This window comes from Marinomonas sp. ATLA20 (assembly GCF_057180105.1).
Genome location: NZ_JBXUKU010000009.1, coordinates 1 through 57,671 on the forward strand (window position 1 = coordinate 1; position 57,671 = coordinate 57,671).

The following is a 57,671-nucleotide window of genomic DNA, read 5'->3' on the forward strand; positions in this document are numbered from 1 at the left end:
TCAGAACTGGCGCCAAGCGATGAGTCGATTTATTATTGAGTTCGAGGAACGTCTCGAAAAGCACCTTAACTAAATGGCAGTTACACGGAATTTGTTACAGGGTCTCCAATGAGCTTGAGGTGATATTAATAATAGGTTTATCGTGAGCTCCTTTGTCTTCAAACCTGACTTACTGCGGTGTCACAAAGCCATCAATAGCTTTGCTTAGTTCTATGATGTCTTTGGCTTTTGTGAGCTGAGAGTTTGGGGTCAGATGAAAAATAGCGCCTAACCTTCATCTACTCCAAACAGCTCAACGGGCAAAAACAACCACAGACAACTTAGCGCTAGCGGAAAAAGACAGCTATTCCCTCCAAGGAAGGCAACTGCTCAACAACATCGTCAAATCCATGCAGATACAAAGCGACCCCGTCGTCGTTCCATCAAAAGAACTCATCGACCTAATCCAAGCCGTCCGCACTTTCCTAACAAAAAAAGCAACAGCAAATAGCACGACTAGCTTTTTAATTCAGGCAAGCAGACTGGGTAAACGACAACATCACCCGCGTCAAAGACTACGCCCAACGCAACTTTGTAGACTTTAGTTGTTTTTATTGAGGAAAAGGGATAGGTTCTTTATCCGAATGGTTGGAGTTAAAGTGTTTTTATCATAAAAAGGGAAAGTTAATGAAATTAAATACATTAATAATTAGCTCAATATTTTTAGTAATAGTTTCGGTTTTATTAAATTATTTACATCTTTCTGAAAACTCGCAGTTTTGGTTTCAAAGGTCAGGCTCATTGTTAGTAATTCTGGGAGCAATTTTTGAAGGAAAATATATATTACGAAGTCTTGAAGAAGGAAAAAATGTATTTAATGGTTCTATAACCATAGATAGCAAGAAAAAAGTGGATGATAGTGTAAACATACCTTTTTATAAAAAATCATTTAATTTTAAAACACATGCTGGTTTTTACATATTAATAGTTGGAACAGTTGTGTGGGGTTATGGTGACCTCCCAGAAAAACTAATCGCTTTTAATTAATCTTAATTATAGATTCATTTATTATTACTAATAGATGCTATTTTAAATTCTTTTCACCCCCAAACACCCCCAAGCCCATCCCCGATGGGCTTTTTCGTTTCTGTCCTTCCATTTTTATCTAAGGAGTAATCATGCGTCAGATGATGTCGCTCGGTGGTTTTGTGTTTTCGCTAAGCGAAGGCACGCCATACGAGGGTTTGCAGCGCACTAGCGACGGCGGTTGGGTCGCGGTGGCGCGATACGGTCAAAAGCCCATGAGCCAAAACACCGGCCAACAGTTGGAAAACATCACCGTCACAGGCACGTGGTTTCAAGGCGATGGCATGGCGAATCTCAACGCCTTACGCGCCTTACAAAACCAGCGAGCGCCCTTGGTGCTGGCCGATGGCTACGGCAACAATTTAGGCCAATGGACCATCAAACGCTTGCAAGAGAAGCAAGACAAGATCATCGACGACGGCACGGCCTTTGTCCTTGGTTTTACAATCGAATTAGAGGAATACGCCAATGACGACCCTTCGTAGCCGCGACGGCGACACCATTTCCAACATTCTGTGGATCGCCCTAAAGCGCAACGACGACCAAGCGGAAGAAGCCTTGTTTGAACTCAACCCCGGCTTAGAAGCCTACGGGCCAGTGCTTCCCGCTGGCGTTGTTATTGAAATCCCCACCTTGCCAAACAAAGCAGCCGAGACGGTAACCAACCTATGGGACTAGACAATCCATCCAACTATTTGCTAAGAGTGCGCGTGAGCGGAGCAGGCGAGGGCATCATCAATAATCGCCTGACCTCGTGGGAGCGCATCGACGCCGCAGGCACCCAAAGCGACCAACTCACCTTGCACATCGACACCACAGGGCAAACAGGCTTGCCGAAAGAGGGCGCGGTGCTCACGTGGCTAGAAGGCTACGGCGACAACCTCATCGACAAAGGCCAGTTCAAAATCACCCGCATCGTGCCGAAACTGTTTCCGCCCAGCGTCACCATCGTCGCCACCGCCGCGCCGTTTCAGGTAGAAGACAAGACCGGCTTTAAAGAACGCCGCACACGCACCTTCGAAAACGTCAGCCTTGCCGACCTTTTCCGCCAAGTCGTCACGCCCCACGGATTCAGCCCACGGGTGGCCAAAGAATTTGAAAGCGTCGTCCTTGAGCACATGGACCAAACCGACGAAACCGACAGCGCCTTTTTAACCCGCATCGCACGGGAACGGGACGCCATCGCCAAACCCGTCAACGACCTGTACGTCCTCGCCAAACGGGGCCAAGTGAAAACCATCACAGGGCAAGCCATCCCCCCCGTCGTCGTCGGCGTACCGAACCAGAACAAACCGAGCGAAGGCCAATTCATCAACTGCCAACTCGACCGACCCAGCCGAAGCGCCATCACCGGCGTCAAAGCCAACTGGACAAACAACAACACAGGGGAAGAACACACCGTACACGTCGGCACCGCACCGTACAAAAAACTACGCCAAAGCTACGACAACCCAACCACCGCCCAACAAGCCTGCCAAGACGACCTCATCAAAAGCCAACGCCAAGGCACCAGCGTCACCCTCGACTTACCAGGCAACCCCAAACTCGTCGCAGAAGGCATCCTCACCCTAAACGACACCTTCCCACCCGAAATGAAAGGCAACTGGTCCATCGACAAAGTCACCGCAAGAGGCGACAGCAAAGCAGGGTATCGGTGTTCGGTTGTTGCAAGTGAAGTGGTTTGAGTTTAATTGAACTTTGACTCTAATTATTTATTTGTAAGGTTTTTCTAGTGTTGGAGGAGTAAGGCGACTAATGTAAATACAAGGTTATTTTTTCGTATAAATCATATTGAAATTTGTGGACTCAAAAAGGGACTTACATGAAACTAGAAAAATTAATAATTGAAAATTTTCGAGCTTATCAAGGGAAAGTAGAAATCGATTTTGGTGATATGACTGCAATGATCGGAAAAAATGATGTTGGAAAAACAACAATATTAGATGCTTTAGGGGTCTTTTTTGGTCATAAACTATGCAAGTATGATTATAGTGATAAATGTGTTTATGTTGGTGAAAATGCAGATGTTAAAATAGGATGTGTTTTCTCAAGTATACCAGATAATCTAATTATCGATTCCAATTCAAGAACTAGCCTAAGCGATGAATATCTTTTAAATAGCGATGGTTTATTAGAGCTACATAAAGTATTCAAGAAAGGTAAAGGAGCTGGTGCAATGTATGTTTCCTGCATTCATCCTTCAGTTAGAGACGCTAAAGGTATCCTTTTAAAGACAAATGATGAGTTAAAAGCAATTGCTGAGCGTTTGCTGATAGGAGTTGCAGATAAAAGATCTAATGTTGTTTTACGACAAGCCATATATCATTCAAAAAAAGATCTAAAGTTAACTGAACAGTTGGTTTCGTTATCAAAAGAAGATGGCAAAACTATTTTGGAGAGAATTCAAGATTACCTTCCTCATTTTGCTCTTTTTAGAGCTGATAGGCCAAGTACTGATGAAGAGTCTGAAGTCCAAGATCCAATGAAAGCGGCAATAGTTAATGCCTTAAATGAATTAGAGGATGACTTAAATTCAATCAAAGAGCGAGTTAAAGAAAAAGCCCTTAATGTTGCTGTTAATACTATAAGTCACTTACATGATATAGATCCGCTTTTAGCCAATCAGTTAGTGCCTGAATTTAAGGCAGAGCCCAAGTGGGACGGTATTTTCAAGCTCTCTTTGGTTGGTGATGATGGTATCCATATTAATAAACGAGGAAGTGGTGTTAGACGGCTTGTTCTTATCAGTTTTTTTAAGGCAGAAGCCGAACGAATAAAAAATGAAAATTCTGATCGTGGTGTCATCTATGCAATCGAAGAGCCTGAAACCTCTCAGCATCCAAATAATCAAAGGCTACTTTTAGAAGCATTTAGTGAGCTTTCTAATGTAGAGCTCTGCCAAGTAGTTCTTACTACTCATGTACCTGCACTAGCTGGTCAGCTGCCATTGGATAGTATAAGACATATTTTTAGAGGGGAAGATGGATCACTCGTTGTCAGCAAGAGTGTAGATAGTATGTATGAGATAATTGCAAAGGATCTTGGTGTTTTGCCAGATAGTAGAGCCCAAGTTTTTCTATGCCTTGAAGGTCCAAATGATGTGAGCTTTTTTAAAGGTATGTCTTCAGTACTAATTAGAGACGGAGTTGATGTTCCAGATCTAAATAATGACCCTAGAGTGGTAATACTACCACTTGGGGGTTCTACTCTGAAAGATTGGGTTAACTCTCATTACTTAAGAAATCTAGGTAAGCCTGAAATACATATATATGATCGAGATACATTTCAGCCACCAACTTATCAAAAAGCACACGATAGGGTAAATGCTAGAGGAGACGGATCAATTGCATTTCTTACAGGTAAGCGTGAGTGTGAAAATTATCTTCATAAGGATGCAATAAAATTAGCCTTTAATATTGATGAAGAAATAAACTTTGATGATCAGACAGATATACCAACTTTTTTGGTAGGTTGCACCCCATATAACGAAAGAAATGTGAAGAAAAAATTGAATACTAGAGCTGTTTCTAATATGACTCATCAATATCTAAAAGAAGTTGATACTGAAGGTGAGGTGGTTAAGTGGTTTGATGCAATAAAGTCTAGAATTAATTGATTTAAATTCTAATAAAAATTTTTATGAAATAATTATTAATGGGGTGCGTACCTTAAGAAATCAGTATTTTCAAGGTTCTCAATAACTTGTCTTGATAAAAACTTTAAGAGGTTTGGGGAAAAGTTAAAAATAGATTAATTTTTTCATCTGACCTCAGTAATTTTTTTGAAATTTTCTAAACGCGCATGCGCACTATTAAAATATTAAGCTGTTAAATGTGTAGGAGTTTTTATGCGTCATATTCTGAAAGAAACTATCGACTATTCAACTGATAAAGCAGTGTTATTTCAATTTGAATCTAGAAGCAAGCTCGCAGCTTATAGCATGGGGATTTACTGTACATTAATTGAATTGTCAGAATCTTTTTATACATTGATTGAAACACAGAATTATACAGGCTCTCTTTCGATATACCGTTCATTTATTGAGAATTTCGTTGATTTGAAAAACCTAAAATTAAATGAATTTTATGTTAATCAACTAGATTTCGGTAGCTACGAGCAAGAAAAACGGATGTTTAAGTCTGCCAAAGAAGGTAACGCTTATTTAGCTTCTATTGCTAAATGCGCAGATAATAAAGCGCCTGAAGTGGAAAAAGAAATTAAGCTGTTAAAAGAAAGTAACGACTTTAAATTGTGCACAAATATTTATGAAAAATTTTTCTTAGCTGGAATGGAAGAAGAATATCGAGGGTTATACCCAACATTAAGTGCAGAATCACATTGTAGTTTAGAGGCAATATTTTCAAGGCACTTTGAGCATGACAATGTGGACAATAAAGTTAATTTGGTTATTCATAGCAAAGATAACGCTACCGATTACGAATTTTACATTGCCAATCTAGCTAATTATCTAATTACAGCAGGAATACTGGTTGCCAACATCCTAGAAGGTCAACAACTAAGAGAGTTCGAACTGAAAAAAGAAGAAATCATTTCAGCGTTGACTTAAACATTTAAAGAATTTGGGGTCAGATGAAAAATAGATTGTTTTTTCATCTGACCCCAATTGTCGCACACGTTAGCATCGAAACGGCATACCAGGTTCTACGAAGATTTATATTTAAAGGCAGGCATTGAAGTCTTCTATGGAATCTGTCAAGTTGGTACGATAAGTCTTAAAGCCTTGGCTTGATTTAATAGGGTGAATCTGTGAGCTAGTTAAGTATGCATAGTATGGAACCGTTACCGTATCTAAAAGAGATAAAACTTAAAAAAAATCTGATTGAATCATTCGATCACTATCCTTTTTCAATAGCTGCTATTAAAGGGCTCCGTAGTATTGAATTTGGTAAAGATGTAACCATTTTCGTTGGTGAAAATGGTAGTGGTAAATCTACTCTTCTTGAAGCGATAGCTGTCGGCTTAGGGTTCAATGCTGAAGGTGGCTCCAAAAACTTTAGTTTTGGTACTAGGAAAACACATTCAGAATTACATAGTTATCTACAATTTTCAAGATCATTTAAGCGATACAATGATGGCTTTTTCCTGCGGGCAGAGAGTTTTTACAACGTAGCAACGCATATGGATGAACTTGATGAAGAAGTATATGATTTTGGGTACTTGCCACCGCCTCCCGAGATTAAAAACCGCTATGGTGGAAATTCTTTGCATAACCAGTCTCATGGGGAATCGTTTATTTCGTTATTATTTGAACGTTTTAGTGGGAATGGGCTATATCTACTCGACGAACCTGAGTCAGCGCTTTCTCCTGCAAAACAATTAAGTGTATTGAGTCGAATGCGTCAGTTGGTTAATAACCAATCTCAATTTATTATGGCTACCCATTCCCCGATTCTCATGGCATATCCTGATGCTAAAATTTACCAAATAGATCAGTCAGGTATATATCCAATTCAATTTGAGGATACCGATCATTACCAAATTACGAAGGCATTTCTGAACAATCCTGAGCCTATGTTAAAAGAGCTATTTTTTAATGAATAGATTCACTGCTACTCCATAGATCGAAAGTTGAAAGGGTCGATAAATCGAATAGTTGGTAAAATTCAATCACGATAAAAGAGTCTTTAATCAGAAAAAATCCTGTAATTAATTCTGTGTAACTGAAAGGGTTTACAAAAAGAATTTGGGGTCAGATGAAAATTAGCAATGTATCATCTGACCCTCATGCTTAATGTTTTTATGAGCACTTATTTGCCCATATCACATCCACAAACTCAGGATGATCGATAAAGGGGTTTCGATTGCCCTGTATTTCCTGCACTCGGTCGTTACGGCGTTTTTCAAAGTCAGTAACGGTAAACTCTTCATTCCATTTCACCAGTGTACATAGATCGCCTATGGTCGGTTCTTTGCTTTGTTTGCTGTTGCCTTTCACGATGTGCAGGTCAGGCATGTTTTCTGGTGAGGCGTTGTCGCCTGTTTCGTAGCGGGTGGCCATGTAGAAGATCATACGGGCGATTTGGCCTTTAGCGCGGTCAGTTGGTTCAAACGATTCATTGGCTTTGTCTACATAGGTGCCACTGAATACTTTGCTGCCATCGCCTAAGGTATCGTAAAAAGGGTCTCCGCCCATGTCGTAACCATAGTTGCTGTGCGCGCCGTTTATATTGCGATCGGCAGGGCGTAGGTGGTGCAAGTCGGTGTACCCATCTTGGCTTTGTTTTTTGAATCCTCGCGACTTTGGCCAAACGTGTTCTCGGTCCCAAGAATCGTTATTGGATTTACCACGGTTTGCCTGGTTAATGTGTCTGGCTTCATCTAGGTACAGCAGTTGTACTAGACCGCATTTGGGCGCGTCATCTGGACAGGCTGAATCTGTGTAAACCAAGGCTTCCCATACATCTATCTTCTTGCCATCGTACCAATCAGTGTTTCCACTTTGCGTATACTTAAGCGGCGTCTGACCATCTATGATGGAGTGCAGCTTCGCTTTCAACGCGTCACCGGTTAACCCTTCCGTACCATCGTAGTAACCCGCTGACACAACTCCCGACACAACCGCCGAGAAAAACATAAGCAACGCAATAAGGTAGCGGCGCATGGCACATTTCCTGAGGAATAAGATAGGCAGGATTGTAGGGCCGTTTGCTGTCAGTAATGCGTTTGGATTTGCAGTGTTTTGTGAGTAAGTGTATGGGTTGTATGAGGTTTGTGTGACAGCTTTGTGGTGTTATCTGAATGGCATTTTCGAGTTTGTAGTTATGAGGTTAATTTAGGTGTGATCTACTTTTTTAAGCATGATTCTCTAATATCCAGTAAATATGCAAGCTTGTCGTTTGGGGTTTTATCTTGGCCTCATGTCCTTATAGTAATAGGTAAGATTTTAAAAGGCGGTGGCGTTTTAATATTCGCGTCTCGTTCCTTGAAACGTAAAAGGAGGCAGGTTATGAGTAAAACTCTCGTTATAGGTGCAAGTGGTCAAATTGGTCAGTTGATAACGAAGACACTTGTTGAGTCAAAAGAAGATGCCCGTGCTCTGGTGCGAGATAAAAGTAAGCTGGATGATTTTAAAGACAGTGAGCTGGAGATAGTCGAGGCTGATCTTGAAGAAGATTTTAGTCATGCATTTGATTGTATTGATAATGTGATTTTTGTGGCTGGTTCTGGTGGTTCAACAGGTGCGGATAAAACCTTGCTGATTGATTTGTGGGCTGCTAAAAAAGCCGTCGACTACGCACAAAAAACCAATATTAAACAGTTTATTATGTTGAGCAGTATTGGTGCTGACGATCCAGATGCTATGGAGTCTGACATTAAACCGTATTTAGTGGCTAAGCACATGGCGGATCAATATCTGATGGCATCTGGTGTGCCATACACCATTGTTCGTCCTGGTCCCTTAACGAATGATGCAGGTGAAGGGAAGATTACTACTCGACGACCAACCACCATAAAAGAAATGAAGATTCCACGAGCCGATGTTGCTAAATCAATTTTATATATTCTGAGTAGAGAAGATTTAAACGGTAAAATATTTGAGCTGTTTAATGGGTCATATGACATAGACACCATATTGTCTATAGAGTTTGATCTTAGTTGATATGTCTCGTCCTAAAATACGTTAACAGCCCAATGCTCTATTTAGAGTATTGGGCTTTTTTATTAGCCGCTGTTGTTCGAGTGATTTTAGGCCTAAATTCAGATAATAAGTGATACAGCACTAAGCTGGTTCAGTTTCACTGAGCTGCTCGCTTTTCGATTGCTGTAATTTTTCGGCTTGAATGCGTTTGTATATTTCTTCCCTGTGAACGCTTACTTTCTGCGGCGCTTTGATGCCAATGCGCACCTGCGTGCCTTGTATTCCTAATACCGTGACTTCCATATCATCACCGATATTAATCGTTTCACCTGGGTGTCGAGTTATGACTAGCATGATTCCTATCCTTTGGTTGTTGTCGACTATTATAAATTACAGTTTTTGTTGTCTGTCAGTCAACAGCCTAAGTTGTTTTTATTGTAAAGATAAACCTCTACGTTAATATGAAGAGGGTGGTTTGTACATAGTTTAGAACATTATTCGGGCTTGGGTCACAACCCCTACGACCTCTAAATCATTAGCCACTTCAATGGGTCTGTAGTTTGAATTGAGTGGTGTTAGGTAAGTGCGACCTGCGTCTACAACAAATTTTTTAAAGGTTACGTCTTTGCTGTCTGCTAATTTCGCAACGATCAAATCACCACTATTTGCCGTTAAGGCAGGTTCAACAAGAATAAAATACCCTTCTGGGACACTAATGCCAGACGATGACATCATGTTATCGCCAATCACTTTTAGCCAAAATGCCGTTGCAGATACCGTATCTGGTACTTCTAGCTGTTTTAGTTCTAAAGATTCTAACTCGCCTATGTTTGGCCATTGTGCAGCTTGTTGGGCTGTGATGATGGGTCTTAGGTTATTTTTAAAGGGCTGTGAGGCTTGATCATCATTGATGTAGTGAGAGATGTTTTCTCTTACTTCATTTGTTGTGCCCAGTAACAGCCACTCTGCGTCGCAATCAAGCGCTTTGGCTAAATTGAGTAGCTTTCGCGGGTTTTGTGTTCTGCCATCTTCGATTTTTTGCAAAGACTGCTGTGAAATGCCAACGCACTTGGCTAGCTCTGATTGAGTTAGTCTAAGGTCGGTTCGTTTTTGTTTAACGCGTTCTGAGATGCTCATAAGGTGAATAATTACAACTTTATCTGTATTTGACAAACAATAAAAGCTGTTATCAAATACAGTAAAGGTTGTTAAGGAGGTTATATGTCAGCCATTGCAAAAGCAGTCGAAATTGTAGGAAGCCAAACTGCACTCGCGCACATCTTAGGAGTTAAGCAAGCTCACGTTTGGAACTGGTTACACATTCATAAACGTTCGCCAGCAAAATACATACGGCGAATTTCTTTGGCGACAAATGGACAAGTTAGTGAAAGTGATTTGCTTAAGGACCATGAACCTGACGTTTGTCGTGGTAGTTAATTTCCCATCTTTACAAAAATAGGCTAGTTTATTCGCATGCTTTAAAACATACTGTACGAATATACAGTTTGGATGTTTGTTTATGCGCGTTTCTTATCTTGGTACCTCCGAGTCTGCTGCTTTCATTGCGGCGAATAGTGTTCGAATTCCCCTTTATTCTGAATCTATGGCAATTTCTGATCTTAATGGACAGTCAGAAGAGAAGCCTGTGGATTTAAATACCTTGTGTATTCCTAACCCAGGGGCGACTTTTTTTGTGCGTGCTCAAGGTGAGTCTATGGTCAAGGAAGGCATTCATGCCGGTGATGTGCTGGTGGTGAACCGATCCTTGGCTGCGCGACATGGTGATATTGTGATTGCGTTTGAGCGTGGGAAAATGGCCGTAATGACGTTGCAATTGAAGCCCGATGTCTTGCTTCGCCCTAAGAATAAAGCGTATGCGGCGACCGTCACGCCCGTTGTAGAAAGTGAAGCGCCAAGCTTGGAAGTGTTTGGTGTTGTCACCAGTGTTGTGCGTCAACTAGAGCGCGGTTGATTTTTAATTTAATAAAAATACGCCTTTCATTATTTGATAATGAAAGGCGTGTTTGGCCATCCGGCCTAGTGGTTTACCGTCACCTCAGAGCCCTCTGAGGTGACAATCTGGTCACCCGTCACTCGGTTGTTCTCCCGGTGGTATTTGGGCTTTCTCGTTGCTTTGACTTTCTAGGTCTTGCTTGCCAGCCAAAGGGCGGATTTGTCCGTTGTCGCGGTAGAAACCAATGTCTTTTAAGTAATGGTCATCAAGCTGACGAAACAGCTGATTGGTGCGACGAGCTTCGAAGTATTCTTTAGCGGCGTTGAATAGGGCGATGATACTCATAAGTTTTCTCCAAAATATACATTTAATAGTGTGTTTTGGCGGAACTTACGGGGTGATTTCTTACAGAGGTGACCGCGTAAATTCCGCGGTCAATGGTGTATTACACAGGCATTGAACGCGTGGACAAAGTTTTAATTACTCGATTATTACAGCGAGTAGCCATGGAAGAAGTAGAATGATTTAGCGTGAATGTTGTCATTTTGCTTCTCCTTAACTTTGGGTTTTATTGATTGCGTAATGCATTGTGTAAAAATTGCTCGTTTGAGCTTCTTTATTGAGCCTTTTTTCGTGACTTATGTCAATTACTTATATTGAAATAACGGTTCTTTTTTTAAAAACTATAAATACACTCTTGAATGCAAAAAAACAGTTTGTTTATGTCGGTATTGTGGGTGTGTTTTGCTGTACAATCCTTCGCGATTTTCCTGTGCTCTTTTTATAGTTAACAAATGTAGTAAGTGACCTCATGGCGACGAAAGCAACAATTTACAAAGCATCGGTTCAAGTGTCCGATATGGATCGAAACCATTACCAAAGTTATGAATTGACCTTGGCATTACATCCTTCAGAAACCGAAGAGCGCATGATGGTGCGTTTGGCGGCGTTTGCCTTGTTGGCTGATGAGAAAGAAGGCGGAGAGCAATTGAGTTTCAGTAAAGGTATTAGTACTGAAGACGAGCCAGATCTTTGGCAGAAAAATTACTCAGACGAAATTTTGCTTTGGGTCGAGTTAGGTCAGCCAGACGAGAAGCGTTTGCGCAAAGCCTGTGGTCGCGCTCAAAATGTCGTTGTAGTGAATTACAACGATAAATCCGATATTTGGTGGGAACAAAACAAAGGCAAGAACAGCCGTTTTGATAACATGCGAGTATTGCGTTTCCCTGAGGCTCAAGTTGAAGCGTTAGCGAAGATCTGTACTCGTTCTATGCAATTGAATGTAACCATTCAAGACAGCGAAATGTGGATCTCTGGTGAGCTAGGCGAATGCCAGATGACACCTATGTGGCGAGGCGAGCAATAAGCTCACCTTCCACCACGATGTGCAGTTTACAGTGTTAAGCCTTGTGCAAAGTACGTTGGAACAGCGCAACGGCTTTGTTGTAACACTCTAAGGCTAGGGCCGGATCGTAACGATCGCCTTCGTCGCGCATGAAAGCATGCTGGCCGTTGAATTCATGCCAAGTGAATAAGCGGTCAGTATCGATCAATTGCTGGTAAATCTTCTGGCGTCCTTCCGTAGAAACATGCGGGTCTTGTTTTCCCCACACCATAGTGATTTCGCCTTGGATTTCTTTTGTGCGAGTGAAAGAGTCATTGCCTTCATCGCAAGGAATGGTATTCGAATGAATGTCTGTTGCGTACAAGCAAAAAGCCGCTTGGATGCGAGGGTTTAATGACGCACGATACGCCAAATGCCCACCCAAACAAACGCCCATGGTGCCAAATTGCCCCGTGCAATAATCTTGCTGTTCGAAATATTCCAGCATAGCTACTGTGTCACTGTCATGTGCTTCTAGGGGTTTGGTGAATTTGTCTGCGTTGCCTTTGTCCTTGCCTTCATCGTCATAGCCCAAGACTGTGCCGATTGGGTTAAGCTCATGAAACACTTCTGGCACAATGACCACAAAACCATGGCCAGCCATGATTGCAGCGGAGCGGGCAATGGGTGCGGTTTGTTGGAAAATCTCAGAGTAGAAAAAGATACAAGGAAAGCGACCTTCTGCTTGAGGGCGATAAACCGTGCAGCGCATGGTGCCGGTTGGCGTGTTAATATCTTGATCGTGACGTTGAATGATCATGGTAATCCTTAAAGCGATTTGTCATTTTCCTACATGATATTCGACCCAACTGGGATGAGCCAGCCGCAAAGCTTTCAAATAGACATAAAAGCTCTTAAATAGATAAAAAACCAAATTTAACCAACGAGTAGAAAGAAATCGTGCGAATTTTATTGATCAGTGCTTACGAAGCTAGCAGCCATAAAGCCTGGGCAAATACCTTGATGAATGGTTTAGATCAGCATGAATGGAGTTACTTGTCTCTGCCTGCTCGACATTTTGCGTGGCGGATTCGCGGTAACGCCATGAGTTTTGCGTTTGATCCGCAATTTAAACCTCAGATAGAGCAAGAGTACGATTTGGTCATTGCGACGTCGATGACAGACTGTGTCGGTTTAAAAGCCTTTTGCCCAAACTTACAGAACATTCCTTGGCTGCTGTATTTTCATGAAAATCAATTTGCCTATCCTGCCAGCGACAAACAGCAAGGCTTGGTGGAAATGCAGATGGTCACCTTGTACAGTGCCTTGGCCGCGGATCTGTGCGTGTTTAATAGCGCATTCAATAAAAATTCTTTCTTTGGTGGGGCGCGGGCTTTGTTAAAGAAACTGCCTGATTACGTCTCGCATGATTGGTTAAATGATATAGAAGCCAAAGCTCAAGTGCTTGCAGTGCCTTTGGATATGCCTACTTCTAAAGATGAGTTAGCAAAAAATGCTTTAATGGCAGAAGAGCTGGGCGTGAATAGCAAAGCATCAGAGCGAATTAAATTGGTTTGGTCGGCGCGTTGGGAATTTGACAAAGGGCCTGATCGATTGCTGGCTATTTTAGAAGAGCTAGAGCGTCGCAAGTTAGACTATGAAATTGCCATTCTTGGCGAACAGTTTCGTTCTACTCCAAAAGAATTTGATCAGATTCAAGCCAGTTTTTCACATCGAATCACACAGTTTGGCTTTGCGCCAAGTCGGGCGGATTATCTCGCTTTCCTTGCTTCGTCAGACATAGTTCTGTCGACGGCGTTACATGAATTCCAAGGTCTTGCTGTGTTGGAAGCGGTCGCGTTGGGTTGTGTGCCAGTGCTGCCAGACCGACAGGTTTATCCAGAGCTGTTTGGCAATCACCTGAACGAAAAGCTGTATCTTTATCAAAGCGATTTGAAGGATATTCAGAGCGAAGCCGAGCGAGCAGTGGACTTGATTCTGCGTGTTGTTAGGGATGATGTGAAAGCGCCAGATGTTAGCCATTACCAAGCCGAAAACTTACTAAAAAAATATGATGAGCTTATTGATCAGCACGGATGTCAAAATGATTATGTATAGACAACTTGGCTAATCTGTATTTTATCAAGCACTTATCGTTTCTGTTTTTCTCTACATTATTTATGAATCAAAATGGCGCGTAATGCTTTATATTGCGCCTATTTTGTGCGATATTCCTATGGTTGATGCCTTAAAAATAAAAACAAATTCACTTTAATCGTAAGAAAGAAGAGCAAATTCACGTCATTTTAATATGTATATACATGTTGGTATGTATGTTGCTTTTTAGCTTATGATTAATAACCTTCTCATAGGAAGTCTTCATATGAATGCTACAGATCCAAAGTCAGGAGCGGTGTCTCCACTGTCTCTTCTTAAACTCATTGCCTATAGCTGCATTGGCCTTTTTGTCTTTTTCATTCCGATCAATATCGGTGGGAAAGAAACCATCCCGCTTGATCATATTGTGTCTTGGCTCCGTAATGATTACGGTCAAATGGCTGAGGTTTACGCTATTTTAGTGGTGTTGGCTGGTGGTGCTTATCCTTTTATCTCGGGTAACTGGCGTGCCAGTAAAACTCAAACTGTCTTGTCTATTTTCAAAGTCTTGGGCGTAGTGACGGCTGTAATGGCGTTTTTCTCCGTTGGACCTGCCTTCTTGTTCGAAAAAGACATGTTGCCGTTCTTATTTAGCAAGTTGGTCGTGCCGGTTGGTTTGATCGTACCTATCGGTGCAGTATTTCTAGCCTTTCTGATTGGTTACGGTTTGCTTGAATTTGCCGGTGTGCTTTTACAGCCGATTATGAAGCCTCTGTTTAAGACGCCAGGTAAGTCAGCGATTGATGCGGTTGCGTCCTTTGTTGGTAGTTATTCTATTGGTCTGTTGATTACCAACCGCGTTTATAAATCTGGTCAATATTCCGCGAAAGAAGCAGCAATTATTGCCACTGGTTTCTCTACCGTCTCGGCTACTTTTATGGTGATTGTGGCGAAAACATTGGGGTTGATGGATGTTTGGAATGTCTTTTTCTGGGCCACTTTGTTGATCACTTTTGTAGTGACAGCCATTACAGTACGCATTTTTCCGCTTAGCAAAATGGACGACACGGCAGAAAGTCGTGAAGTCGAAAAGTTCGAACATTCGCGCTTCAAACAAGCTGCATTGGAAGGGTTGGATGTGGCGAAAAACGCCGCGCCTATCGGTCGTAATATCCTACAAAACATCAAAGAAGGCATGTTAATGGCAATGAGCATTTTGCCTTCTATTATGTCGGTTGGTTTGTGTGGCTTGTTATTGGCGAAGTACACGCCAGTATTTGAATGGATTGGTTACCTGTTTTACCCATTCGCATGGATCGCCCAGTTGCCAGATCCAATGATGGTGGCGACAGCGTCTGCAACGGGCTTGGCTGAAATGTTCTTACCAGCACTAATCGCAGCGAAAAGCGTATTCGTCGTGAAGTTCGTGGTTGGTGTGGTGTCTATTTCATCGATACTTTTCTTCTCTGCGTCGATTCCATGTATCTTGTCCACCGAGATTCCACTGAGCATTAAACAAATGCTGATCGTTTGGTATCAGCGTGTGGCTTTAACGATTCTCATCGCTTCACCTGTGGCGTTTTGGGCCGAGCAATTTGTTCAGTAATCAATAAATAGTCGCTTCACTGCTATTCAACTATGAGCAATAGATAGCGATAGAAAAATACACTAAAACACACCTAATTGGCGCTTCTACATCAATTTGGTGTGTTTTATCTTTCCTTTCAAAATGTCGAATTTCTTCAATTAATGCTGATCAGCTATCGCTAGGATTGGGCTTCAAATTTATTCTTTGGAGATCTCAATATGTTAAAACGTATCAACTATTATGCTGCTGCTCCACAAGTGTTCGAGTTGTTGTTCAAGCAAGAAGAAATTTTAAGCAAACAATTTGCGGATATACCAAGCTTAGGTAAAACTATTTTGGAGTTAGTGAAGCTTCGTGTCTCACAAATAAACCAATGTGCTTTTTGTTTGGATATGCATAGCACGCAAGCATTTGAAATGGGTGAGACGTACGAGAGAATGATAGCTTTGAATGCGTGGCAAGATTCACTGCTATTTTCTGAGCAAGAACGTCAGGCTTTGGCTTGGGTGGAGCATCTTATCGCAGGTCATTCTGTTGAGGACGATCATTATGAAGAAATGCTGGAAAATTTTGGTGAATCTGGATTAACTCATTTAACCCTTGCAATAAACGCTATTTCTAGTTGGAACAGAATGGTAAAAGTATTTAAACCTGAAGTAGGTAGCTTTCGCTGAACAAGCGGTTTGCGTACACCAGTAAATGAGAGGACTAACATGTTGTCGCCCTTGTTGTTTGATATTCACTTTCCCCAAGGGCGACTTTCTTTGTGGTTGCAGGCTATTTGGTCGGCACAGGTCGGGATAGATCAACAAGGCGTTACGCGTCGCTTGGTTGCTGATGCTGGTAGTGGAATATTGTTCAACCTTGGGGAGCCGATATTGGTTGATCAAGAGGCTTGGGATGAGCCAGTGATATTTCAATCAACCAATCGGCAGGCGCATATGATTCATTTACCTGCTGGTTCAAATTTAGTCGGTGTACGTTTTCAGCCCGGAATGGGGGGCTTGTTACAGACGGAGTTGGCGGCGCTTGAAGGCAATACTGGCGCATGGGAATCGTCTGAATTTATCCAATGTTTATTGGTTCAGTTAAGCGATGATTTGAGTAGCCAGCAGCGTGTTGGCTTACTAGATCGCGCGTTCGATCATCTAGTTTCTCACATGACTCCTAGTCATGATTCCGTTGTGAAGGCCATAGAATTGCTTCAACAATCTTCCCGAGTTGATTTGTTAGATAGCCTTCCGCTTAGTCAGCGTCAAATAGAACGTCAGTTTCAAGATCGTTTAAGTATGTCTCCAAAATACTTCCAACGCTTGAGAAGAGTTAGAGCGGTTTTGTTGGCTTTAAAAATGGAAGAAAATCATGTCAAACTGGCTGAACTCGCTGTTGAATACGGTTTTTCTGATCAAGCCCACATGACACGTGAATGTCAGTTAATCGCAGGTATTACGCCAAAACGTTTTATGAAAAGCAGGTTATTACGCTAACGGGTTTATTTTTGATGGTGCCTATAGTCAAGTTTGCTATGATTCCAGCATGAAATCAAAACTGCAATTTACCGCTATTTATCTGCCTGTTTTCCTTGTGTTATGGCTGGGGCTTTTTCTCGATAGCAAAGCATTGGCGGAGCACATTCCGTTTAATCAATGGATCACTAATTTCTTGGTATTGATCTGTTTTGCCTGGGTTTATTCTCGTGTCACGGCAAGAATCAAAAAGCTGATGTTGTATGGCATTGCTTTGGCTTTGCTGGGGGAGGTGGTGTTTTCTATCGTGCTGGGAATGTACGAATATCGGCTTGAGAATGTCCCTATTTATGTGCCTCTTGGGCACAGTCTTATCTACGCCGCTGTATTTTATATTCAAAAAGAAAAGATTATTCAGCGTAATAAGGCACGTATTATTTCGATTTTGTATTGGGCAATGATTGTCTATTCAAGTCTTTGGTTGCTGTTTGATAAGGATGTATTTGGCTTTCTTTGTATGTTGGTGGTTGTGCTGCTGTTAAGAATGAAAACGGGCAATGAGCTGTTTTTTCTTATCATGTTTTTCATGGTGGTGTATTTGGAGTTGCTGGGAACCTATTATCAATGCTGGGTTTGGCCAGACACTTGGTTCGGTAAAGTGCCTTTCATTGCAAGTAGTAATCCGCCGAGTGGTATTAGTGTGTTTTATTTTGGTTTCGATATTGGCTGTTTATGGATGTATAAAAAACTGAATAGACAAAAAAGGAACCGCATGAAGATATTTAGACAAATCAGATCATCATAGCCAAAAAAAAGAGTCACGTTATTGGCGTGACTCTTTTTTGTCTAAGCTTTGCTTTAACGCTTATAGATCGGCTTCAATCGATGCAACAAGTGCGTCGTCTTTTGGCGTTACATCGGGAGAGAAACGCTCAACCTTGCCATCTTTGGTGATCAAAAACTTCTCAAAGTTCCAAACTACTTCTGGTGCATTTGTCGCTTCGATTTTATGACCTGCCAACATGTTAACCATAGCATCGCGATTTGGTGTAACCGGTGCCGCTGTAATCAAGCCCTTGTATAAAGGGTGCTTGTCTTCGCCAGTGACAGCAATTTTGCTAAACATTGGGAAGGTGACATCGTAGGTAAGGCTGCAAAACTGTTGAATTTCTTCATCGCTACCTGGCTCTTGACCTGCAAAATCGTTGGCAGGGAAGCCTAGGATCTCTAAACCTTGTTCGTGGTATTTTTTGTACAAGGCTTCAAGACCTTCGTACTGTGGCGTTAGCCCACATTTAGACGCAACGTTAACCACCAAAACGGTTTTGCCTTGGTAAGTCGATAGATCAACACTTTTGCCTTGGATGTCATTAACTGTCAAATCTAATACGTGACTCATGGAAACCTCTTATAGATGATAAAAACTAATTTTAAAAATCCATTTAAGCATAGCGTTTAATGCTTGGTTGAAATGCGAAGCAATTGCATAAATTAATGTTATGCGTGTTGTTCGCTTTTTAAAGGGCCGCCTTGGTCTAACAATAATTCACGTAATTTGCAGAACACTTCTGGCGATTGACGAACTCCATCGTGTTCGTAGCTATTGGTAATCCACACCTGAGTATTAGCGACTTTTCTCGCCGTTTTTAGCGACAATTCACGGGGCACGTACATGTCGTTGTGATACACAGCAGCGACGACGGGCACCTTGTTCTTGGCAAGTTTTTCGAGATCATAAAGTGGCGCGTAGTCTTGGTATTCCGCTAGGGCGTTTGCTGCATCCGCAAAAGGGCGCAGTGAGGAAATTTGATCAAACATCCACGGATAGATCATTTCGCCAGTAAGCATCAAAGGCGAGTGTGATGCGTCAAATTCACTAAACTGATCTCGCAGCTGTTGTGCGGCCCAGCTAGTGCTTTCATTAGGTCGGCCATAAATACTTTCATGAATCGCCGAAAATAGCGGGCCTTCATGGTAGCTGGTAATGTTCATGACTTGTTCCAAAAATACATCGCTGAGTCGTGTTTTATCGCTGCCAGCAAAGGCTTCGTCCACCAACCAATGTACTTGATCAATCCCAGGGCCCATTCCCAACAAAATACCAATGCTTTGAAAGCGTTCTAACGTAAGTTGGTCGCCATCAGGCAGCCGTACCGTTTCGTTAGTAAGGCATTGAGCGATTTTTGCCATGGTATTGGCATCTTCTGGGTAACGCGCATAATAGTCTTGGTTTTTCTCAATTACTCGTTGATAGGTTAGCTGATAAACCTCTTGTGCTGACTCTTCTAACCCCGCCAATCCGCCCGTTACATAACATGCCGCCAGACCTTCTGGTGCTTGGGATAAGTACGCCAGCGTAATAAAGCCACCGTAGCTTTGTCCTAAGGTCTCAAATAAGCGACCACCATAGACCGTTTTACGTAAGTGTTCGCAGTCGGCCACTATGCTGTCGGCACGGAATTTAAGTAGGTAATCTCGGCCGTCCTCCGCAGACAATTTACTGATCAGGTTAGTATCAATTCGGCTGCTGCGACCTGTGCCACGTTGATCGATTAAAATAACCCTATGGGTTTTTAATGCTTCCGCCATCCATGGTGGGGAGCCTGGCATTGGGCGAGGGGATTTGCCACCAGGCCCACCTTGTAAAAATAATAACAAAGGCAGCTCATCATCGGCGCGGTTTATATCCACTACTTCGCGAGCAAACAGTGTGATCGTTGGGGTGTTGCCAGCAGAATGATTAACGGAGTCCTGATCACAGGAAGTCCAGTCCAGAGGGACGTCTAACTCGTATTCGGTAATCTGCATGCCTTTCATCTGGTACTGTTTCTGTACTGCGTTCATTCTTACCTCGTTGTTATGTATAACGATTTGACGGTTTAAATTGTTGGATACTTTGCACTTAGTAAATACGGGTGATGAAATGTTCGGTGGTTTTTTTGGGCAGGTCGCTGCCAGATAACAAAGTTGAAAGGCCTAGGTTGATCGAGTGAATTTGATCTGGGCTTAAATCGTCTTCAATCTGGAATTCTGTGGTAATACAATCTTTACCGTCATGGCTTTGTTCGATGTGACGTGAAATCTTGTAATGCTTGATACGTTGAGCAAGAAAATAATTACTCACAAGCGTGAAATATTCTTCGGTTTCTTCTGGCGTAATATCGTGCTTAATAAGAAACTCTTGCAATGCGTTTTCTTGAGGGACGTTGGATTTTAAATACGTCTCCATCAGTTTGCTGTCTTTCGCAAATGCCCCCATGCCTTTATAAAGATTGCTTAGCGTGACAATTGCGCTCATGGATGCCGGAGTGGATGCTAGGTAATCTTCTAGCACCTGAACCGCCATTTTTGGGAAACCCAGACAGTTAAGGTGAGAGGCATAGTTAGTGTAAATAGTGGCATTGTCTAAATAGTTCAGTGTTTCAAAAAACGCTTTGCTCAATTCTTTCTGGTTACCCAGAGCGACTTGCAAATACATCATTGCCACGTAACTGTAGCCTTTAGACAGCTCGCTTAGATGACTGATTTTTACTCGAATATCTCGTTCAATACTGGCTTTTTCGAACTCAGTTACTGCACTAAATGGCCCCATTTGATAATAAAATTGCTCACATTGAGTCATTACATCATTCATGAGGTCGTTTATTGAAAGCTCAGGCTGCGTCATCGTTTGTCCTACGTTCTCTATCATTTGGCCAATTCACCATGACTTGATCCTAGCAAATATGATCGAAGCACGACTATAGCCAATGACAAAAAGACCAAGCTCAACATGATTTGAATGTAGAAACCGACAGAAATAGTACAAAATTGCCTTTAAAGACGGGCCTTAGGCTTGTAATTGTTATTTTTAGTACTTATCTATTACTTTATGCATAATGATTGCGATATGGTTATCAGACACCGTCTACATTAGATTTATTACAAGAGAGAACTTCGGAGCGGCTTTATATGAAAAAACTTGATTTTTACCCAACAACTGACATCGACGAATTGGCTTGGCCTGAAGAAAACTACGATCTTACCATCGACTCCCCAGCACTGAGTTTTTTTACTGATTTTCAAAACAACAAACCTTTGATTGTTGAGTCCACTTGGTCTGTATTAAACGTTAAAGAGCTGATGCAAAAAGAGCACGTGCGCTTAAAATTTGTCATTGACGAGAATAAGCATTTTATTGGTGTTGTTAGTGCAGATGATCTGATCGAACGAAAAATTGTTCAAAAAGTATCGGAAGGTTTGGAGCGAGCTGAAATCGTCGTTGCTGATCTAATGACAGCTAAAAAGAATCTAAAAGCATTGGATTGGCAGGATATTTCCAAAGCCAGCATTTCTGATGTCATCACCGCGCTTAAAAATGATGGTGAACGTCACTGTCTTGTTATGGATCGTGAGAATCACAAGATTCGCGGTATTTTCTCAGCCAGTGATATTTCGCGCAGACTGCGTCTGAACATCGATATTCAAGAAAAAACAAGCTTCTCTAAAGTATTTACCGCAACACTTTAACATCCCAGACAGACATTTTTTGATTGTCTGATCTTCTATAGCCCTTATTGCGCAACGTTAATAGGCAATAAGGGCTACACAGTTTAAGCCATTTACCTAAGCAACAGCCCACAATCCGTTAAATTCCTGCTCAAACCAAACTACTCCATCTTCCGCACCCTTAAAAATCTCATTGGCTCAAGAGTCCGAGCCGACTGCATGTATCAATTCACAACAGCAAAACAGCTGAGCTGAACTATTTATGGTGCCGTTATGGCAACAAATTGACTGAATTGGGTTGATCGATGACCTCGTCACATTCTATCAGAATCGCGGCTTTATCTTCCTTCAGAAGGAAGAGCACACCTCCAAACTTTGGATGCCGATCGAATCCATTGCTAAATTCTTCAAAGACCGAAAATAATCGATTAAATCAGCAATCAAATGCTGATTTAATCTTCTCACCACAAGCAGCCAGACAAAATGAGATCGCTTAATTGACGCAGGTATACCATTTGGGTTGCTCCGAGCAGATATCAATGATTTGGCTTCTTAGCCACTGATGGGCTTGGGAGTGATGAGTTAGCTTATTCCAGTAAAGGCTAAGTTCAAACTTACTTTCAAACGGGCAATCTTTAACAACCATTGGACCACCAATAATACGAGCAAGTCGCTCTGGTAGCGTGGCGACTAGCCCATTGCCCGCCATTCTTGAAATAAAATTGGAAACACTTGGAAGGCGAAGCGCTATGGTGAGGTTCGCGCCTTGTAATTCTGGCATGCTCAGATAAAGCGGTTTCCAGCCACCTTCATAACTAATCTCTATGTGCTTTGCTGCGGTGTAGTCACTTAGCGTAATGTCTTTTTCAGCTAAATCGTGTTGCGGGGACATCAAGCATACATAACGATCTTTGTATAAAGATCGTTTGTAGAGCGTCTCGTAATCGTGGGTCACCGGAGACAATAATATATCGCACAATCCCTGCTGAAGTTGCTTATGACCATTTACATTCGATTGGATAAATATCAGATGGATATTGGGCGCGAGCGTGCTTAGTCTTTCAACTAAGGTGGGTATGATCACTTGTAGTTCGTAAAGATTGCACGAAATTGTAATGTTTAATTCTGCTTGGCTGGGCACAAAATCGGTTGGCTGAAACAGCTCTGTCATGCCTTTAAGTAGGTTTTCTATATTTGGCATGATTTGGTGACAGCGAGCGGTGGGTGCAACGCCTCGGCCGGAACGAACAAACAGCGGGTCTGCAAATGCTAAGCGCATCTGCTCCAATGTGTAGCTCACTGTGGGTTGATTTTGCTCTAACGCTGCGGCCGCCGCCGTTATCGAACCCAGCTCGTAAATGAGCTTGAGTGTCTTTAGGTTTTTAAGGCTCAGTGAGCCGGAATCAAAATTTTCCATAATGCATATCAAATTTATCAGGTTATTTGATGATATGGCTTAGGTTATATTTTGGTCAACAATAAAAACAAAGGAAAACATTATGAGCCATAGAAACCTTTCGAGTGCAGAGATTGCACAATACCAAAAAGACGGTGTGGTGTGTGTGCGTAACGCAGTAGATCCTATTTGGATTGAACAATTGGCGGCGTTTGGTCAATTCCAAATAGACAATCCAAGTCAACTGGCGAACGACGCTAACCCCGGTCAGAAAACCGGTCGTATGTTTACCGACCGTTATCTATGGCGCTCCAATGATCTTGTGTATCGCTACGCAAAAGATTCAGGCTGCGCTCGTCTTGCCGCCCAGGCGATGAAAAGTCACTCCAGCCGTTTTTATTTTGATCACCTTCTTATCAAAACCACACAATCAAACACGCCAACACCTTGGCACCAAGATGTGCCTTATTGGCCTTTTAGAGGCAAGCAGATTGCGTCTATTTGGTTGGCCTTAACGCCCGTTACTCTGGAAGGCAGCGGTTTAGAGTTTGTCAGGGGATCGAATAATGACAATGTGTTTTATCTGCCTGAGGCATTTGGAACGTCTGACAAAAATGCCAATGTTGGCTGGACGGGAAAAGGCGAGGGCGTTCCTTGCCCTGATATAGAAGCCGACCGCGATAGCTTCGACATCGTCAGTTATGAACTTCAGCCGGGCGATGCGTTGATCTTCTCAGCTTGGACGCTACATGGCGCACCGGGTAACAAATCGGCTACCCAAGACAGGTTGGCGTTTTCTACTCGCTGGTTAGGGGATGATGCCATTTGGGACCCAAGACCAGGTACAGACCCAAGCGTTAACGCCAGTGAAGTCCGAGTTGAACCAGGGCAGTACCCAAATGACAATGCCATCTTTCCTGAGTTCTATTACGAAGAATAAGAGGTGAATAGACAAAAGACGTCTTGAATTTCGGAATGTAAAACAACAATAAAAAAATGAGGAAAATCGAATGTCAAAAATTAAAACAACACTTTTGGGTTTGGCGCTAGGCTGCGTTGCGAGCAGTGCTGTTCTTGCTCAGAGTACGACAACATTGCGAGTGGCGACTTGGGCACCAAACAGTAATCCACAAAATGCGGTGGTTTGGCCGACATGGGCGAAATGGGTAAAAGAGGCAACGGAAGGACGAGTGGATGTAGAAATTATCAATTACACGGGCCATCCAAAATCTATTTTTTCCGGCGTTGAAGATGGCATTTACGACGTGGGATTTAGTGTGAATGCCTATCTTTCAGGGCGCTTTTTACTGACCAGTATTGCCGAGATTCCTGGCGAAACGATTGATGCGGCTTCCGCTTCCAGTGCCCTTTGGCGTGTTCAGCAAGAATACTTTAAATCTGCAAATGAATACGATGGCCTGACATTACTGGGTATGTTTGTTCACGCACCGGGGCAGATGCAAACCACTTTTCCTGTTAACAGTTTAGAGGATTTAAAGGGTAAGAAAATCAGGCTTGGTGGCGGTATGGTCAATGAGCTTGCTAAACGCTTAGATGTGACACCTGTTATCGCCCCAGCCAGTAAGTCTTATGAAATGCTGCAACAAGGCATAGTAGAAGGCACTTTTTTGCCAACGGGTGAGCAAAAATCTTATCGCCTAGCGGAAGTCACAAGTGATTTAACGCTGTTCCCGAATGGTCTTTATACCACTGTGTTTAGTATTGTGATGAATCCATATACTTTTGATCAGCTTAGTGAAAAGGATCAAAAAGCGATTATGAGCGTATCTGGAGAGAAGCTTTCGCGTATGGCGGGTAAAGCTTGGCAAGAAGATGCAACCAAGGGAATTACCTATGCGAAAGAAAACGGCGTAAACGTGGTTACCTTGGATAAAAATGATCCGCGTGTCATTGAGATGGGCAAGTTGACGAAAGGCATTGATCAAGTTTGGTTAGATTCGGTAGCGGATCGAAAGGTTGATGCAAAAGGCGCTTTGGCGGCCTTTCGACAATATGTAAAAGAGTAATCTGTTTAGAATTCCGAGCAGGCTGTTGCAATCAGCCTACTCGGAGGCCTTGAAAATGTTAGTTTTAAGTATTCATTAATCTGAAAACAGTTCTTTCAACATTGGATCAGGGTTGTTCAAGAAGGCTCTGGTTACTTCGTAATGTTCGGTGTCTTTGTATTTTACTGGTGAATTTTTCCTCACAAATACATCACAATGTATTGATATTGTTTTTTTATTCGTTGATGTTTTTTTTATTGTCTTGTCGGTGAGTGTATTCTCAGCCTCATCAGGAAGATGCGTGTCATTTCTATTAAGGTGATAATTTGAGTTTAGAAGGTATTAACCTTCAGCAGATACTCAGCTGTCAGTTAATACCAAAATGTTGATTGATAATTCAGTATATTATTTCTTTAAAATCTGGGATACATTTTTATTCATGCTTTCAATACCTTCTTTAATCGATATATTTTCAGTCATAATTTCATCATGAAACCGATTCAAGACTAATTCTATCTGCGCTGCCTTCAAATTAACTGGCATTTCTAAATAGGTTTGTACGGTTTTTAATGCTTCTCTGCTTTGTGGGTCTTTCGGGAAACCCTCTTTTGCCACAATAGTGTCAATAACTGTTTCAGTTCGTAAGGCTGGAAAAATACCTGACTGAGCTATGATTGCAGCTCCTTCTGGTCCAGAAACGAATTTAATAAAGTCCATTGAGGCTTGCTGATGTTTAGACTTAGAGTTAACCGCAAGGCTGGTGATGGTAGAAGCCGTTGTACCAGCTTGTACACCTTTAGGATGAGGGTATTTTACCAATCCCCAGTTTGATGCGCTTGATTCACCTGATTTAACTTTAGCAATTTGTGATCCTATAAACCAGCTTCCCATTGGCAACATGGCAAGGGTGCTATTAAAGAATGGGCCAGAGTAATGGGTTTTAGTTGTTTTTAAAAAGCCATATGAAGGAACAACTTTTTTATCTTGTAGTGTGACTGCTCGTTCATACGATGGGATTAAAAATTTATAATCACCATCAGCAAGAGTGTGTTTGCCATCTAAAATGCCATTTAACTGCACAGTTGAACGCCAAGTATGGAAGACAGATCCGTAGACTTTTTTAGCGCCAAATCCACTGGTCACTTTTGTTGCTAAGGCGTCATAAGCTTCTGTGGTCATATCGTTAGTTGGGTATTTAATACCAGCTTTGTCGAAAATGTCTTTGTTATAATAAACTAACCAAAAATCAGAACGATAGGGCATGGCGTATAAATTACCATCTACGGTAATCGAATCCACTAGGCCAGAATAGGCCTTGGTATCGATATTTTCTTTTTTTACAAAATCATTAAGGTTCGTCATTGATCCTTTACTAATCAATGTGGCGTATAAAGGCACATCTTTAATGGTGAGTATGTCGAGATCATCCGCGCCACCTGTTAATTGAGTGGTTAGCATTTGAGGGTAATCGGCCGAACCTAAATCAGTATATTTGATTTTTACATTAGGATGTTTAGCTTCATAGGCAGAGATAATTTGACTATAGTATGGCTCAGAATTGTAATTCCAAAGTGCCCAGTTTAATTCGATGTTTTCGGCATTAGCGGTTGATGATAAGAGTCCAGCCGCGCCCAAGACACCGACAGCGATGGCGAGTTTGGCTTTAGTGATCAGTTTTGATGCTTTCATATTTGCTTCCTCTTGTAATTATTATGGTTCACATATAAACGAAAACGCATTGAAGCTTTAGTTCTTTTCTAGTACAGCCAAAGCCTCATTCACACCTTTCAGAGTTGAAAAGGTAAGAATCAAAGTGCCGACAGAAAAGTTAAATAATATCGGCATAAAAACAGACACGGGATAAAAAATAAAATGGGTTAACCAAAGTAATATTAGAGCGATCAACCCTAAACAGGGGAAAACAGGTTTTAATAATATGGCTGTAGTAGCGACCTTCATTAATGCTACAAAGGTGAGTTTTTCATTGACTGCCAATGCAGTAACAAAACTTATGGCGACTAGAGTGATAAAGACGCTAACCGCAGCGGATGTTGTTCCTAGAAAGATAAACGTGAAATTAGCCTTTATGTTGGTAAGGTAAAATCGTGTCGTGATAATACCAATGGTTATCAAACATAAAAACACCATGGAGTAGGCCGAAGCGCGTATGAATTGTCGTCGCAGGCTACGGAAAAATTCTCGACCTAAATACACATTTTTATCGGCAATAAAAGACAGGTTTACTTTTACACTCGCCAAATAGGCCGCAGGAATGGTAACAATAGGTAGTGCTACTAATAAGAACAAGAGGTTGAGCTTAACAAGCTCTAACCACTCTCTTTTGACTATGCTTAACAGCAAAGGCAAGCCAACTTTGACTGGCTCATCTTTGGGGATTCCTGCACCTTCTTTGGTAAAATAGTTAGCAAACCATGACATGTCTTTACCCCTCGATTTTATGGCTTAAAACAGAGTTTTCAGTCATAGGATCAAAAAAGTGAGCGCTGGCCATATCGATGAATAAGGGTAAGTTATCCCCTTCTACAGAAGTGCAACGGGAAGATAATTTAGCCACTAGCTTATGGTCATGCACTATTAGATTAAAATGGATTTCAGCTCCCATTGGTTCGACTAAGTCGACGGTTGCAACCAATTGAGTAAGCTGATGATCTGGTACATCGAATGGTTTAGCGTCGTAAAAATTCTCAGGACGTATGCCCAACACTAATTCACTATCAATATAATTTGAGATGGGCGCAAAGCGATCTTCATTTGGAATGCTAAACTCAAAATTATGGAATTTCGCCACTAACCCTGAGGCATTTTTTTCGATTTTGACCTTAAACATGTTCATTTCTGGCGCACCAATAAAGCCAGCGACAAACATATTAACTGGGTGATCGTATAAATTTTGCGGTGTATCTACTTGTAAAATATCGCCATCTTTCATTACCACAATACGATCCGCCATGGTCATGGCTTCTACTTGGTCGTGGGTTACATAAATAAAGGTCGAATCTAACCGCTTATGCAGTTTGGTAATTTCAGCGCGCATAGTAGTACGAAGTTTGGCGTCCAAATTGGAAAGCGGCTCATCAAGCAGGAAAATATTAGGGTCACGAACCATAGCTCGGCCTAGTGCTACTCGCTGTCTTTGACCACCCGAAAGAGCTCTTGGCTTACGATTGAGTAAATGGGTGATATCGAGAGTTTCTGCAGCTTGATGGACTTTCTCTTCAATGATTTTTTCTGAGATTTTTCTTAGTTGTAATCCAAACGCCATATTTTTAAATACGGTCATATGTGGGTACAAGGCGTAATTTTGAAACACCATGGCAATGTCTCTATCTTTGGATTCCACTTCATTGACTATATTGTCATCTATCCAAAGCTCACCACCGGAGATTTCCTCTAAACCAGCAATCATTCGTAAAGTAGTGGATTTTCCACAACCAGAAGGCCCAACCAAAATTAGAAATTCTTTGTCTTTGATTTCTAAATTAATATTATTTACTACTGTCGTTTCGTTGAAAGTTTTATTGATATTTCTCAGTAGAATTCCAGGCACTATGGGCCTCCTAAAATTGAATAATGTCGACAAATTACTAACAAGTAGTATGGCATTACCAGTACGACTTCCAGTCAAATGACAGTCTAGTAAGGGCTTCTAGGTAGTAGTAATCTCCCCAAGATAAGCACTCATCAACCCCTTCTTCAAAACAAGTATTAAATGGACTGCCATTGGAGTAGGTGCCATGTAAAACTAAACCATTGGACATTTTGGGATCTTTTACGGCGTAATTATCAAACACACTTTTGATTATTTGTCGTGCTAGCTTTTTGTATTGCTGAGCAAGATCTTCTTCTACAAGAGATGCCATTTCTAATAAACCGCAAGCAACGATAGAGGCTGACGAAGAGTCTTTTGGCTCATTACCTTCCATAAAGGTTAAATCCCAGTAGGGTACAAGGTCGTCAGGTAAACGTTGTAAATAAAAGGCTAATACTCGTTCGAACGCGTCGCGGTAACCGTCATCTTTTTCATGCTTATAGCATAAGGCCATTCCATAAACGCTCCATGCTTGACCACGAGCCCAAGCTGAATCATTTTTATAGCCTTGCACAGTTGCGCCATACAAAGGTTCGCCCGTTTGACGGTCCATATAAAATGAATGGTAAGTTGAGCTATCAGGACGTATTGAATTATTCAGCGTTGTTTGAGCGTGCAACTTGGCGATGTCTTTATATTTTGAGTCTCCAGTTTCAGCGCTGGCCCAATACAGCAAGGGCAAGTTCATCAAGGCATCAATGATATAACGATAATTAGCTGGATCACTCATATTGCCCCAAGCTTGTATAAACTGGCCGATCGATTGGTATCTATCCAATAATTGGTCTGCTGCAAAAATAGCGGCCTGTCTGGCATCTGAATCACCAACCAACTTCCAAGCGGCCACACAGCTAGGTGTGTAAAGGAAGCCCATATCGTGATGATCGGTTTCAATGCGGTGCTGTATTCTATGCAAAAAACTCTGGGCTTGGATTTGTCCTGCAAATTGAAGGCGTTTATCACCTATGTGTTCATATGCTAGCCAGATCAAACCAGGCCAGAAACCTGATGTCCATTGCACATTGTCTACCTGAGGATAGAAATTGTTCACACTAGAATGATTCTGTGATGAATAGGTGAACTCAGGTAAATTACGGATAATCTGTTTTATCGCAATATCAATGGCTTGTGCCGTTTCATCATCATTGATCATAGCAAGATCAAATGTTTGTGCTTTATTAATCATAATTAACCCTTAAGTCCTTTGGAGGCGACGCCTTCTACGAAAAACCTCTGTAACGATAGGAATACAACCAGTACTGGAATAAGCGAAACAACAGACGCTGCCATGATGAGTCCGTATTCTGCCGAGAACTCCGAAATGAACATTCGTAAGCCAATTTGAATGGTTTTCAGTTCGGTGCGTGTTAAGTAAATCATGGGTCCTAAAAAGTCGTTCCAAGTGGTAACGAAGGTGAAAATAGTTAGGGTAGAAAGCGCAGGTAGTGATAGTGGCAACATAATTTGACGCCAAATTTGATATTCATTCATACCGTCAATTCGAGCCGCTTCACACAATTCATCAGGTATGCCGGAGTAAAATTGCTTCATCAAAAAGACACCGAAAGCGGTAAATGCTTGCAAACAAATTAAAGCTAAATGGGTGTTGTTTAGCCCCAGTTCCCGCATCAACAAAAATTGCGGCACCATATACACTTGCCATGGCATAGCGATAGTCGCGATATAAATCAAAAACAACGTATTACGATAAGGAAACTTAAGTTTTGCAAAAGCGTAAGCCGCAAAGCTCGATGTAAACAATTGCAGTATCGTAACTATGATGGTCAGTTTAGCCGTATTAAATACAAACAAGGCTAATGGGATTTTTTTCCAAATATCGATGTAGTTTTGCCATACAGGTTCTTTTGGAATCCATTCTATTGGAAAGGTAAAAACATCACTGGTTAACTTTAATGAAGCCGATAGCATCCATAAAAAAGGTAAAATCATTATGGCTGTTATGGCGATAGCAATCGCATAAAGTAAGAATCGATGAAGGTGTTTCTTTTTAATTATTAATTTCATCTTAGGTAGTCCTATACGGCAAGTTTAATCATCATTATTTGAATAACGGAATTGAACGATCGTAATGGTGAGCACAAGCAAGAAAAGCACTAGGGCAACCATACTGGAGTAACCTAAATCCCACGAAATAAAGGCTTCATTATAAATATGGTAAACAAGCACAAGTGTTGATGTGCCAGGTCCACCTTCGGTAAGCAACAGAATTTGATCGAATACTTTAAAGGATTGAATGGTGAGCATGACGGACACAAAAAAGGTTGTAGGTGCTAATTGTGGCAGAGTGATATTAATAAACTTCTGCCAAGCACCTGCGCCGTCCATTTCTGCCGCTTCATACAGATCGGTATTAATTCCTTGTAAGCCAGCTAAATAAATAACCATGTAATACCCCATACTTTTCCAAATACCGAAAAATATAACAGTAGCCATGGCCCAATGGCGGTCGGCCGCCCAGCCTGGTAGGTTTTCGGGATCAATGCCTATGGTGTAAAGAATCATGTTTACTGGTCCCATATCTGGGTTAAACAGCATATTCCAAACCACGGCAACAGCTACCAAGGAAGCGACATAGGGGAAAAACATGGCGGTTCTAAAGAAGTTTCTTCCAATTAATTTTTGATTGAGTAACAAGGCAAGACCTAATGCACAAGCCATCGTTAGCGGCACCGAGAATGCCGTGTAAACGATTGTATTCCAGAACGCATCAATAAAAGCACTATCACTAAAAAGCCTAAAGAAGTTGGTTAAGCCTGCAAATTGCATTGGATTAGAACCATCCCAATGCATAAAAGCTAAACCAAAAGAGAAAATAATGGGCCCCATGGTAAAGGCAAGAAAACCAATAAAATTAGGTGCAATAAAAGAGTATGCGACAAGTGCTTGTCGGATTTTTCGCTTACGTCTGTTTGAGGATAACTGAGCCTTTCTTGAGGCTTGATCAGTATTATCTAGCGTAGATTGTGCCGGCATAAATTTCTCCGTCAGATCTATACCCACACGCTAAATTGCATTTAGCTACAACTTTTGGGTGTTGAAACAGATCTGTTTATTAATGACTTGTTATATTTATTTTTGCATTTTTTAGAATATACAATTATGAATGCAAAAGATCAAATGAAAAATAATTTTCTTATTTATGCAAAAAAATAACAAATAAAATAAAATTTGCATAGAATTGACTTGTTACTTATTTTGCCTCAGTAGACAATGAAATATATGTTAGGGAAGGAAGGCGCAGTGGGATTGTGCTTTAGGTTTTAGAGCAAGTCGCACATTAAAGCGCCAAGCCCAAGACAACTTACTGGTATTTTCAAAAGTCATCGTTAGGCTGGTTTTAATTGCCGGACTTAGAAGTAGGGTAAAAATATGTTTTATGAACTATTAACAAATTTGCCAGAGACCTTAGGCGATTATTACGTTGCTCCACGTCAAGAAGATAGAGCCTATTGGACCCAATTGCCTGAATACATAAAAGCAGAACTGCGACAACAAGGTAAGGAGAGTAAAGCCCAAGTTTGGCCTTCTTTGCCCATGAGCTTGTACCTGCAATATACCCAGCAAGGCAATAGGATTAATTATGAACAGCCGTATTTCGCCCGTCGCAACCAGTTAAATGGCTTGGTTTTAGCACAATGTGTTGAGGATACGGATCTGTATATGAACGATATTCTAGATGCCGTGTTTTCTATTTGTGAAGAGAGTGGTTGGCAATTACCCGCTCACAATAGTTATGTGCGTGATCAAGCATGTGACCCCTTGCCTAAGAATAACAAACCTGTAGTTGATCTGTTTAGTGCGGAAACGGGCGCTCAATTAGCCTTGGTAGCAAGTTTATTGGAAGGTGGTTTTAGGGCTATCGACACAGAAATTACTGACCGTATACAACGAGAGCTAGATACTCGTATTATTCAACCTTATCTACAGCAGCATTTTTGGTGGATGGGAAAGGGGGGGGAGCGGATGAATAACTGGACAGTTTGGTGTACCCAAAATGTGTTAGTGACCGCCTTTAGTCGTCCTTTTAGTCAAGCCATTCGTAAAGCGGTAATCTGCAAAGCGGCCTTGAGTCTTGATGCCTTTATGAAAGATTATGGCGAAGATGGTGCCAGCGATGAAGGGGCTTATTATTACCATCATGCGGGGCTGTGTTTATTAAGTTGCTTGCATATTTTGTCTCGCGTTGCTCCCGCCGCTTATAAGGGCTTATGGGCTAAAAGCAAGATTAAAAATATTGCTGAATTTATTGCTTATTTGCAAATAACCCCAGGCCGCTACTTTAATTATTCCGACTGCCCCGCCGAGATAGAAGCGCTAGGTGCACGAGAATATATATTTGCAGAACAGCTTCAATCGGTAAGGCTTAAAGATTACGCCGCCGGTGTTTGGCAACAACAAATGCAGCATTGTTTACCTAAAGAAATCAGCTTATTACAACGACTACAGGCCATATTTGTAGCGGCGGATATTGATGCTTATCAACACAGGTCCGCAGATAAGAGTGGGAAAATTGAAGACAAGTTTTTTCCTAGTATTGGATTGCTTGTGACACGGGACGTCAATTTTAATTTAATGGTAAAAGCCGGTTCAAACGATAACAGTGGTCACAACCATAACGATGTGGGTAACCTTATTTTATACAAAAATGCCAAGCCTTTATTAATCGATGTGGGTTGCGAAAACTATACCTCGAAAACCTTTTCAGCTCAGCGCTATGATATTTGGACTATGCAGTCGGCTTATCATAACCTGCCAACCTTCAATGGTGTGATGCAATCGAACGGGGCGGAATACAAAGCGACTAATATTGATGTGATGCTGGACGAAAATAGTGCCTCAATGGTTATGGACTTAGCTTCTGCTTATCCTGTTGCTGCGCAAATTAACCGTTATCAAAGAAGAGTGACCCTTCTCAAAAATCAAGGTATTGAAATAGAGGATAATGTTGATTTTGCCGCAGCAATGCAAAATAAAGGTGAAGTCGTACTCTCGCTTATGTTTTCGGTTAAACCTAGGGTAAATATTGATGAAATAGTCTTACCTAATTTTGCTCATATTGCATTAACTGGGGTTGACAACATCAGGCTCGATATTCTCCCTATTCAAGACTCACGGTTATTGGCGTCGTGGCCAGATACCCTTTATCGGGTGCTTATTTCCACTAAGCAAACCAAGTTGACCATGAGCATTCAATAGGGCCAGATTTGCGAATCAGTTTTTTACTGGCCCTGTAGACGCGCGTTGTACTAATTTAACAGCGCATTCCGTATAGGTTTTGGCATCATCAGGGTTGCGCATTTGCTCCATCAATCGTTTCACTGATAATGCTCCTAATGCTTCTCGGCCTACATGAATGGTGGTTAATGGACTGGATGCCATTGAGGCGGTGGGTATATCATCAAAGCCGATAATGGAAATATCTTCCGGTATCCGAAAACCGCTTTCCAGTAGTGCTGTCATTGTGCCAAAGGCCACTGAGTCGTTACAGCATTGGACGGCGGTAAAATCGGCTCCGCCTTTTTCCTGTAAACGTTTTTTCATTGCCATATAGGCAATATCAGTGCGCATGGCTTCAAGGTCAATTACCAACTCAGGATCAAAAGTTAAATTCGCTTGTGCTAAACCTTCTTTAAAGCCATCCAGTCGCTGACAGATTGTCGATCTATCTGTGCTGGTCATATTCAAAATTTTACGATGACCATGATCAATCAAATGTTGTACCGCTAAACGGCCACCCAAACGGTTTGCGGGCGCCACAGCAACAATACGCATCAAAGGATCAAAACCGTTCACTAATACGGCAGGAATGTTTTTCTCTGTGAGTTGATTGAGTAAATCTTCATCTTGAAAGGACAATATCAGGTAGGCTTGTCGCTTGCCCTTATCTGTTGAACTCAATAACTCATGCTGGCCTTGATGCACCATTGAAAGGGTCGGCACAATCGCCAGCGCTTTACATTCGGCGTTTATGCCAGTCATTAATCCCTGAATAAATTCCACATGACCGACTTCCGTTTTATTCATGGTAGACAAAATATGCACCCTTACATCCGGTACTGAAATGCCAGAGTAACCAAGCTGGTCAGCCACATTTTGAATACGGTCATTGACGGATTTAGAAATACCTCTGCCACCTTTTAAAGCTCGAGACACAGTACTAATGGAAACATCTGCAGCCTTAGCGATTTCTTTAAGCGTGACCTTTCCTTGGTTTTGCAGGGGATTTGCCAATGAATCGGTTTCTTGGCTAATCAGTTTGGTTTTTTTATTCACGTTAAATTCCTTGGGTGCATTAATTAAGGTCAATATTATGCAGTTTGCATTTAGTAGCAAATGATTTTGAAATTTGTAGCTTGGGTATGTTCTTTGGCTGAGCTTCAGTTAATGCTCCCATGTTGTGCCCGTACACCGCTGTGGCCAACCACGTTGTACCTGCAGCTATGGTTCCAACCAGTCTTGGAAAAACAGAACGGGGGAAGAGTAAATGCGTATTAGGTGCCGATAAAATTATTTCTTCGGAGCGTTTGCCTACTAAGTTAATAATACCGGAAACCAAAGACGCTGAGCGAATGAAAGGCTGTTGCCCAAAACGTGATGTATCGAATGGATTTGGCAGAATGTCGTAACCAGCTCGACTCACTGAAAATCCGCCTTCGGCAAGTTGAATGTCAGTCCCAGTGGTAATTTTATGCAAACGCAGATGCCAGCCGTCATTGGCAAAATCAAGCCAACTGGTAATTTCTAAATTTTCGTCGGGTTGCCAGCGACCCCAAACCAAACCATCTTCATATCCAGCTTCAGTGATGCGACTACGAGACAGCCAAGATAGACCATCTCGGCTGATCATTAAACCATTATCAACGGCACTAAAATCGGGACGGTTTTTATATTGATGATCACTGGCAACCGAAAAAGCAAAGGCACTTGAGTAAGCGAAGCGCGCATATTTTGCATCATGGCAGCGGTGTTCAAAACCGTCTTGTCCACCAGTTAATGCCACCGTGTCTGCTAATGTTTTACGGACAATAAAGCCCGCTGCTGGGCTATCAATTCGACCTTGGGGCTGAGTTGAGGAGGCTTCTTCTTCTGCCAGCCAAAATGCATGAGTATCAGGTAAGGCCAATACCAACAGGGTTTTTAAGGCCCAATAAGGTGAGCCGGGCGCATTATAAGATTCAGATATTAACAAATTGGGGTAGCTGTATCCCACAGAAAGAACACCGTCTCGGTCGCACATGGGTTGCTTCGACCACCAACGTAAATGCTGTAGCAATATATGTTTTATACGTCCCCAAGGTAAAACTTCTTCATCGGCATAAGCACAGGCCGACCAAAATGCCGCTTGGGCAAAGCGATAGGTCATAGATCGTCCAAATGGAATGGCAGCGCCATTACTATCAAACCAATACTGAAAGTCAGCTGCAAATTTGCGCGCCCGATCTCGAAATCGTTTAGCTGCTTCTGGGTATATATCACCTGCCACTTTGGCAAAGATTAATCCATAAAAATGCAGCCCCATTGGCGAATAATAATCAAGTTGGTTGCATAACCCATCACGGTAATAGCCATCTTCAATATAGAATTCATCAATATGCTGTATGGATTCTATAATATGCGTTTCTGACCATGTTGCGCCCACATGACGTAGAGCTAAATTGGCCAGTATTCGAAAGAATAACCAGTTGTTATTGGGTATAGGTTGTTCATTTATTTGTAATACCCATGTGGCTAAATTTGATTTTTGTGTCTCGCTGAGAGGTTCCCAAAAATGCTCAGGGGTGAGGAGCAAGGCAAAAGCAATACCTGCAATTTCAACTAAGCGTTGATCATAACGGCCTGCGTTGCCCCAATATTCAGGGTGGGTGGGGTCGGTACCATTAATAAAACCCTCAACAAAAATAGTAGAATCTTCAAACTCATAACCTCCTGCTAGTAAGGGAACTATGCCCCATAACGGTCGTACAAAGGCTTCCATCTCAGCTGCAGTTTGATCGTAATGCGTTGCCCCAACCCCAAGCAATAAACGCGTATTACCTTCAGAAAACCAAGGTTTTAAAGGTTGGTAAAAGTCCAATACGGCTTGCTTTAAATCATCACGGCTGCTTAATTTGTTACCAAATAAAGGGTTCTGATGAATTAACTTTGTATTTGAAAGACTGTTTAGCTGCTTTGGACTTAGGGTTTGAATGGTGTTGGTCATACGCTATCTCGTTTTGCTCTAAATAATTGTTGTTATAAAAGGAGAAGGAAAACTTTTACCAGAATATAGAATTTGCACAAATATGCAAATTCTATATTCTGGTACATAACAAATTATGTAGTAATGATAGAGGAAGGTAGTTTTCTGAGGATTCGATATGATTTGGAATCCAATTTAAAAACAGCTTTCGCGAGGTGACAAACTAATCCTATGAAAACAGTTCTTTCAGCATTGGCTCAGGGTTGTTTAGGAAGGCCCTTGTCACTCCGTAATGTTCGGTGTCTTTGTATTTTACTGGGTAAATACCAGTTTTATCGATTTGGTAAATTTTCGCACCCGGATACGCCATCAGAATGGGTGAATGTGTTGCTATGATGAACTGAGATTGTTGGTTTATCAGTTGGTGCATTCGACTTAATACAGCAAGTTGTCTTGTTGGTGAAAGCGCGGCTTCTGGCTCGTCAAGGAGATAAAGCCCATTTCCACCAAAACGCTTCAACATAAGAGCTAGAAAAGATTCACCATGAGATTGATGATGTAGCGACTTTCCGCCATAGCTATCTTTAATAAATGGTCCTGGCGAGGGGTCTTCATCTAATTCATCAATATTGGTAGCCACGTTATAGAAACTTTCTGCTCTCAGAAAAAAACCATCTCGGTAGCGTTTAAAGGATTTCGAAAGGCGAAGGTAGCTATGTAGATCCGAATGAGTACTGCGTGTACCGAAGTTGAAGTTTTTGGTGCCGCCTTCTGCGTTGAAGCCAAGACTGACTGCAATGGCTTCGAGCAAGGTGGATTTACCACTGCCGTTTTCCCCAACAAAAATAGTCACAGCTTTATCGAACTCAATAAAATCCAGTTCCTTTACCGCAGGGATAGAGAAAGGGTAAACCTCAAAAGAGTCGATTAAATCTCTTTTAAGTTCGATGGTTTTCAAATATGGCAGCGGTTCCATGCTCATTACTCTTGTTACTTTTTTAAGGGTTGTTCACATACAAAAAGAGCCTCAAGGGAGGCTCTTTTACTGAGTGTTAAACATGATAGCAATATAGTGTTAAGCAATCCAAATCTGCTGTACGTTAACAAACTCCCGTATGCCTTGCGGGCCAAGTTCACGACCATAACCAGACTTACCAATCCCGCCAGATGGCAGTCTTGGGTCGCTTTTTACGATACCGTTCACAGCAATTTGGCCTGACTCTAGGGTCTCAATGGCTCTATCTATGGCCACTTGGTTGCTCGTCCAAATGCTGGCGCCTAAGCCATATTCTGTGTCGTTCGCCAATTCCAGCGCTTGATCTATCGTATCAATCGGCGTCACGCTGAGCACTGGGCCAAAGGTCTCTTCTTCAAATATTGTCATGCCAGGTTTTACATCAACCAATAACGTCGGCGGATAGAAAAAGCCCGAGCGCGAAGGTAAGTCGCCGCCAGTTAAACAGCGTGCACCCGCGTCGATGCTTGCAGATACTTGGCGATGTAATTGATCTCGCAAATCTTCTCTCGCCAATGGCCCTAGATTATTACTTTCGTCTCTTGGATCACCACATTTAAGTTTGCTAAAGCGTTCACGCAGTGCTTCACAGACTTCGTTATAAATCGATTTTTCGACAAACAGGCGTTTTACGGCGATACAAGATTGCCCCGCATTAATCATCCGTGACAGCGTAATAATATCGAGGGCTTTTTCCAAATCTGCATCAGCCATCAGAATGCAAGGATCAGAACCGCCAAGCTCTAAGACGGCTGGTTTTAATCCCGCTGCCGCTTGTGAAGCAATGGATTGTCCCGCCTTACTTGAGCCGGTAAAAGACACGGCTTTTACTTGCGGATGGTCGATCATTTTACTCGCCACCGAGTTGTCGACGGCTAAGTTTGCGACGACGTTTTCGGGTACGCCAGCTTGATAAAAACATTCCACCAATTTTTTGGCTGTGGCAGGCACATTTGGATCGGCTTTTAGCACGCAAGTATTACCCGCCATCAAGGCAGGTGCCAAAAAGCGTAATGCCAACCAAACCGGTGCGTTCCAAGGCAAGATGCCCAACACCGTACCAAGAGGAGGGTATTGCACATAGCTGTGGCTCGCGTCCGACTCTAAGCTTTCAGGTGTTAGAAACGCTTCACCGTTGTCGGCATAATATTCTGCACACCACGCACTTTTCTCGACTTCAGCAACGCCTTCTTTTATTGGCTTACCCATTTCTAGAGCCATTAAATCGGCCAGCTCGTGTTTGTTTTCTCGCATTGACGCTGCAACGGCTTTTAATATAGCCGCTCGCTTTGGAAAGCTTTTCGCCTTCCATTCCGAGAAGCCTGCCGCCACCTTATCGATGGCGGAGCGTGCTTCATCAAGTGACAACGCGGCACATGAAGGTAAGGCTTGCCCTGTTGTAGGGTTAATGCTTTCAAGGGCTGCAGTTTCTAGTTTGGCTGCTGTTAACATAGTCACCTCCTAATTAGCTCGCCGCTTTCTCGGTTTGCTTGGTGTTCGATTTGGACTTTTTGACTTCCTCTTTTGTTGGCAAGGTGCTGGACAGGTCAATAGCTTTCTTTTCCTGAGGCACTGCCACGCCGGATTTCACCGTAAAGTCACGATCCATGTTAAAGAAAGAGCGACAGCCATCTTCGGTAATTTCAATAGTATCGGAAATACCGCAGGTTTTATCGCCTTCAATGCCCCACATCCATGGAATCATATGGAAAGTCATACCCGGTTTTAGTACCGCTGAATTACCTTGTTTCAAGCTGATGATATAGCCTTCATCCCAGCTTGGTGGGAAGGCGATGCCGATGGAGTAGCCAGAGCGAGTGATCAAACTGGCGCCGACTTGGTTGTCCATAATGATGTTTCGTACCATGTTATCCACGTCCGACACTGTCATACCCGGCTGCACCACGCGATGTATTTCATTGAGCGCGCGCTTCATGATTTCTTGGGATTGATACATGGCATCGGATAATTCGCCAAGAATCACAGTACGCATCATGGCGGTGTGATAACGACGATAACAGCCACCGACTTCCAAAAAGACGTGTTCATTCGGTTGAACCGTTCGACCTTCGAAAGTAGCATGACCTATCATGCTTCGTGGCCCAGAAGTCACGTAGGGCATGACTGCAGGCGTTTCACCACCCGCACGGAACATGGCCGCCGCGATTTCTGCACCAATTTCGTTTTCCGTAATGCCTGGGCGACAGATCTCAATACCGGCTTTCATACCGGCTTCTGTCGCCAATGCAGCACGGCGCATTACCATGATTTCTTCTTGAGACTTACAGATTCGGCCTTCTTCGACGATGCCGAAACAGTCCATTAACTTGGCGTTTTTCAATGTCGTGTGAATGCAATCTTGCTGGTAAGCTGGGAAGAAGTAGCTATTGCGTTCATAACCAATGCGTTTGTCTGCCAAACCAAATTCTCGAAGCGCATCCACTAGCATTTGAATTGCATCGCCTGTATCTGGATAAGGTCGAGTGAGTTCAACCCATGTGCGAGCAAATATATTAGATTCTTCCAACGCTCGGGTGATCATGAAAGGCTCTTTTTCGAGCGGAATCACTAACGCCTGAAAGAAGGAGTAGCCAGTAGTCTGATAATCCGTTAAATACGCGATGTTCTCAGGGTCTGTGATCACAATCGCATCCAAGCGGCGCTCGGCAATGCGAGCGCGTAATTCACCCAGGCGGCGTTGGTACTCAGCAAAGGTAAAAGTCATATCATCACGTTCAATCATGCGGCTTCCTCCATTACAAAACGGACAGCGTCTTTTAAAATATCTAAGCCTTCTATCAAGTCAGCATCAGGGATGGTTAATGGTGGAATAATCTTCAAGACGCGACCGCCGCTGCCACAGGCCCCGAGCATCAAACCTTGCTTGAAGCAACGTTGCACAACTTTGGCGGCCACTTCACCGCTGCCCATATCCAAACCTAGAATCAGGCCTTTGCCGCGTAGTTCTTTGGCGCTGTTCTCGCTTACTAAGGGTTCTAGTGCGCTACGAACGGTTTTGACTTTATCGACGACTTCTTTCATCAGTTTATCGTCTTCAAAGTAGCTTAATGCGACCTCACCGGCGACGAAGGACAAGTTCTGACCGCGGAAGGTGCCAGTGTGTTCGCCCGGCGACCAATGTTTGTCCAAATCAGGATGCACCAAGTTCATTGCCATCGGTGTACCTGCGCCACCAATGCCTTTGGCCAAGGTAATGATGTCTGGGCTGATGCCCATGTCATCAAAACTGAAATAGGATCCCGTACGGCCGCAACCGACTTGAATATCATCAACGATCAGCACTGAACCAAACTCTTTGGCGAGTTTTTCCAACTTTTGCATCCACGTTTTACTAGCAACATTGACGCCGCCTTCCGCTTGGATGGTTTCTACCATGAAGGCCGCTGGTGGTTTAATACCACTAGATGGATCACGGTATTGGCTCGCTAGTGCGTCTAACGCCGCAAGTGACGTTTCTTGATCGTGTTCTTGATCGAATAATTCATGGCTGACATGCAGCAAAGGCACGCCGGAAGCTTGACGGAAATATTCGTTGGCGGTCGCTGCTAACGCACCCAAGGTCATGCCGTGAAAGCCTTGGCTAAAGGCGACAATATTGTGGCGTCCAGTTGCATTACGCGCCAGCTTCATCGCGGCTTCTACTGCGTTAGTGCCTGTTGGCCCCATGAATTGCATGCGATGAGGCATATTTCTTGGAGTAAGAATAACGTCGGTAAACTTCTGCATAAATTGGGCTTTGGCTTGGGTTTGCATATCCAAACTGTGAAGCACGCCATCTTTTTGCATGTAATCGATCATGGCTTCTTTCATGTGTGGATTATTGTGACCAAAGTTCAGTACCCCAGCGCCGGCGAAAAAGTCGATGTATTCCTTGCCGTCTTCGTCAATTTGGCGAGCGTTTTTTGCCGTAACAAAAACCGTTGGGTACGTGCGAGCGTAAGCTCTAATATTGGATTCTCGTTGTTCGAAAATAGTCATAACGTCTCCTCAAAAGGTCTTATCTCTATGACCTTTGGTTCGGGTTTTTGGGTTGTTACTGTTGCAGTCAGTGCTTTGGTAGTGATTGATCGGTAAGGCCGGCAAGTTGGCAAAACCAACGGCAGACATCAGCAATCAAGCGATCATTGAAATCGTAATGTGGGCTGTGGCAAGACACGTTATGGCCTTCGCCATCGTCGCTGCCAATCAGAGCAAACGCACCGGGAATAGCTTGTAGGTAATAGCTAAAATCTTCCGACGCCATGATAGGCAAGGCTTGTCCATGATTAAGTGTTTGCTCGCCATAAAGGGATTGCCAAATTTCTCTCGCGTATGTCGCTTGGACTTTATGGTTAATCGTTGCCTGGTAGCGCATGTCATGCTCGATCGTGCTTTTCACACCGTAGGCCGCTGCGGTGTAGGTGGCTACTTCAGAAATTTGCTGGTTGATCTTTTGCCGAGTGTCTTCGTCGGGAACACGAATGCTACCGCTTAATGTCGCTGTTTCTGGAATCACCGTTGGCGCGGTTCCACCGTGTATTTGCGTGACACTGATCACCGCTGTGGCTTGCGGAGCAATGCGTCGACTGACGATTTGTTGCAATGCAACGTTTACAGCGCTTGCTGCCAATAATGGATCAGCGCACAGTTCTGGTTGGCTAGCGTGCCCGCCGCGGCCTTTGAATTCCATGCTGAAAGTACCATTACCGCACATGACAATATCGTCAGGACAAGCGATTGTGCCGTAAGGCAGAGCAGGCCAGTTGTGCCAACCGTAAATCTCTCCAACATTTTCCAGCGCGCCGTCTTTGATCATTTCACGCGCGCCGTGAAAACCTTCTTCGGCTGGCTGAAAGATGAGTACCACGGGCTGAGGTAACTCATCTTCAAATTGTTTTAACCAACGTGCCGTTGCTAGCAGTGTTGCGGTATGGCCATCGTGACCACAAGCGTGCATGCAGCCTTGATTGACAGATTGCCATTCCTTGCCTGTCTGTTCGTCAATGGGTAAGGCATCCATATCTCCACGCAAAGCAATCGCTTTGCCTTCGGCGTTTTTGTTCAACCAAGCGACAGTACCTGTATCGGCACAAGCACGCCAAGGAATGCCTAACTCATCAAGCTGGCTGCGAACCAAAGACGCGGTGTTATTTTCTTGCCAACTAAGTTCTGGATGAGCGTGTAACTGCTTCCGCAATTTTTCAGCGAAGAGAATATTGTCTTGCCATTGTTGTTTCATAAACGCCTCCCTGAAAGCCCGTTAAATTTTGTAAGATTTGAAAAACTTCATACAGTAGTAATTAAATATTTGATGGGTTGCAATAGAGGAAAATAGAAAAAACATCAATAAAAAGCACAAAAGGCGAATAATAAAAGATAAGAACATCAAAAAAAGTGCTCAAAACAAACACATAGAGAAATATGTAAAAAATTCAAAAAAATATAAAAATTCACATTTTAATCAATAGATTGAACGTTTTTAAGTGCTCCAAAAATGCGCGTTAACGCCCTAAAAATAAGCGTTTAGCGGTAATTTTATAATTTCAAATTATTGTTATGTCTAATGATTAGTTATGTAAGGTTTTTGGTGGTGAAAGGTTATATATCTAATGGTTAGTGTTGTAGCGTTATTTCTTTATTGTTTTACCGCGTTATAAAATAAAAGGGAGCGTTGAATTAAATAGAAGCCGTGGAAAGCTGATAATATAAAGTTGCTAAGGTGGAAGAGTTTTTAGTTTAATCTCTAGCGAACAGTCGACTCATTGACATACCAAGTACCATCTTTGCTGTGTATACCAATAATGATTAGGGCTTCACGCTTTTCATAAATGCCTTTCCAAACGAATCGATAGCAAGCGTCACGTTTGCCATCGTGATAGCCCTTCAAAACACCAAAGTATTCGTAACCCATGTTCCTGCCATTTCTGGCCTGCATCTGCTTAATGTCATCCTCAAAACGTTCTGGAGAGAAGTCGACCAGATCTTGCTCTTCGTAATGTTTAACAAACAAATCATAGTTGCCTGTGTCATCTGCTTTGAGCATTTCCTTGAGAAACTTTTCCGCGATGGTTCTTTCTGCTTTGAGTTCTGGCATGTTGGCTTCCTTCTTTAGTGATAGTCAGCAAGGTTTAGGCCTTCTTTTTGACAGACTCTAATGATCGCTTTATGTTGAGCCAATTGGCGTAGATATCGAGAAAGGTTCTTGAAGGATAGAGGTGGTTTTTTTAGTTCGTCTGCCCACACGGCCAGCATAAAAAGAAAGTAATCACAGACACTGATTGTTTCTCCTACCAGGAAGCTTTTGCTTTCCAACTCATGGTCAAGCAGCGTTAGTATTTCAGTGATTCTTGTTTCTTGTGCGGCGAGAATGCCGCTGACGCTATTAATCTCTGTTGTGTATTTCTCTGGGTAGCAATAGATCATCAGCTCTGCTTGTAAGGTGTTGGTTAAATACATCAGCCATTGAAAAAATAATGCCCTGTTTTTATCGCCTATTGGCGGCATCAAATTAGATGTTGGGTGTGATTCAGCTAAATGTATGCAGATTGCTGCACTTTCAAAAATGGCGAAGCCATCATCTATTAAAGTAGGAATGCGTCCAGCGGGGTTTAGTGCTAAATAACTAGGAGACTTTTGGGCTTTGCTATTTCTATCGACAAGGGTCAACTCGAAATCAACTTGTAAGGCTTCAAGTATGAAATGAGGAGCCATACTGGCGTTTAACGGGTGATAATATAACTGGTACAAGTGCGGCGATCCTTCTGAAATTGTTTATTCTTTTGTATAAGAGATTTTAGTCATTAGTAAACAAACTTATCGTCCGAACGCGAGCCAGTGCATTACGAACAATCAAAACGTGAAAGGGCAGAATGGTTTTAAGGTAAATTTTTCCGCCAAGATTATGGGGATGAACCCAAGTCGATAAAAATACTCGCCCGTCTTTAGACATGACAGAGATTCTAAAGTCTAAATGTTTATCATTAAACCCAGCGATCAATTCTTGATCGGTTTCAGACTCAATAGGGAAGAAGCCTGTTTTGTCAGTCCCTTCTGATGTATCGCTTGATAAACCAAATTTAGAAACGACAGAGTTTCGTATGCTGACTAGAAAACGCGCCCATCCGGGAAAGTCGGTAATAATTTCAGCTGCTTCGCGAGGTGATAAATTGGATTGAACAGCGTAGCAATCGATGAAATCAGATTGCTGGATACGATCACTAAGAAGGCTGTTGCTAGGAAGTTCCGTTTCTACGACTTTGCTCATTGTTAATCATCCTGTTGATTTTGGTATTTGCTAACAGTTTATCTGTGTTTTTGTTTTATTCAAAAGGGCTTTTTACCCCCAACTCCAAACATTCTCCTTCCATGGCTTTGGCATCTTCAGGGTCGTGGGTGACAAGCAGTGCAGGTATATTCGCACTGCGTATTTCGTTTAATACAAAAGCTCGTACGTCGCGTCTTAGGGCTGGGTCGAGTTTGCTGAAGGGTTCGTCGAGCAGTAAGAAGTCGGGTTGGGAAAGCAGTGTGCGAAGCAGGGCGACGCGGGCTTGTTGTCCACCGGAAAGATCTTTTGGTAGGGCGTTGGCTTTGTCGGGAATGCCGAGTTTTTCCAAGGCGTTTTGCGCCATGTCGATGCGTGCAGATTTTTTGATATCGGCAGGGATGGCAAAGAGTAGATTTTCTATGATGCTCATGTGAGGGAACAACAAGGGCATTTGTTGTAACAAGCCGACCTTTCTATCTTGGGTAGACTTTGTGTGCAAGGCTTGGTTGTTTAAAAAGGCTTCGCCAGTAGTGGTTAAGTTAGGTGATAAAGAACCACTGAGAAAATGCAGTAAGCTGGATTTACCAATGCCGCTTGGCCCCATGATGGACAAGACTTGACCATCGGCGATCTCGAAGCTCAAATCTTTGATAAGTGTCTTGCCGTCCAATGTCAAAGAAAACGCATTTACACTGAGCACTATGTATTCCTTCTGCTAAACAAATTTTTCAATACCAATCGCCACCTAGTCCAACGTGGTGGGATGAATTGTGCGAGCCAAAATACCATGATGGGGAAAAAGGCTTGCAGCATTGCCATGCTGCCCACTTGTTTTCTGTCGCCCGATGCGGCTTGTGCCACGGCTTCTGTCGTCAACGTACTGTAACGGCCTTCACCGGCGATAAGAGTTGGTAAATATTGGGCGATGCTGACGGAAAAACCAATTGCAAAAGCCGTCAATATTGCTGGTTTTAACATGGCGATTTTCACTAAGACGTAATTACGCCAAGGGCGATGATTAAGTCGATTAGCTTGCAGTAAGTATTCTTCTTGGTAGGCCAAATAGGGGCCTTTTAAGGTTAGATAAACATAAGGCAAAACATACATTAGGTGCAGGGCAATAATGGCGCACAAGTCGCCATTTAGGTTCGAGTAAATCAGCAGCACATGCAAACCAAACAAAAAACCAATTTGTGGTAATAAAATCGGCACATAAATGAGCCAATCGAACACATGCGGTTTACTTGAGTTTGCACCTGTCATGTTGTGACGTTTGGTTTCCAGCATCACAAGGCTAATCGCGCACGCCAAGAGAGTTGCGACTAAGGCAATGGTCAGCGTATTTGAGGTGAGTTCCATCAGCAGCGGTGTGGCGCGGTCGATATTATCCCATGTCCATTGGCTTGGTAATGCATCGGGAAAACGCCAGCGTCGAGTAAGCGACCAAATCGGTAGCAAAGCCAGAGCCACAAAGGCATTCAGTAAGGCGAACATACCCAAAAAAACACCCAATTTGAGCACACTGTCGGTTAAGCCAAAGCGCTTGCCATTGCTGCGTTCGGCACGAGTTAAGCGGCTAAACAACAAGTGCGAGAGTTCCCAGCCAGCCAATACAACAACAATGACGAGCATAAGAGTGACTGCGCCCGCGCTGGCCATTAATCGCATGGATAAATCTGGGTCGTTAAACCAGCGCAACAAAGTGACCGCCAGTGTCGACGGTGTGTTAGGGCCGATGACCAAGGCCAAATCTACCACCGTCAAACTAAAGGCAATGACGATAAAAATAGGCAGGCGAATGATCGGATAGAGTTGAGGGATTAACACCTTGCGCCATAAGGTGAAACGGCTGTAACCAAGAGCTTGGCCAACTTGTAAGCTTTCTCGCGCCTTGATGCTTTTCATGGTGGCGAGCATAACAAACAGCAGGTAGGGCATTTCTTTTATCACAAGGGCGAGAATCAGGGAAACGCCATAAGGATCTTGTACAGTAATCCAGTTGGGCGGTCGATCAAACCCTGTCAGCCAAGGGCTAAACAGCCGAATCAACCAACCAGATGGACTCAATAAAAATAACAAGCCAATGGCAATGGCCGCGTGGGGAATCGCCAAAATCGGTGATAACAGTGCTTCGACTTTACGGAAAAACGGACGCTGATAACCCCAAGCCAACAGCGACAGAGCGAACCAAAGGGCGAGCAGAGGCGCGGCAATTCCCGTCACGAGAGTGAGTTTTAAACTGGCGTAAAATTCCCCTTGGGTAAACAAGTCACGCCAAGGAGAGAAGGAAAGGTCGTATTCACCAAGGGGAGGGAAATACGCAAACGCAGGAAGCAAGGTGCCGATCAAACCAATGGCAATGGGAAATACCAATAACAGACTAATTATCCCAGTGATCCATTTCGCGTGTTTTAACGGCATCTTGCTTCTTATTCAGCTAATTATAGAGTTTTAACGACGTCAATGTGGAACTTAGCACTACGTCACGAGCGATGCCAAGACGAGGCAAAAATAGACGAAAAGGCGGAGTTTATAAGCTATAAATGAGCACTTTGAGTCTATTTTTAACAAAGTATTGGCAAGCGCAGTAGTTGTGTGATTATTGTGCGTAACGCTTACGCCACTCAGACTCTAACGCTCCCACCCAACTACTGTGTGGTTCCGGTAGCGTTTGGCCTAACTCTTCAATGCTCAAGGTCGCGATGCCGCGAGGTAAAGCGTCAAATTTGGCTTGTTCAGCCGCTGGCAATTTTGCGTAAGATAAAACACTCAAATCGCCCCAAATGGTTGGCGTTTGTTTTTTAATTTGAGCTTCTGGTGACAACATAAAGTTCGCCACGACTTGTGCTCCCGCTGTTGCGCCGCTGTTGTAGGGAATCGCTAGAAAGTGTGTATTACCAATGGTGCCGTTCGTGAAAACGTAAGAGCGCACCGTGTCTGGCAAATTGCCTTTGTCGATTTGAACCGATGCCGCGGAAATGTCGAAGCTTAACGCCACGTCAATTTCTTGGTCATCTAGCAGGCGCATCATTTCTTCTGAGCTTGATGGGAAGGTTTGACCATTGCGCCATGCGACTTTATGTAATTCATCTAAATAGGCCCACAAAGGTGCGGTGATTTTATCGAAATCCACACTGTCTGCGGGTTGTGAAAGCGCTTTACGGTAAGGTGTTAATTCGTACAAGGCTTGCTTTAAAAAGGTTGAACCAAGGAATTGTGGTGGCTCTGGGTAGGTGATTCGTCCTGGGTTGGCTTTCGCGTAGGAGAGTAAATCGGCAATGGATTTTGGCGGATTGCTCAGGGTTGCTGTGTCGTGCATAAAGATGACTTGCGCCATGCCCCAAGGGGATTCCATACCATCGACGGGCGTACCGAAATCTTGCGTTAAGCTTTGGCGCGCGTTTTCGTCCACGTACGTAATGTAATTTGGCAGTGACTGGCTAAATGGGCCAAATAATAGGTTGTTGTCTTTCATGGCGCGGAAATTTTCGCCATTTAACCAGATGAGGTCGATTGAACCATTCGTGTTTTTGCCTGCGGCTTTTTCAGCTAAGACACGATTGACCGCATCAGAAGTATCGGTCAGTTTCACTTGTTTTAGCGTCACATCGTATTCTTCTTTAATACGATCGGCGGCCCATTGAATGTAATCGTTAATATTGTCGGCACCGCCCCAAGCATTGAAATACACGGTTTGGCCTTTGGCTTGTTGGAGCGTGTCCTGCCAAGTCTCAGTTGTGCTGGCTTGAGTGGATAAGCTGGTAAACGCAAACGTGGCAGCGATGGAGGCTGCGAGTAACGATTTTTTCATTCCTTTCTCCTGATGTTTTTAATCTGTACGAAAGCTTAGACGTAAATAGATCTTTGTTTCTTACAACTTTTATATTTAAGGAATTGTTTTTTATTAAGAATCGGTTTTAGCGTACCATGTTGCAGGCTCAAATTGGTCGAATGTTTTACTGCTTTTTTCGAGGTGTTATGTCTTACCAAATTTACTCTCATGTATTGCCGAGCGCGACACCGGGCACTCAACGTGTGTTAAAAGCCCATCACTTTGGTGAAGCGGGTGCGCGACCTAAAGTCTATTTTCAGGCGGGATTGCATGCCGATGAATGGCCGGGATTTTTGGTGCTTAACACCTTGCTGAGAAAATTAAAGAAAGCTGACGACGCAGGATTGATTCAAGGGGAGATAGTGATTGTGCCTGTGGCGAACCCGATTGGTCTGGCGCAGAACTTTCACGGCTATATTCCTGGACGTTTTGCGTTTTCTGACGGTGGCGGTAATTTTAACCGCAACTGGCCTCAGCTAGGTGCGAAAGTAGAAAAACGCATCAAGGGCGATATAACTGGTGATATAGAAAGCAATATAGACATTGTTCGTCAGGCGATTCACGATGAGTTGGTGTTGTTGCCAGAAACCACCGAACTGCAAGGCATGAAGAAAACTTTGTTGGCTCTATCTATGGAGGCAGACGAAGTGCTCGACCTACATTGTTCGGGTGAAGCCAGTATGCACGCCTATGTGGCACAAGAATTTGAAAGTCACTTTAAACCGTTATTGGCGCTGTTGGGTGCAAAAGTCGGTTTGTCTGAATTAGAAACCGGTGCCGCCTCGTTTGACGAAACCAATGTCAGCGTGTGGCGCGATTTAAAAGCCCATTATGCCCATTTGATTCCTTGGGGAAGTCGCTCTTTAACGGTAGAATTACGCGGCGAGAACGATATATCCAATGAGTTTGCTCAGCAAGATGCGCAAGCCTTGTTCGATTACCTTGTGCTGCGAGAAGTGATTGCAGGCAAACCACCTGTGATTGATGACAGCCAAGTCGAATATTATCCATTGGATGCCATGGATTTAGTCAAAGCACCGTGTGCTGGCATTGTTTGTTATCACAAAGCCATTGGCGAAGAAGTGGAAGCCGGCGAGGTGATTGGCGAAGTGGTAAACCTAATGGACGATGACGTGGAAACCTCCAGTTATCCTCTTGTTGCGCGAACCAATGGTGTCTTTTTTGCCCGAGTACAACGACGTTTGGTGGTGTGTGGCGAATCTATTGCCAAGATCGCCGGTAGAGAACACCTTGCGTTTCGTGAAATTGGCCATCTATTTGAAGACTAGCGCTTTGAAGATTTACAAGGCAAAACTATTTTGATTCAAGCTCAACCTAATACTGACGTGACGTCCTCGTTAACCGATGAGCAGCAAAGCGTTGTTCATCACGATCTTTCGTTGCCAGCAAAAGTCATCGCCGTAGCGGGCGCGGGTAAAACCACCACCTTAATTTCTCGTATCGAGCATCTGTTGGCTCAGGGTGTGGATCCGTCGCACATTGGCGTGTTTATGTTTAACAAAAGCGCGCAAGAGGAATTTTCCGAGCGTTTGAGCAAGCGACTCATGAGTGCTGGGCATTTGCGTTCACCAAGCGTGATGACCTTTCATGCCTTTGGTATGAAGTTTTGCCGCCGCTTAGAACAGCAAGGTTGGCTAGCGAGTGCCAAGTTAATTACCGACGATTTTAGTTTGGTAAAAATGTTACGCGAGGCGTTACAGCGTTTGGTTCGCAATGGTGAGAAAATCGCTATTTTAGACGAGAAAGATTGGCTAGAAGATGTCTTGTTGTTTGTCGATCAAGTGAAAGCTTCTGACCAACCCGCGCAGATCGTTTTTGAAGCTTTGGGCTGGTCTAACGAACGTAAGTTTTTCCCAGCGTTATATGATGAATTAGAGAAGCTACGCAAACGTAATAACATACGCTTTTTTGCCGATTTACTCAGCGACCCTTATGATTTAATCAGTCAATTAGACGAAGCTGAACGTGTGAGAGTGCGTGGCTTGGTGCCAGATTTCCGCTACTTGTTAATTGACGAGTTTCAAGACATCAACCCTTGCCAATACGAGCTACTAAAATTGCTTTATCCTGCGCCTTGCCAATGGATGATTGTCGGCGATGTTCAGCAGTGTATTTATGAATGGCGTGGTGCTAGTCCAGAGATTATGGCGAGTCAGTTTGATCAAGACTTTTCAAACGTAGCGACTTATCCGTTAAGTACCAGTTTTCGTTTTGGCCATGCCGTCGGTTTAATGGCATCGAGCGTGATCAGTGAAAACGATCCTGATGCCTTGGTGATTGGCGCTGGCGAACGTACGCGAGTGTCTTTTGCTCGCGCTCCGAAGACAGGTAAAGCTCTGTTGGGCGAGCTAAAATCTTGGGTTGATGAAGGTCGTGCATTAAGCGACACCGCGGTGTTGGTGCGCTTGTACAGCGACATGGTTCCAGTGCAATTAGCCTTGATGCACAAAGGCGTGCCGTATCAATTGCATGGTGATTCGCCATTGTTGGAAAATCGCCAAATTCGCATGCTAATGGCGTATCTGGCGGTGATTGCTGGTGGTTTGGAAACTTCGAACACCTTTTTTCATCCGGATGATATCGAATACTTGCTGACGGTGCCGAGCCTTGGTGGCTCCATGGCGCAGCGCAAAACCTTGATCCAACAAGCCAAACAAGCGCCGCATTTGTTGCCGCAGATTATCGAGTCCGTAGCCGATGCCACGGATGGCTGGCGTGCTAAAAAACTATACGAACGTGCTGATTGGTTGCGCAGCTTAGGCATTTATCGCACCGATCCGGGGCAAGGCTTAGCGCATACCTTGGAGAAGTTGGGCATTTATCGTTATTTCGAAAGCACCAGCAGCAAAGATATTCAGACCCAAGAAAAGATCGCCACCTGCGATGCCTTTATGGCCTATGTGCGAGGCGTAGGCGGTGATGCCAAGTCGATCTTAGAGCAACTTGCCACCCTGAATGAAAAGCAAACGGACGATGTTCACGGCGTGCATTTGATGACGATTCATAAGTCGAAAGGCTTAGAGTTCGATCAGGTGTTATTGTCTGGCTTACAAGAAGGGCGCTTCCCGTATTATGACGAGGATTTGAGCGCCATTGATAAGCAAGCGGCCAGTGATTTGGCGTCTGAACGTCGTTTGTTTTATGTGGCGATCACCCGCGCCAAACAGAAGCTAGTATTGCTTGAATCCCCAAGTGCCGACGATCATAAACGCATGAAGCAGGGCGATATCCCTCGCGCCGCATTGAAGAGTTTGTCCTTGTCACGTTTTGTGTTTGAAGCGCAGCCTTATGCGGTGAGTCGTATTTGCGAAGCTTGGTATGTTGAAAATGTTGGCACGCCAATTGATACGGAAAAAGGTTCGATTTTTCAGCGCTACTTGAACGCGGTTGATCCTTCTCCGTCGCTGACCTTTCGTCATCGAGTAGAAGGGAAAAGTCTGCTGCAACCTGGCGACAAAGTCCGCCATGATCAGTTCGGTCAAGGTGTTGTTGTACGACAAGAGCGCGACGACAAACAAATGATTTTTGTGGATTTTGGCGAAGTGGGTCTAAAACGCTTTAATCCCAAGCACACGCAACTTATTAAAGTATCTTCCAGAGCTTAAGGAACATGTAATGTCTATACCGTTAATTGATCTGTCGAAGCTGATTCATGAAAGCGAATCTGTTCGTCAGAGCGAAATTAAAGCCTTAGATAAGGCATGTCGTGAAATTGGTTTCTTTTACCTAACCAACACAGGCATTCCAAAAGAATTGATGGCCGCGCTGATGCGCGAAGCCAAGCGTTTTTTCAATCAGCCACAAGACGTAAAAAACGCCATCGACATAAAAAAAAGCATTAACCATCGTGGTTACGGCAATATTGGCGAAGAGCAGCTCGACGAAGTGAGCCAAGGGGATTGGAAAGAAACCTTTGATATGGCGTTGGACTTTCCTAAAGATCATCCTTTGGCGATTAAATATCCGACGGCTTACGGCCCTAATCAAAATCCAAGCAATCCTACTACGCTGGAAGTGCTGCAAGAATACTATATAGAGGCTTTCCAGGTGGCGCAGAAGCTGCTGACTGCCATGGCGCAAGCTTTGTCTTTGGAAGACGACTTCTTTGTTCGTGGTTTTAAAGATCACGTGACGGTTTTGCGTATGATTCATTATCCACCGCGTCCAGCGAACGATCATGACAATGGCGCTGGCGCGCATACAGATTACGGCTGTGTCACCTTGTTGTTGCAAGATCAGATTGGTGGCTTGCAGGTAAAAAATCGCCAAGGTGAATGGGTGGATGCAACGCCAATAGACAATGCTTTGGTGGTGAATATTGGCGATTTGATGCAGCGTTGGACTAACGACGAATACGTTTCCACCGCACACCGAGTGCGTGCGTCTTTGCCAGATGTACATCGCTATTCGTTTCCGTTCTTTGTAGAGCCAGACTACGAAACGAACGTCGAGTGTGTGCCAAGCTGTGCGACCGCTGACAAACCTGCGAAATACGATGGGATTTTGAGTGGCGACTGGATTCAGTCACGCTTTGATGCGACTTACGCCTATCGAGAGAAAGAAAAAGCGTAAGACGAGTTTCATATGTTCCAATATATTCGGTTCAAATAAAAAGTCCCTTCGCGACACGGCTAACAAAGAGTGTTGCGAAGGGACTTTTTTACAGCCTTGCGAATACTTTTACACTGAATGCCTAATGAAAAAACATTACTGTGCTAGGTAACCGCCATCGACTGGGTAGTAAGACGCTGTGACAAAAGATGCACCGTCACTGGCTAACCAAGCGACAAGGTGAGCAACTTCTTCGGGTGTGCCTAGGCGTTTTAGTGCGTGTTTTTCTGCGAGCATATTTAGTGTGTCGGCATCTAAATGTTCATCGACCAAAGGTGTGTGAATAAAGCCGGGGCCGACTGCGTTTACACGAATGTTTTCGTCGGCGTGTTCAACCGCTGCAGATTTCGACATGCCGACAACACCGTGTTTGGCGCTGACATACGCTGGAGAATTTGGGAAGGCAACTTGGCCGAGAATAGAGGCCATATTAATGATGCTGCCGGAACCGTTTTTACGCATGGCTGCAATGGCTTCGCGCTGACAATAAAAAACGCCATTGAAGTTCACATCGACCACTTTCAACCAATCTTCTGTGGTGTAATCTCCAGATTTACAAGCAGGGCCACCAATGCCAGCGTTGTTGACGGCGATGTCTAAACTGCCCAATTGCTTGACCGTTTCATCCATTGCTGCCTTTACCGATTCTGGGTCGCTGACGTCGACTTTTATGGTGATGCATTTGACATCGTATTTGCTGACAGACTGCTTAGCTTTTTCGAGTGCGTCTTCGTGTAGATCCCAAATGGCTACGTCGGCACCAGAATAGGCGAGTAATTCAACACAGGCTAAACCAATCCCTGATGCGCCGCCTGTTACTATGGCCTTTTTGTTGTCTAATTGGTAGTTGATCATGTTAGCTCCCTTTAGTTGAATCAATGCAATTGAATAACTTACCTTTGTAGGTTAACAGTCAAGCGATTAAGTTACATGATGTAGGTCAAGTGTAGGTCAAGGATGGGAAGAAAGTGTGCTAATGATATAAAAGATAAAATACTTATCAAATATTAAAAATGACCGCTAGGCGGTCATTTTTAATAAACCAGACAAAGGTTGAATTTGATAATTTTGATCTTTGATTTTGGCAATATGACCAGCTGGGACCTGAGCCCAACTGGCGCTCGAGTGATCGAGTGGTTCTGAGCCAATGACGATGTGCTTTTCAAATTGTTTGTAGTACAGGCTGGGTGCTTGTTCATCACTAGAAAAGCGAATCGCGGTGATTTCTTCTCCGTCTGAAAAAACGGCGGTAAAGCGCAACGGGTCTTGTATATTCTTTGCTTTCATCATGTCGATAATTTGCGCTAGGGTTGTCTCAATCGCATGCTCTGGATTCGTTTCTAAGCCGTTGGCGATCATTAATAAGAAGATCACTTCTGAATCGGTTGCACCGTGGCGATGGCTGTAAAGATGCTCTGGAATCAAACGATCCAGCTGCCAGCGCAACGATTCGTAGCCGCCAATTTGTCCGTTGTGCATGAATAACCAGTTTTTGTAACTGAACGGATGGCAGTTTGAGCGGTTGGTTTCCGTGCCTGTGGAAGAGCGGACATGAGCGAAGAATAGTCCGCTTTTTATGTGTCTCGCTAAGCTTTTTAAATTGCTGTCACTCCAAGCTGGTAGTACTTCATGGTAAAGGCCTGGTTCTTCGCGTTCATCGTACCAACCAAGACCAAACCCATCCGCATTTACTGTGACTTCCGACTTTCTGGCGCTTAAACTTTGATGAATTAAAGAATGTTCTTGTTTAAAAAGTAATGACTCAAGGTAAACGGCATCACCTTGATACGCCATCCAACGACACATGGTCTTCTCCTAGGAATGAAGGGGAAGTGAGTAACTTCCCCTGAGGTATTAATCTAAAAAAGTATACCCCTGTAGCGCTATACTTTGAAATAGCTGATTTTTGTCGACAACTGCGTGGCCAATGAAGCTAATTGCTCTGCAGAGTTGCTAATTGAGTGAATCGATTTCGTCGTACGTGAGGCAATCTCGGTAATGTTTTCAACATTGCGACTGACTTCAGCGGTTACTGACGCTTGCTCTTCGGCTGTCGCTGAGATTCTGTCGTTCATATCGCGAATCTTGGACACGGATTGGTTGATGTGACGCAGTGAGTCTTCTTCGTGTTTCACTTGGTTTACCGCATCCGTAGAACGTTGATGGCTGGATGTCATGGCTTTCACTGCCGAGCTGGTGCCGCTTTGTAATAGGGCGATCATTTTCTCGATTTCTTGTGTGGCGTTTTGCGTGTTCTGTGCCAGGTGACGCACTTCGTCGGCTACCACGGCAAAGCCTCGGCCTTGCTCACCTGCTCGCGCTGCTTCAATTGCCGCGTTTAGTGCAAGTAGGTTAGTTTGTTCGGCAATGCCTAGGATAGTATTCAGAATGGTGCTGATTTCTTGAGTATTAGACTGTAGTTCATTAATAGTATCGGCAGAACTGGCAATTTCGCTCGCTAGCTCCTGAATGCTGGCAATGGTTTTTGTCACAATCGCTGTGCCTTCATTGGCCGCTGTTTCAGCATTGTGGGCGGCTTGGCTCGCGTCTGTAGTTGACTCAGAAACATGAACTGCCGTGGATTGTATTTCTTGTATTGCCTGAGAAATGAAGTTGGTTTCTTCTTGTTGACGATCCACCATTTCTGAGGACTCATCGGTAATTCGATTTAGGTCATTGGCCGCACTTGTCAGCATGGAACTGGATTCCGCCACATCGTGCAAAATACTACTAAGCTGAATGACCAATTTGTCCATGGAAGTTTCTAGCATGCCGATTTCGTCTTTGCGTGTACTGGCTATTTTAGACTGCGCTAAATTACCTGAGGCAATGTCTTCTGCTCGTCTAACGGCTTTAATCAGCGGTCTACAAATGCCATTCACAATGATGATGCTAACGATGATACCGATCGCAATAAGTACTGCTGCCAGTATACCGCTAGCATAAATTGTTTGGTCTAGCTTGCGGTTTTGGTTATCGGCAATGGCACTGCTGTATTCGTTGATGGCCGCTATGATTTGTTCCATGTGCTTGTTCACCTCTATGAGACTTGCATCAGCGGCGCGGCGTGATTTGTTTGCCTTCATAGTGTTTAGCTTTACCCACCAGCTGTAAGTTTCTGTGCTGGCTTCTAGAAAAACGGCTTGCTCTTCTTCAAGTACATGTATTTCTTTTAATAGATCGTTCAGGCCATCGTTTGCTGGCATGGTAGCTAGGATGTTTTTGACGTTTTCGATACTGGTGACTAACTCGCCAGTGTAGGTTTTGAATTTATCTGCTGATTCTTCTATTAACTCTGTTCCGTAGCCACCAATTGTTTTTGCAATAGAGACTTGGAAGTAACCCCGCTCAAATTCGACTGATTGTTGTAGTAAAAGCTGGCGGCTTTTTTCTAAATTTTTGACCAGCAAAAGGCTTTTAGAGGAAAGGCTTTGTAGTTCGGAAGAGACTGATTTACTGGTTAAAGCGGAGCTGATACTAACTCCTACAATAACCAGTGAGAACAATACAATAAGCGACAATATTTTTGTGCGCACGGACAGTTTTATCATAGCGAATCCAATATTAAGAGTGGAAGAGAATGGCAATTAATGAGCAATAGTCATGCCATTACATTACTTTACAGAAATAACGCCTGCTTATAGCTTTCTATGTATTGGTACGTATTTTTCTGCTTTTGGTACTAATTTAAGAAAGTAGGGCGTGGTGATACAGATTGGGTCATTTCTGTGTCATGTATTGGCTCATTTTTCTTGTCTTAAATGTGCAAGAAAAGCGGCCGACTCTTAAGATAGCGTGAAATGGGAGCAAAGGTACAGAAGTAATTTGAATTTACGCACCGAGATGGTGCGCAAATTGCGAGAAAGAGTGAGCTATTGTGGTGCGGATTTTATAACCACTTCATTTCCTTCGACGGTGAAGAAAAAGCAGTCACGACGGTTAGTATGGCAAGCTGGCCCTTTTTGATCCACTTGGATAAGTATGGCATCGCCATCGCAATCAAACGACATAGACACCAACGTTTGACGATGACCAGAACTTTCGCCTTTACGCCAATAGGTTTGACGAGAGCGAGACCAATAGCACACTTGGCCTGTTTCTAACGTCTCACGAATGGATTTTTCATTCATGTAG

Annotated in this window: 55 protein-coding genes (1 of these 55 running past the window's edge); 23 read left to right on the top strand and 32 right to left on the bottom strand. The window is 43.2% G+C overall.

The window, feature by feature from the left end; genetic code table 11:
- Positions 1–666: 666 nt before the first annotated feature.
- The 7 genes from AC2A4J_RS14740 (at position 667) to AC2A4J_RS14770 (ending at position 6,627) form a co-directional block, all read left to right on the top strand.
- Positions 667–1,026 (top strand): hypothetical protein, encoded by a 360-nt coding sequence (locus tag AC2A4J_RS14740; RefSeq protein WP_484176568.1) that lies wholly within the window; start codon positions 667–669, stop codon positions 1,024–1,026.
- Positions 1,027–1,187: 161 nt separating this feature from the next.
- Positions 1,188–1,550, top strand: coding sequence for a phage tail protein (locus AC2A4J_RS14745; protein ID WP_484176569.1), 363 nt, complete (start codon positions 1,188–1,190; stop codon positions 1,548–1,550).
- Positions 1,534–1,743, top strand: coding sequence for a tail protein X (locus tag AC2A4J_RS14750; RefSeq protein WP_484176570.1), 210 nt, complete (start codon positions 1,534–1,536; stop codon positions 1,741–1,743). The genes AC2A4J_RS14745 and AC2A4J_RS14750 overlap by 17 nt, the downstream gene beginning before the upstream one ends.
- A gap of 32 nt (positions 1,744–1,775) precedes the next feature.
- Positions 1,776–2,750: a contractile injection system protein, VgrG/Pvc8 family gene (locus AC2A4J_RS14755; RefSeq protein WP_484176571.1), complete on the top strand. Its 975-nt coding sequence runs from the start codon at positions 1,776–1,778 to the stop codon at positions 2,748–2,750.
- Positions 2,751–2,887: 137 nt separating this feature from the next.
- Positions 2,888–4,681, top strand: coding sequence for an ATP-binding protein (locus AC2A4J_RS14760; protein WP_484176572.1), 1,794 nt, complete (start codon positions 2,888–2,890; stop codon positions 4,679–4,681).
- A 231-nt stretch (positions 4,682–4,912) separates the two neighbouring features.
- Positions 4,913–5,632, top strand: coding sequence for a DUF5677 domain-containing protein (locus tag AC2A4J_RS14765; RefSeq protein ID WP_484176573.1), 720 nt, complete (start codon positions 4,913–4,915; stop codon positions 5,630–5,632).
- 224 nt (positions 5,633–5,856) lie between these two features.
- Positions 5,857–6,627: an AAA family ATPase gene (locus AC2A4J_RS14770; RefSeq protein WP_072839764.1), complete on the top strand. Its 771-nt coding sequence runs from the start codon at positions 5,857–5,859 to the stop codon at positions 6,625–6,627.
- Between the two features lie 196 nt (positions 6,628–6,823).
- Here AC2A4J_RS14770 and AC2A4J_RS14775 read toward each other — a convergent pair whose 3' ends face one another.
- Positions 6,824–7,687 carry an endonuclease I family protein gene (locus AC2A4J_RS14775; protein WP_484176574.1) on the bottom strand — a complete coding sequence of 288 codons (864 nt, stop codon included), beginning with the start codon at positions 7,685–7,687 and terminating at the stop codon, positions 6,824–6,826.
- Between the two features lie 345 nt (positions 7,688–8,032).
- Here AC2A4J_RS14775 and AC2A4J_RS14780 point away from each other — a divergent pair, with 345 nt between their 5' ends.
- Positions 8,033–8,686 carry an SDR family oxidoreductase gene (locus AC2A4J_RS14780; protein WP_484176575.1) on the top strand — a complete coding sequence of 218 codons (654 nt, stop codon included), beginning with the start codon at positions 8,033–8,035 and terminating at the stop codon, positions 8,684–8,686.
- Positions 8,687–8,806: 120 nt separating this feature from the next.
- Here the strand turns inward: AC2A4J_RS14780 and csrA are convergent, their stop codons facing one another.
- Positions 8,807–9,019, bottom strand: coding sequence for a carbon storage regulator CsrA (gene csrA / locus AC2A4J_RS14785; protein WP_255828867.1), 213 nt, complete (start codon positions 9,017–9,019; stop codon positions 8,807–8,809).
- A 132-nt stretch (positions 9,020–9,151) separates the two neighbouring features.
- Complete coding sequence (locus tag AC2A4J_RS14790; protein ID WP_484176576.1) at positions 9,152–9,802, bottom strand: LexA family protein; 651 nt, start codon at positions 9,800–9,802, stop codon at positions 9,152–9,154.
- An 84-nt stretch (positions 9,803–9,886) separates the two neighbouring features.
- Between AC2A4J_RS14790 and AC2A4J_RS14795 the strand changes: the two genes are divergently transcribed.
- Together AC2A4J_RS14795 and AC2A4J_RS14800 are read left to right on the top strand one after the other, a co-directional pair.
- On the top strand, positions 9,887–10,102 hold the full coding sequence (locus tag AC2A4J_RS14795; protein ID WP_484176577.1) for a helix-turn-helix domain-containing protein: 216 nt from the start codon (positions 9,887–9,889) through the stop codon (positions 10,100–10,102).
- Positions 10,103–10,184: 82 nt separating this feature from the next.
- Entirely contained in the window at positions 10,185–10,637 is a 453-nt protein-coding gene (locus AC2A4J_RS14800; RefSeq protein WP_255828870.1) for a S24 family peptidase, read from the top strand.
- 111 nt (positions 10,638–10,748) lie between these two features.
- Here AC2A4J_RS14800 and AC2A4J_RS14805 read toward each other — a convergent pair whose 3' ends face one another.
- Complete coding sequence (locus tag AC2A4J_RS14805) at positions 10,749–10,964, bottom strand: DUF1127 domain-containing protein (RefSeq protein ID WP_255828871.1); 216 nt, start codon at positions 10,962–10,964, stop codon at positions 10,749–10,751.
- 466 nt (positions 10,965–11,430) lie between these two features.
- On the opposite strand from AC2A4J_RS14805, the gene AC2A4J_RS14810 reads away from it, so the two are divergent.
- Positions 11,431–11,985 (top strand): YaeQ family protein, encoded by a 555-nt coding sequence (locus AC2A4J_RS14810; protein WP_205114515.1) that lies wholly within the window; start codon positions 11,431–11,433, stop codon positions 11,983–11,985.
- Positions 11,986–12,019: 34 nt separating this feature from the next.
- On the opposite strand, the gene AC2A4J_RS14815 is transcribed toward AC2A4J_RS14810, so the two are convergent.
- Positions 12,020–12,763, bottom strand: coding sequence for a dienelactone hydrolase family protein (locus AC2A4J_RS14815; RefSeq protein ID WP_484176578.1), 744 nt, complete (start codon positions 12,761–12,763; stop codon positions 12,020–12,022).
- 140 nt (positions 12,764–12,903) lie between these two features.
- On the opposite strand from AC2A4J_RS14815, the gene AC2A4J_RS14820 reads away from it, so the two are divergent.
- From AC2A4J_RS14820 to AC2A4J_RS14840, 5 genes are all read left to right on the top strand, one after another.
- The gene (locus AC2A4J_RS14820; RefSeq protein ID WP_484176579.1) at positions 12,904–14,061 is read left to right on the top strand and encodes a tRNA-queuosine alpha-mannosyltransferase domain-containing protein; all 1,158 of its coding nucleotides are present in this window, start codon (positions 12,904–12,906) and stop codon (positions 14,059–14,061) included.
- Positions 14,062–14,326: 265 nt separating this feature from the next.
- A complete protein-coding gene (locus tag AC2A4J_RS14825) occupies positions 14,327–15,646 on the top strand; it encodes a YjiH family protein (RefSeq protein WP_484176580.1) in 1,320 nt (439 codons plus the stop codon).
- A gap of 200 nt (positions 15,647–15,846) precedes the next feature.
- Complete coding sequence (locus AC2A4J_RS14830; protein ID WP_484176581.1) at positions 15,847–16,302, top strand: carboxymuconolactone decarboxylase family protein; 456 nt, start codon at positions 15,847–15,849, stop codon at positions 16,300–16,302.
- Between the two features lie 39 nt (positions 16,303–16,341).
- The gene (locus AC2A4J_RS14835; RefSeq protein WP_484176582.1) at positions 16,342–17,115 is read left to right on the top strand and encodes a helix-turn-helix domain-containing protein; all 774 of its coding nucleotides are present in this window, start codon (positions 16,342–16,344) and stop codon (positions 17,113–17,115) included.
- A gap of 49 nt (positions 17,116–17,164) precedes the next feature.
- Positions 17,165–17,899, top strand: coding sequence for a hypothetical protein (locus AC2A4J_RS14840; RefSeq protein WP_484176583.1), 735 nt, complete (start codon positions 17,165–17,167; stop codon positions 17,897–17,899).
- 60 nt (positions 17,900–17,959) lie between these two features.
- Here the strand turns inward: AC2A4J_RS14840 and AC2A4J_RS14845 are convergent, their stop codons facing one another.
- From AC2A4J_RS14845 to AC2A4J_RS14855, 3 genes are all read right to left on the bottom strand, one after another.
- Entirely contained in the window at positions 17,960–18,493 is a 534-nt protein-coding gene (locus tag AC2A4J_RS14845) for a glutathione peroxidase (protein ID WP_114413371.1), read from the bottom strand.
- A 98-nt stretch (positions 18,494–18,591) separates the two neighbouring features.
- The gene (locus AC2A4J_RS14850) at positions 18,592–19,938 is read right to left on the bottom strand and encodes an alpha/beta fold hydrolase (protein WP_484176584.1); all 1,347 of its coding nucleotides are present in this window, start codon (positions 19,936–19,938) and stop codon (positions 18,592–18,594) included.
- 58 nt (positions 19,939–19,996) lie between these two features.
- Positions 19,997–20,785, bottom strand: a complete 789-nt coding sequence (locus AC2A4J_RS14855) for a hypothetical protein (RefSeq protein WP_484176585.1) — start codon at positions 20,783–20,785, stop codon at positions 19,997–19,999.
- A 260-nt stretch (positions 20,786–21,045) separates the two neighbouring features.
- Here AC2A4J_RS14855 and AC2A4J_RS14860 point away from each other — a divergent pair, with 260 nt between their 5' ends.
- Complete coding sequence (locus AC2A4J_RS14860; RefSeq protein WP_255828882.1) at positions 21,046–21,603, top strand: CBS domain-containing protein; 558 nt, start codon at positions 21,046–21,048, stop codon at positions 21,601–21,603.
- A 472-nt stretch (positions 21,604–22,075) separates the two neighbouring features.
- On the opposite strand, the gene AC2A4J_RS14865 is transcribed toward AC2A4J_RS14860, so the two are convergent.
- Entirely contained in the window at positions 22,076–22,999 is a 924-nt protein-coding gene (locus AC2A4J_RS14865) for a LysR family transcriptional regulator (RefSeq protein ID WP_484176586.1), read from the bottom strand.
- Between the two features lie 82 nt (positions 23,000–23,081).
- On the opposite strand from AC2A4J_RS14865, the gene AC2A4J_RS14870 reads away from it, so the two are divergent.
- Positions 23,082–23,918, top strand: a complete 837-nt coding sequence (locus tag AC2A4J_RS14870; protein WP_484176587.1) for a phytanoyl-CoA dioxygenase family protein — start codon at positions 23,082–23,084, stop codon at positions 23,916–23,918.
- Positions 23,919–23,988: 70 nt separating this feature from the next.
- Positions 23,989–25,005: a TRAP transporter substrate-binding protein gene (locus tag AC2A4J_RS14875; RefSeq protein ID WP_255828885.1), complete on the top strand. Its 1,017-nt coding sequence runs from the start codon at positions 23,989–23,991 to the stop codon at positions 25,003–25,005.
- A 384-nt stretch (positions 25,006–25,389) separates the two neighbouring features.
- Here AC2A4J_RS14875 and AC2A4J_RS14880 read toward each other — a convergent pair whose 3' ends face one another.
- From AC2A4J_RS14880 to AC2A4J_RS14905, 6 genes are read right to left on the bottom strand one after another with little or no spacing between them, the layout of a single operon-like run.
- Positions 25,390–26,673 carry an ABC transporter substrate-binding protein gene (locus AC2A4J_RS14880; RefSeq protein ID WP_484176588.1) on the bottom strand — a complete coding sequence of 428 codons (1,284 nt, stop codon included), beginning with the start codon at positions 26,671–26,673 and terminating at the stop codon, positions 25,390–25,392.
- Positions 26,674–26,730: 57 nt separating this feature from the next.
- Complete coding sequence (locus tag AC2A4J_RS14885; protein ID WP_484176589.1) at positions 26,731–27,423, bottom strand: hypothetical protein; 693 nt, start codon at positions 27,421–27,423, stop codon at positions 26,731–26,733.
- Positions 27,424–27,427: 4 nt separating this feature from the next.
- Complete coding sequence (locus tag AC2A4J_RS14890; protein WP_484176590.1) at positions 27,428–28,552, bottom strand: ABC transporter ATP-binding protein; 1,125 nt, start codon at positions 28,550–28,552, stop codon at positions 27,428–27,430.
- 55 nt (positions 28,553–28,607) lie between these two features.
- Entirely contained in the window at positions 28,608–29,780 is a 1,173-nt protein-coding gene (locus AC2A4J_RS14895; RefSeq protein ID WP_484176591.1) for a glycoside hydrolase family 88 protein, read from the bottom strand.
- A 2-nt stretch (positions 29,781–29,782) separates the two neighbouring features.
- Positions 29,783–30,619 (bottom strand): carbohydrate ABC transporter permease, encoded by an 837-nt coding sequence (locus AC2A4J_RS14900; RefSeq protein WP_484176592.1) that lies wholly within the window; start codon positions 30,617–30,619, stop codon positions 29,783–29,785.
- Positions 30,620–30,643: 24 nt separating this feature from the next.
- The gene (locus tag AC2A4J_RS14905) at positions 30,644–31,588 is read right to left on the bottom strand and encodes a carbohydrate ABC transporter permease (RefSeq protein WP_484176593.1); all 945 of its coding nucleotides are present in this window, start codon (positions 31,586–31,588) and stop codon (positions 30,644–30,646) included.
- A 396-nt stretch (positions 31,589–31,984) separates the two neighbouring features.
- On the opposite strand from AC2A4J_RS14905, the gene AC2A4J_RS14910 reads away from it, so the two are divergent.
- Entirely contained in the window at positions 31,985–33,811 is a 1,827-nt protein-coding gene (locus tag AC2A4J_RS14910; RefSeq protein ID WP_484176594.1) for a heparinase II/III domain-containing protein, read from the top strand.
- A 15-nt stretch (positions 33,812–33,826) separates the two neighbouring features.
- Here the strand turns inward: AC2A4J_RS14910 and AC2A4J_RS14915 are convergent, their stop codons facing one another.
- The 13 genes from AC2A4J_RS14915 to AC2A4J_RS14975 all read right to left on the bottom strand — a co-directional run bounded on the left by AC2A4J_RS14915 (position 33,827) and on the right by AC2A4J_RS14975 (position 48,884).
- On the bottom strand, positions 33,827–34,888 hold the full coding sequence (locus AC2A4J_RS14915; RefSeq protein WP_484176595.1) for a LacI family DNA-binding transcriptional regulator: 1,062 nt from the start codon (positions 34,886–34,888) through the stop codon (positions 33,827–33,829).
- Positions 34,889–34,907: 19 nt separating this feature from the next.
- Positions 34,908–36,815 (bottom strand): DUF2264 domain-containing protein, encoded by a 1,908-nt coding sequence (locus AC2A4J_RS14920; RefSeq protein WP_484176596.1) that lies wholly within the window; start codon positions 36,813–36,815, stop codon positions 34,908–34,910.
- Between the two features lie 208 nt (positions 36,816–37,023).
- A complete protein-coding gene (locus AC2A4J_RS14925) occupies positions 37,024–37,770 on the bottom strand; it encodes an AAA family ATPase (RefSeq protein WP_484176597.1) in 747 nt (248 codons plus the stop codon).
- 99 nt (positions 37,771–37,869) lie between these two features.
- Positions 37,870–39,261 (bottom strand): NAD-dependent succinate-semialdehyde dehydrogenase, encoded by a 1,392-nt coding sequence (locus AC2A4J_RS14930; protein ID WP_484176598.1) that lies wholly within the window; start codon positions 39,259–39,261, stop codon positions 37,870–37,872.
- Positions 39,262–39,274: 13 nt separating this feature from the next.
- Positions 39,275–40,552, bottom strand: coding sequence for an ectoine hydrolase (doeA, locus tag AC2A4J_RS14935; RefSeq protein WP_255828888.1), 1,278 nt, complete (start codon positions 40,550–40,552; stop codon positions 39,275–39,277).
- Positions 40,549–41,808, bottom strand: a complete 1,260-nt coding sequence (locus AC2A4J_RS14940) for a diaminobutyrate--2-oxoglutarate transaminase (RefSeq protein WP_484176599.1) — start codon at positions 41,806–41,808, stop codon at positions 40,549–40,551. Before AC2A4J_RS14940 ends, doeA begins: the two co-directional genes overlap by 4 nt.
- 67 nt (positions 41,809–41,875) lie before the next feature.
- Positions 41,876–43,048 (bottom strand): N(2)-acetyl-L-2,4-diaminobutanoate deacetylase DoeB2, encoded by a 1,173-nt coding sequence (doeB2, locus tag AC2A4J_RS14945; RefSeq protein ID WP_484176600.1) that lies wholly within the window; start codon positions 43,046–43,048, stop codon positions 41,876–41,878.
- Between the two features lie 504 nt (positions 43,049–43,552).
- Positions 43,553–43,903, bottom strand: a complete 351-nt coding sequence (locus tag AC2A4J_RS14950) for a hypothetical protein (protein WP_484176601.1) — start codon at positions 43,901–43,903, stop codon at positions 43,553–43,555.
- Positions 43,904–43,917: 14 nt separating this feature from the next.
- Positions 43,918–44,556: a glutathione S-transferase family protein gene (locus AC2A4J_RS14955; protein WP_484176602.1), complete on the bottom strand. Its 639-nt coding sequence runs from the start codon at positions 44,554–44,556 to the stop codon at positions 43,918–43,920.
- 46 nt (positions 44,557–44,602) lie between these two features.
- Complete coding sequence (locus AC2A4J_RS14960) at positions 44,603–45,073, bottom strand: DUF2867 domain-containing protein (RefSeq protein WP_484176603.1); 471 nt, start codon at positions 45,071–45,073, stop codon at positions 44,603–44,605.
- A gap of 55 nt (positions 45,074–45,128) precedes the next feature.
- Complete coding sequence (locus AC2A4J_RS14965; RefSeq protein ID WP_484176604.1) at positions 45,129–45,773, bottom strand: ATP-binding cassette domain-containing protein; 645 nt, start codon at positions 45,771–45,773, stop codon at positions 45,129–45,131.
- Positions 45,773–47,494, bottom strand: coding sequence for an ABC transporter permease (locus AC2A4J_RS14970; protein ID WP_484176605.1), 1,722 nt, complete (start codon positions 47,492–47,494; stop codon positions 45,773–45,775). The genes AC2A4J_RS14965 and AC2A4J_RS14970 overlap by 1 nt, the downstream gene beginning before the upstream one ends.
- Positions 47,495–47,672: 178 nt before the next feature.
- Positions 47,673–48,884, bottom strand: a complete 1,212-nt coding sequence (locus AC2A4J_RS14975) for an ABC transporter substrate-binding protein (protein ID WP_441806429.1) — start codon at positions 48,882–48,884, stop codon at positions 47,673–47,675.
- Between the two features lie 167 nt (positions 48,885–49,051).
- Between AC2A4J_RS14975 and AC2A4J_RS14980 the strand changes: the two genes are divergently transcribed.
- From AC2A4J_RS14980 to AC2A4J_RS14990, 3 genes are read left to right on the top strand one after another with little or no spacing between them, the layout of a single operon-like run.
- Positions 49,052–50,194 (top strand): succinylglutamate desuccinylase/aspartoacylase family protein, encoded by a 1,143-nt coding sequence (locus AC2A4J_RS14980; RefSeq protein ID WP_484176606.1) that lies wholly within the window; start codon positions 49,052–49,054, stop codon positions 50,192–50,194.
- Positions 50,195–50,224: 30 nt separating this feature from the next.
- Complete coding sequence (locus tag AC2A4J_RS14985) at positions 50,225–52,531, top strand: ATP-dependent helicase (protein WP_484176607.1); 2,307 nt, start codon at positions 50,225–50,227, stop codon at positions 52,529–52,531.
- Between the two features lie 10 nt (positions 52,532–52,541).
- Complete coding sequence (locus tag AC2A4J_RS14990) at positions 52,542–53,498, top strand: isopenicillin N synthase family dioxygenase (RefSeq protein ID WP_484176608.1); 957 nt, start codon at positions 52,542–52,544, stop codon at positions 53,496–53,498.
- A gap of 135 nt (positions 53,499–53,633) precedes the next feature.
- Here AC2A4J_RS14990 and AC2A4J_RS14995 read toward each other — a convergent pair whose 3' ends face one another.
- From AC2A4J_RS14995 to hisI, 4 genes are all read right to left on the bottom strand, one after another.
- Positions 53,634–54,392: an SDR family NAD(P)-dependent oxidoreductase gene (locus AC2A4J_RS14995; protein ID WP_484176609.1), complete on the bottom strand. Its 759-nt coding sequence runs from the start codon at positions 54,390–54,392 to the stop codon at positions 53,634–53,636.
- Between the two features lie 165 nt (positions 54,393–54,557).
- On the bottom strand, positions 54,558–55,343 hold the full coding sequence (locus tag AC2A4J_RS15000; RefSeq protein WP_484176610.1) for a class II glutamine amidotransferase: 786 nt from the start codon (positions 55,341–55,343) through the stop codon (positions 54,558–54,560).
- A 77-nt stretch (positions 55,344–55,420) separates the two neighbouring features.
- Positions 55,421–57,088, bottom strand: coding sequence for a methyl-accepting chemotaxis protein (locus AC2A4J_RS15005; RefSeq protein ID WP_484176611.1), 1,668 nt, complete (start codon positions 57,086–57,088; stop codon positions 55,421–55,423).
- A gap of 321 nt (positions 57,089–57,409) precedes the next feature.
- Positions 57,410–57,671: the 3' portion of a phosphoribosyl-AMP cyclohydrolase gene (gene hisI, locus AC2A4J_RS15010; protein WP_484176612.1), read on the bottom strand. It continues 143 nt past the right edge of the window; 262 of the gene's 405 nt are visible here — the last part of the coding sequence; the start codon falls outside the window, past its right edge — the gene reads right to left on this strand; the stop codon is at positions 57,410–57,412.

Coding starts and splice junctions, on each gene's coding strand:
- AC2A4J_RS14750 (WP_484176570.1), top strand. CDS start 1,534: ATGACGACCCTTCGTAGCCGCGACGGCGACACCATTTCCAACATTCTG.
- AC2A4J_RS14770 (WP_072839764.1), top strand. CDS start 5,857: ATGGAACCGTTACCGTATCTAAAAGAGATAAAACTTAAAAAAAATCTG.
- AC2A4J_RS14870 (WP_484176587.1), top strand. CDS start 23,082: ATGAGCCATAGAAACCTTTCGAGTGCAGAGATTGCACAATACCAAAAA.
- AC2A4J_RS14960 (WP_484176603.1), bottom strand. CDS start 45,073: ATGAGCAAAGTCGTAGAAACGGAACTTCCTAGCAACAGCCTTCTTAGT.
- AC2A4J_RS14910 (WP_484176594.1), top strand. CDS start 31,985: ATGTTTTATGAACTATTAACAAATTTGCCAGAGACCTTAGGCGATTAT.
- AC2A4J_RS14790 (WP_484176576.1), bottom strand. CDS start 9,802: ATGAGCATCTCAGAACGCGTTAAACAAAAACGAACCGACCTTAGACTA.
- AC2A4J_RS14805 (WP_255828871.1), bottom strand. CDS start 10,964: ATGAGTATCATCGCCCTATTCAACGCCGCTAAAGAATACTTCGAAGCT.
- csrA (WP_255828867.1), bottom strand. CDS start 9,019: ATGCTAGTCATAACTCGACACCCAGGTGAAACGATTAATATCGGTGAT.
- AC2A4J_RS14795 (WP_484176577.1), top strand. CDS start 9,887: ATGTCAGCCATTGCAAAAGCAGTCGAAATTGTAGGAAGCCAAACTGCA.
- AC2A4J_RS14810 (WP_205114515.1), top strand. CDS start 11,431: ATGGCGACGAAAGCAACAATTTACAAAGCATCGGTTCAAGTGTCCGAT.
- AC2A4J_RS14800 (WP_255828870.1), top strand. CDS start 10,185: ATGCGCGTTTCTTATCTTGGTACCTCCGAGTCTGCTGCTTTCATTGCG.
- AC2A4J_RS14885 (WP_484176589.1), bottom strand. CDS start 27,423: ATGTCATGGTTTGCTAACTATTTTACCAAAGAAGGTGCAGGAATCCCC.
- AC2A4J_RS14845 (WP_114413371.1), bottom strand. CDS start 18,493: ATGAGTCACGTATTAGATTTGACAGTTAATGACATCCAAGGCAAAAGT.
- AC2A4J_RS14760 (WP_484176572.1), top strand. CDS start 2,888: ATGAAACTAGAAAAATTAATAATTGAAAATTTTCGAGCTTATCAAGGG.
- doeA (WP_255828888.1), bottom strand. CDS start 40,552: ATGATTGAACGTGATGATATGACTTTTACCTTTGCTGAGTACCAACGC.
- AC2A4J_RS14855 (WP_484176585.1), bottom strand. CDS start 20,785: ATGATAGAGAACGTAGGACAAACGATGACGCAGCCTGAGCTTTCAATA.
- AC2A4J_RS14765 (WP_484176573.1), top strand. CDS start 4,913: ATGCGTCATATTCTGAAAGAAACTATCGACTATTCAACTGATAAAGCA.
- AC2A4J_RS14865 (WP_484176586.1), bottom strand. CDS start 22,999: ATGGAAAATTTTGATTCCGGCTCACTGAGCCTTAAAAACCTAAAGACA.
- AC2A4J_RS14875 (WP_255828885.1), top strand. CDS start 23,989: ATGTCAAAAATTAAAACAACACTTTTGGGTTTGGCGCTAGGCTGCGTT.
- AC2A4J_RS14860 (WP_255828882.1), top strand. CDS start 21,046: ATGAAAAAACTTGATTTTTACCCAACAACTGACATCGACGAATTGGCT.
- AC2A4J_RS14775 (WP_484176574.1), bottom strand. CDS start 7,687: ATGCGCCGCTACCTTATTGCGTTGCTTATGTTTTTCTCGGCGGTTGTG.
- AC2A4J_RS14980 (WP_484176606.1), top strand. CDS start 49,052: ATGTCTTACCAAATTTACTCTCATGTATTGCCGAGCGCGACACCGGGC.
- AC2A4J_RS15000 (WP_484176610.1), bottom strand. CDS start 55,343: ATGTGTCGTTGGATGGCGTATCAAGGTGATGCCGTTTACCTTGAGTCA.
- AC2A4J_RS14990 (WP_484176608.1), top strand. CDS start 52,542: ATGTCTATACCGTTAATTGATCTGTCGAAGCTGATTCATGAAAGCGAA.
- AC2A4J_RS14895 (WP_484176591.1), bottom strand. CDS start 29,780: ATGATTAATAAAGCACAAACATTTGATCTTGCTATGATCAATGATGAT.
- doeB2 (WP_484176600.1), bottom strand. CDS start 43,048: ATGAAACAACAATGGCAAGACAATATTCTCTTCGCTGAAAAATTGCGG.
- AC2A4J_RS14825 (WP_484176580.1), top strand. CDS start 14,327: ATGAATGCTACAGATCCAAAGTCAGGAGCGGTGTCTCCACTGTCTCTT.
- AC2A4J_RS14950 (WP_484176601.1), bottom strand. CDS start 43,903: ATGCCAGAACTCAAAGCAGAAAGAACCATCGCGGAAAAGTTTCTCAAG.
- AC2A4J_RS14905 (WP_484176593.1), bottom strand. CDS start 31,588: ATGCCGGCACAATCTACGCTAGATAATACTGATCAAGCCTCAAGAAAG.
- AC2A4J_RS14830 (WP_484176581.1), top strand. CDS start 15,847: ATGTTAAAACGTATCAACTATTATGCTGCTGCTCCACAAGTGTTCGAG.
- AC2A4J_RS14940 (WP_484176599.1), bottom strand. CDS start 41,808: ATGACTATTTTCGAACAACGAGAATCCAATATTAGAGCTTACGCTCGC.
- AC2A4J_RS14995 (WP_484176609.1), bottom strand. CDS start 54,392: ATGATCAACTACCAATTAGACAACAAAAAGGCCATAGTAACAGGCGGC.
- AC2A4J_RS14840 (WP_484176583.1), top strand. CDS start 17,165: ATGAAATCAAAACTGCAATTTACCGCTATTTATCTGCCTGTTTTCCTT.
- AC2A4J_RS14930 (WP_484176598.1), bottom strand. CDS start 39,261: ATGTTAACAGCAGCCAAACTAGAAACTGCAGCCCTTGAAAGCATTAAC.
- AC2A4J_RS14970 (WP_484176605.1), bottom strand. CDS start 47,494: ATGCCGTTAAAACACGCGAAATGGATCACTGGGATAATTAGTCTGTTA.
- AC2A4J_RS14925 (WP_484176597.1), bottom strand. CDS start 37,770: ATGGAACCGCTGCCATATTTGAAAACCATCGAACTTAAAAGAGATTTA.
- AC2A4J_RS14835 (WP_484176582.1), top strand. CDS start 16,342: ATGTTGTCGCCCTTGTTGTTTGATATTCACTTTCCCCAAGGGCGACTT.
- AC2A4J_RS14850 (WP_484176584.1), bottom strand. CDS start 19,938: ATGAACGCAGTACAGAAACAGTACCAGATGAAAGGCATGCAGATTACC.
- AC2A4J_RS14920 (WP_484176596.1), bottom strand. CDS start 36,815: ATGACCAACACCATTCAAACCCTAAGTCCAAAGCAGCTAAACAGTCTT.
- AC2A4J_RS14780 (WP_484176575.1), top strand. CDS start 8,033: ATGAGTAAAACTCTCGTTATAGGTGCAAGTGGTCAAATTGGTCAGTTG.
- AC2A4J_RS14900 (WP_484176592.1), bottom strand. CDS start 30,619: ATGAAATTAATAATTAAAAAGAAACACCTTCATCGATTCTTACTTTAT.
- AC2A4J_RS14815 (WP_484176578.1), bottom strand. CDS start 12,763: ATGATCATTCAACGTCACGATCAAGATATTAACACGCCAACCGGCACC.
- AC2A4J_RS15005 (WP_484176611.1), bottom strand. CDS start 57,088: ATGATAAAACTGTCCGTGCGCACAAAAATATTGTCGCTTATTGTATTG.
- AC2A4J_RS14740 (WP_484176568.1), top strand. CDS start 667: ATGAAATTAAATACATTAATAATTAGCTCAATATTTTTAGTAATAGTT.
- AC2A4J_RS14975 (WP_441806429.1), bottom strand. CDS start 48,884: ATGAAAAAATCGTTACTCGCAGCCTCCATCGCTGCCACGTTTGCGTTT.
- AC2A4J_RS14880 (WP_484176588.1), bottom strand. CDS start 26,673: ATGAAAGCATCAAAACTGATCACTAAAGCCAAACTCGCCATCGCTGTC.